The organism is Streptomyces tibetensis (assembly GCF_040647715.1).
Lineage (GTDB): Bacteria > Actinomycetota > Actinomycetes > Streptomycetales > Streptomycetaceae > Streptomyces > Streptomyces tibetensis_A.
Genome location: NZ_JBEZCR010000011.1, coordinates 224,177 through 279,503 on the forward strand (window position 1 = coordinate 224,177; position 55,327 = coordinate 279,503).

Here is a 55,327-nt window from a genome sequence, read left to right on the forward strand (position 1 = left end):
GAGCTCGACGAGAACCTCGGCTGCCCCGGCGGGCGCAACGCCGCCCTGGCGCGGCTGCGGGAGTTCGGCGACATCGACGTCGTGGTGGACCTGGACGACGACGGACTGCTCGTCGACCCCGACGTGCTGCGCCGCGTGCGGGATCTGTTCGCCGCCGACGATCGGCTCGGCATCGTCGGCTTCCGCATCGCCGACGAACTCGGCGAGACGCAGCAGCGGCACGTGCCCCGCCTCGGCAACTCCGATCCCCACCGGGGTGGTTACGTCACCGGTTTCCTCGGCGGCGGACACGGGCTGCGGATGGCGATGCTCGACGAGGTCGGCGACTGGCCCGCCGAGTTCTTCTTCGCGCACGAGGAGACCGACCTCGCGTGGCGGGCGGTGGATGCCGGGTGGCGGATCCTGTACGCGCCCGAGCTGCTGCTCCGGCACCCCAGGACCTCACCCGCCCGGCACGCCATCTACTACCGGGTGAACGCCCGCAACCGGGTCTGGCTGGCCCGGCGCCGGCTGCCGCTCCCGCTCGTTCCCGTCCATCTGGGCGTGTGGGTGCTGCTCACCCTTGCCCGCAACCGGTCCGGCGCCGGGCTGCGCGCCTGGTTCGGCGGATTCGTGGAGGGCGTACGGGAACCGGCGGGGGAGCGGCGGCCCATGCGGTGGCGGACAGTGTGGCGGCTGACCCGGCTGGGACGGCCACCCGTGATCTGACCCGCCGTCTGTCAGGTGACGCGCCGTCTGTCAGGTGACGTGCCGCGGCGGAGAGATGGAGAGGGCCCCGGCCGTTCACCTCGCCGACCGGGACCCGGACCCGGCCGCGGCGGCGACACTCCCCCGAGTTGCGCGTCCAGACGCGCGCACCGCCGGGCCAGATCCGATGCAGTGATCACATCAGGCTTTGCCAACGGATCGCTAACATGTGGCCAACGCTTCGCCGTTGGGTCATCCGCCGATCGGCCGGAAGTCGCCGAACCGAGGCGGAGGACGGCCAGGGGTACCGGCTGTTCCCGACGCGGCAGGTGAAGGCCGGGTGGCGGAATTCCGTCGCCCGGGGGTGGAAACCCGCCAAGGCGGGGTGCACGGGGGGTAGTGGCGCGATGATGCGGTTCGGGCTGTTGGGGCCGCCGGTGCTGTTCCGCGACGATCAAAGCGGGTCCCGCAGCGACGCCACGCCCGTGGCGAGCGCCAAGTCCCGTGCCCTGCTCGCCACGTTGCTCCTCGACGCCGGACGTGTCGTCCCCGCTGAAGCGCTCGAGGACGCACTGTGGGGCGGGGCGCCGCCCGTTTCCGCCCGGGCCTCGCTGCACAATCACATCGCCCGGTTGCGGCGGCTGCTCGACGACCCAGGACGGCTGCGCACCGTGCCGTCCGGATACGTGCTGCGGCTGGACGAGGGCGAGCTGGACGTCCACGTCTTCGAGCGGCACCTCTCCGCAGCGCGTGCCGCGCACACCGGCCGGGCATGGGAGCAGGTCGTGCGCGAGTGCGCGGCCGCGCTCGGGCTGTGGCGGGGCGCGCCGCTCGCCGGGCTGGCGCCCGAGGTGGGCGGGTACGCCTTCGCGCAGCGGCTGGACGAGGCCCGGCTGTTGCTGCTGGAGTGGCGCTACGACGCGGAGCTGGCGCTGGGCGGGCCGCGGCTGCACGGGCTGGTGCCGGAGCTGGCTGCGCTGACGGGCGAGTATCCGCTGCGGGAGGCCTACCACCGGCAGCTGATGCTCGCCCTGCACCGCACCGGCCGCCAGGCCGAGGCCCTGGCCGTCCACCGGGACCTGCGGACTCGCCTCGTCGGCCGGCTCGGCATCGAGCCGGGGGCGGGGGTGCGGGAAGCGCATGTCGAGGTGCTGCGGGGGGCCGTGGGCGAGGGAGGTGCGGAGGAACCGGGCGACAACGGCAGGACGCGGATGCGTCCGGTCGGCACCGCGTCCCCCGGCGACCCGGGCGGACCCGTGCCTCACCCGGGGTCACCCAACGACCCGGGCGGGTCGCTGTCTCAAGCCGCCCCGTCCAGTAGCCCGGGCGGGCAGGTGTCTCGCGCCGGGGCACCCGGTGTATCGGGCGAGCGGGTGCCTCCCCTTGTGCCACCCGGCGCGGGCGGACCCGTGCCTACCCCCGGCCAACTGCCCCCGGCTCCGGCCCCTTTCGTCGGCCGCGGCGCCGTACGCGGCTCCCTGCACCGGGCACTCACGGCACCCGGCCCCCACCCCGTCGCCGTCATCAGCGGCATGGCCGGCGTCGGCAAGAGCGCGCTCGCCCTGGAGGTCGCCCACCAGGTGGCGGAACGTTTCCCTGACGGGCAGTTGCACCTCCACCTGCACGGCGCCTCCCCGGGCCGGACGCCTCTCACCCCCGGCCAGGCGCTCACCGCGCTGCTGGGCGACCTCGGCACCGAGCCCTGCCGCATCCCCGAGCAGCCGGACTCCGCCGCCGCGTTGCTCCGGTCGCTGCTCGCGCCGACCCGCACGCTGCTGGTGCTGGACGACGCCGCGAGCGCCGCGCAGGTACGGCCGCTGCTGCCGGGCGGTTCGGGTTGCGCGGTGATCGTCACCAGCCGTTCGCCGCTGACCGCCCTCGACGGCGCGGCCCGGATCCCGCTCGTCCCGTTGCCGGACGAGGAGAGCGCCGAACTCCTGCGCAGCGCCTCGGGCCGCGACGGCCTGGACGGCACGGACGCCGCCCGGCGCCTCGCCGAGCTCACCGGCGGGCTCCCGCTGGCCCTGCGGGCCCTCGCCGCGCGGCTCGCCGCCCGCCGGGCCCTGACCCCCGAGACCCTCGCCGGCCAACTCGCGACCGCTGAGGGGCGGTTGCGCCACCTGGAGTACGACGACCTGAGCGTCCGCCGTTCCCTGGCCGTCGCCTACGACGCACTCGCCGCCTCCGAGCGCGAGGCCGACCGGGACGCGGCCCGCACCCTGCGCGGTATCGGCACGCTCGACCTGCCCACCTACGGCGTCTCCCTCCTCGCCCGTCTCACCGGCATCGGCGAACCCCGCACCGAGGCGGCCCTCGACCGCCTCCTCGACGTGGCCCTGCTGGAGGAGACGGCGTACGGCCGCTACGTTCCGCACGTCCTGGTGCGTGACTTCGCCCGTGAACGGGCCGGAGAGCGGGGCGCCGTCGTCACCGCCGGCACGGCGCTGCACTGGTACGCCGCTGCCGCCGAGCAGATCCTCGCCGCCACCGTGGGACCCGGCCTCGGCCAGGACGACATCCCTCCCGGATCCGCAGCTGCGTGAACACGGAGCCGCGCGAGCTCCTGGCGTCCGGAGGATCACTTGGCGTCCGCGTAGCACTCCACCACGGCTGTCGTGAACGGGAACCGCACCGGCGTCTCCCCGAAGGTCAGCCGCCCGGCCAGGGCCGCCGCCTCGCGGATCGCCGCCACGACCGTCTCGGCCTCCTCCGCGGGGCAGTGCACGATCACCTCGTCGTGCTGGAAGAAGACCAGCTCGGCCGCCAGCTCCGCACAGGTCCTGCGCAGCGCGGCGAGCAGCAGCAGCGCCCAGTCGGCGGCGCTGCCCTGGACGACGAAGTTGCGGGCGAAGCGGCCTCGGGCGCGGGCGTTGGTGGAGGCGTACCCGGGCACCCACTGTCCGCCGTCCGGCTGGTCGTCCTCCCCGGAACCCCCGGAGCCAGAACCGGAGCCGGAACTTACGGCAGCCGTCGGGATGCCCGCTTCCTCGGTCGCGTCGTCCGTCCCCCGGGCCGCCGGCGGACAGGTGCGGCCGAGCCAGGTCCGCACGAGCCGGCCCTCCTCACCGGCCCGGGCCGCGTCGTCGACGTAGGCCACGGCTCTGGGGAAGCGGCGTCTGAGTGCCGCGAGGTTCTTCAGGCCGTCGCCGGAGGTCTGGCCGTAGACCGCGCCGAGCACGGCGAGTTTGGCCTGGGAGCGGTCGCCGGAGAAGGCCCGGTCGGAGACCGACTGGTACAGGTCGCTCTCCCGCCCGGCCACCTCCATCAGGCCCGGGTCGCGGGAGATCGCGGCGAGGACGCGGGGTTCCATCTGGTCGGCGTCGGCGACGACGAGCCGCCAGCCGGGGTCGGCGACCACGGCCCGCCGGATCACCTTGGGGATCTGGAGCCCGCCCCCGCCGTTGGTGACCCAGCGCCCGGTCACCGTCCCGCCCGCGAGGAACTCGGGCCGGAAGCGGCCCTCGCGGACCCAGTCCTGCAGCCAGGACCAGCCGTGGGCGACCCAGATGCGGTACAGCTTCTTGTACTCCAGCAGGGGTTTCACGGCCGGATGGTCGACCGCCCCGATCTCCCACTTACGGGTCGAGGAGACCTTGATGCCGGCCTGCGCGAAGGCCTTGACCACGTCGGCGGGCAGGTCGGGGCGGACCCGGCGGCCGAACGCGGTGGACACCTCCTCGGCCAGCTCGGCCAGCCGGCGGGGCTCGCCACCGCCCGCGTACCGCTCGCCCAGCAGGTCGTGCAGCAGCGTGCGGTGCACCTCGGCGCTCCAGGGCAGCCCCGCGCGGTTCATCTCGGCCGCCACCAGCATGCCCGCCGACTCGGCGGCCGTGAGCAGCCGCATGCGGTCCGGGTGCTCGGCGCTGTCGTGCCGCCGCTGCTGCCCGGCGTACACCGCGAGGAGGTCCGCCAGGGGCAGGTGGACGCCCTGCGGCTCGAACAGGGAGGACTGGGAGCCCGGTTCCGCGGACCGCTGCGGCGGATCGGGCGGCACGGGTCCGCCACGCAGCCGGGCCAGGGCGGCCGCGGCCGAGCGTGGTTCCCCGTACCGCCCCTCGTGGCCGAGGAGGAGCGTCTCGGCGGCCTCGATGTCGTAGCACCGCTCGACTCGCACCCCCGCGGCGAGCAGGCGCGGGTAGACCTCGGCGGTGGACCGCCACACCCACCGCGTGACGCCGGGACGGCTCCGCACGGCCTCGGCGGGATCCGGCTCCCGCCGCACCGGTCCGGCGGGCAGCCCGTCCGGGCCGAGGGGGGCGACGTCCACGCCACCGTCCTCGGCCGGGGCGAGCGCCCATCGGTCGGCCATGCGGTGAGTGTGACAGGAGGGTCTGACATCGCCCCCTGTCGCCGCCGACGCGGTTCAGGACTCGTCGGGCATGTCCTTCTGCGCCTGCACGATCTTCTCCAGGGCCTCGGCCACGAACCGCTCGGTCCGCTCCTTGCCGATGCCCAGGCCACTGAGGACCCCCTGGCCGTTCTCGTGCTCCAGCAGGGCGAGCAGGATGTGCTCGGTGCCGATGTAGTTGTGGCCGAGGCGCAGGGCCTCGCGGAAGGTGAGTTCCAGGACCTTCTTGGCGGCCGGGCCGTACGGCACGAGCTCCGGGGCGTCCTCGACGGCCGGCGGGAGCGCCGCCGTGGCCGCCGCGCGGACCGCGTCGAGCGAGACCCCCTGCTCGACGATCGCCTTCGCGGCGAGTCCCTCCGGTTCGGCCAGCAGGCCGAGGACGAGGTGCTCGGGCAGGCCCTCGGCGTTGTGCGCGGCCTTGGACGCGTTGTGCGCCGCCATCACCACGCTGCGGGCGCGCGGCGTGTACCGGTTGAAGCCCTGGCTCGGGTCGAGATCGGCCGACTCCTTGGGCACGAACCGCTTCTGCGCGGCCTGCCGGGTGACGCCCATGCTCTTGCCGATGTCGGTCCAGGAGGCGCCGGAGCGCCGGGCCTGGTCGACGAAGTGGCCGATCAGGTGGTCGGCCACGTCGCCCAGGTGGTCCGCGGCGATCACCGCGTCCTGGAGCTGGTCGAGCGGCTCCTCGTGGACCTTCTTGATGGCCGCGATGAGGTCGTCGAGACGGATGGATGACGTCGTGTCGGGGTTCGTCATGTGTCAACCGTAGGTTGCACCCCCAGGGCTGTCAACCGCGAGTTGACAGCCGGTCGCGGTTTCCGGGCCGGGCGGGACGGCGTGGCACCATCGGCCCGTGAGTACGTCCAGCACCGTCGACCGCGCGTTCGCAGCGGCCCTCTACGAGACCGGCGTGACGGCCCTCGACACCGGCGCCTCCCTGCTCGCCTCCGACCCGTCGGCGGACCGTGAACTCGCCCGGCGCGGAGAGGAGTTCGTCGCGGCGGCCTGGCGGCGCGGCTGGCAGCCGGCCGACGTCGTACGGATCGTCCGGCGTGAACTGGACGACGTCCACGTGCTCCTCGTGGCCGCGCTGATCCGCGCACAGGCGCCCGGCGACGGCCCCCGGGGCCGCCGCTGGAACGGGCAACTCGCGGACCTCCCCGCCGACGCCCCGCCCCGCACCGACCGCTTCTCGTACGCCACGGCCGTGCTGGAGCTGTACCGGCTGCTGCTTCGGCTGCCGGCCCTGGAGGCCCTCGACGAGAAGCCCGGGGCGCCCGGGGAGGCCGGCGCCGAATCGCGGATGCTCACCCGCATCCGCGCGCTGCTGGCCAAGGCGGAGGCGACCGGGTTCCCGGAGGAGGCGGAGGCGCTCAGCGCCAAGGCGCAGGAGCTGATGGCACGGCACAGCGTCGACGAGGCGCTGCTCGCGGCGCGGGCACCCTCACCGGACACGCCGGGGGCCTGCCGGGTCGGGGTCGAGCCGCCGTACGAACAGGCCAAGGCGGTGCTGCTGGACGCCGTCGCCGGTGCCAACCACTGCCGGGCGGTGTGGAACGAGCCGCTCGGCTTCTCCACCGTCGTCGGCTTCGAGGCCGACCTGGAGGCGGTCGAACTCCTCTACACCTCGCTCCTCGTGCAGGCCACGACCGCGATGACCAGGGCGGAGGCCGCACAGAGGACCGGTGGCCGCAAGCGCACCAAGACGTTCCGGCAGTCGTTCCTCGCGGCCTACGCCCATCGCATCGGCACCCGGCTGGCGGCAGCCGCCGAGACCCAGGTGACCGACGACCTGCTGCCGGTCCTCGCCTCCCGTGAGGTCGCCGTCACCGGGCGGCTGGAGCGGATGTTCCCGGAGACGACCACGACCCGGCTGCGCGGGGTGCGCGACGAGGAGGGCTGGACGCAGGGCGCGCGGGCGGCGGACGGCGCCCAGGTCCGCCACCGGCCGCCGCTGCGCTGACCTGCGGTCGGTGCGGTCGGTGCGGTCGGTGCGGTCGGTGACATCGGCGCCGGCGGTGTCGTCCGCGCCGTCAGTCGCTCGACGTCTCGAAGCCGCTCACCGAGGGCTTCTTGTCCGCCGCCAGAGCGACCTCGCCGTACGACCACTTCAGTTCGTGCGCGGTCTTGGTGTCGCCGGGCAGGGTGAAGGACGCCTTGCGCACGGCGAGGCTCTCCGCGGAGCCCGCCTCGCCCCGGACGTAGGTGATCGTGAAGGACGTCGTGCCGCCCTTCCCGAGGGTCAGCGACTGGGCCTTCGCGCCCTCGTCCGGGGAGACGGACGCGGTCTTGCTGTCGGCCAGCAGGTCCACGCCGGGGAAGCCCTTCAGCGTGCACTGCGCGCCCTTGTTGGTGAGCGTGACGGTGACGGTGCCGGTGTCCCCGGCGGCCGGGGCGGCGCCGGCGCGACGTCCACGCCCATGTCGCCGAGCGCACAGGCCGCATCGCCCGGCCGGTCCGCGTTCTTGACGTCGTCACCACCGGCCTTGTCATCGCTGCAGCCGGTCAGCAGGGCCGTCGCGGCGAGGGCGGCGGCCAGGGTGAGGGGGTAGGTGCGCATGAGGTCCTCTGGACGTGTCGAACGAAAGCGGCATCGGGCTCCTGGATCATCACGCACACGCGCACCGCACGGCCACGCACCCCCTGCGATTCCCCCGAACGCCGGACTCCGGGACGTACGCGTGGTAGTCCGTCGAATCCACGCGGCTCGCGCCCCCGACGCCGAACAGGCCGCCAGACGTACGCGTGGTAATCCGTGAAGTCCATGAGCCCCGCGCCCCGACGCCGGGCAGGCCGCGGTGCCCGGGCGATCCGCGGCCGTCCGTCCGGGGTCGGTGGGTCAGCCGAGGCTCGCCGTCGGCAGGCCCGTCGGCAGTTTGCCGCCCTCGGCCTTCGTGTACGTCTCCGTGCCGAGGCCGCCCTCCCAGGTGACCTTCAGGCTGTTCCTGTTCACCGAGTCGACCATGCCGGTCGCCCGGCCCTTGGAGCCGTCCGTGCACTTCAGGCGGATCATCCGCATGCCGGACTCCTCGCCCGCGGTGCCGCTGCACACGCTGCCGCCGGTGGCGAACAGTGCCGCCTGCTTGCCGGTGATCACCAGGGCCACGGCCTTGCCGCCGGTCGTCGCGAGCCAGCTGCCCGCCAGCGCGCCGCCGGACGTCCCGTCGGAACCGGAACCGGAGCCGGAGTCTCCGCCCGCCGGGGCGGACGCCGAGGCCGACGGGGAGGGGGCGGCGGACGCGTCGTCGCCCGAGTCGCCGCCGCTGCTGCACGCGCTCAGCACGAGCGCCCCCACCAGCCCCGCGGCCGCCGCGGCGACGCGCACGGCGCCGGAGCGGCGCGAGAAGATCACCGAAGTCACTGCAAGCCCCCAAGCTGTAACCGGGCCGACCGGCCCGGACGGCACCGGCCGGCCCCGTGGCCGGAACGATCGCAGCAAGCTACCAGGGCCCGTCAAGAGCCCAGGGAGCGACCGCGGCAAGCTATCGGGGCCCCTCAAGAGCCCCCGCAGCCGGCTACCCAGGCCCGTCAAGAGCCTCGAAACCACCCCTCACCAGGATGACTTTCGCACGCCGGGCAGATATCCCGCGTGTGCCTGCTCCCGCAGACTCACCCGGGACAGTCCGAACGCGCGGAAGTAGCCGCGCGGCCGGCCGTCCACCTGGTCGCGGTTGCGTACGCGCGTGGCACTCGCGTCGCGCGGCTGCCTGCGCAGCTCCGCCTGAGCGGCGAGCCGTTCGGCGTCCGTCGACGACGGCCGTCGGACGATCTCCTTCAGCTCGGCCCGCCGGGCGGCGTACCGCGCGACGACCTCCCGCCGCCTGTCGTTCTTCGCGATCTTGCTCTTCTTCGCCATCAGATCCTCACTCCCCGGGCGCGGATCCGGGCGACGGCCGCCTCGATCCCGATCGTGTCGACGGTCTTGATGCCCTTGGTGCTGAGCCGGAGCCGGACGTGCCGGCCCTCGCTCGGCAGCCAGTAGCGCTTGGACTGGACGTTGGGGTCGAACCGGCGCGGCGTGCGCCGGTGGGAGTGGGAGATGCGGTTGCCGAAGCCCGGCTGTGCGCCGGTCAGCATGCAGTGCGCGGACATGGGTGGTGACGTACCTCTCTGCGTCGAACAGTGGAAATGGATTTCATTTTCAGTATCATAGCGGCATGGCACGCAACGAACTCCGTCCGGTCATCAAGCTCCGGTCCACCGCCGGGACCGGCTTCACCTACGTGACCCGCAAGAACCGCCGCAACGACCCGGACCGCATGACCCTGCGCAAGTTCGATCCGGTCGCCGGCCGCCACGTCGACTTCCGAGAGGAGCGCTGACCATGCGCCAGGGAATCCATCCGGAGTACGGTCCCGTCGTCTTCCGCGACCGTGCCGCGAACTACGCCTTCCTCACCCGCTCGACCCTGTCCGCCACGGCGGGCGAGAAGACCGTCGAGTGGGAGGACGGCACCACCTACCCGGTCGTCGACGTCGAGATCTCCGACGTCAGCCACCCCTTCTACACCGGCACCGCCCGCGTCCTGGACACCGCCGGCCGCGTGGAGCGTTTCGAGCGCCGGTACGGGAAGAAGGGCTGATCGCGTGGCTGTCCCCCCTGGGCTCCCCGTCGTGATCGTCGGCGGGCTGCACGCCGACGCCCGCAGGGCGGCCGTCGCGCGGCTGCTCGCCGACGTGCCCGGCAGTGTCGTCCTCCACCACGACCTGGCGACGGCCGCCACGGGCACGGTCGTACGGACCGTCCGGGACGCCTCCGGTGTCCTCGACGCGGGGGAGGCGCCGCTCGTCAACGACTGCGCGTGCTGCGCCCTGCGCGAGGACCTGGTGCCGGAGCTGGAGCGGCTCCGGGACGCCGGATCCACCCGGCTGGCCGTCGTCGAGCTGTGGGACTCCGTCGAGCCCAAGGCCATGGCCGAGGTCGTCACGGCGGGCGGGCTCACCGTCACCGGCGTGATCACCGCCGTCGACCCGGCCCTGGTCCTGCCGTACCTCGGCAACGGCGACGACCTGGCCGACGCCGGTCTCGCCGCCGCCGCGAACGACCAGCGCACGGTCGCCGACACCTTCGCGCGCCAGCTGGAGTACGCCCCCGTCCTGGCCGTCGCCGACTCACCGGAGGCCGACGACGAGGACCACGAGCTGCTCGCGCAGCTGCACCCGACGGCGCGCTTGGCCCCGATCGGAGAGCACGCCCCCGCGGGCCCGGCCGACGACCGCCTGACCGTGCCGACCCCGCGCAGGCCTGCGCCCTCGAATCTGGCCGAGGCCGCCCTGGCCGGCTTCGACGTCGAGGCGGCCGCCGCCGCCCAGCACCCGGCCTGCGCGCTGCTCCCGGCCGAGGCCGACGCGCACGGCGTCTCCACCCTGGTGTGGCACCGGCGCCGCCCCTTCCACCCGGAGCGGCTGTACGCCGCGCTGGAGGACCTGACCTGCGCGGCCGCCCGCAGCCGGGGCCGGTTCTGGCTCGCCGACAAGCCCGACACGCTGTTCCACTGGGACGCGGCGGGCGGGGCCCTGTGCGTGGAGAGCGCGGGCCCCTGGCTGGCGTCCCTCCCGGACGCGGCCTGGGAACTGGTCCCGCCGGTGCGCCGAGCCGCCGCCGCGCTGGACTGGCACCCCGAGCACGGGGACCGCGGCCAGCACCTGGTCTTCACCTCGCCCGGCCTCGACCGGGACGGCCTGGAACGCCTGCTGGAGTCCTGCCTGCTGACCGACGCCGAGTACGCCGCCGGCCCCGACGCCTGGCAGCGCCTGCCGCACGCCTTCGACACCCTCCTGGAGGTCTGACCCCATGCCCCGCAAGCCCGACCGCAAGCCCGCCAAGGACCGGCCCAACCCCCTGTACCAGGCCGGGATCACGTACGTCGACTACAAGGACACCGACCTGCTGCGGAAGTTCATCTCCGACCGCGGCAAGATCCGAAGCCGCCGCGTCACCCGGGTGTCGTCCCAGCAGCAACGGCAACTCGCCAGGGCCATCAAGAACGCCCGCGAGATGGCACTCCTGCCGTACGCCGGCCGCTGACGCCGACAGCCCGTCCGGCCCGGGTGAGTTTCCCCACGCTGGACGGGTGGGGGACCCCTCGCGCCGGTCCGGACCGCGCACCGGCCACCAGGAGGACCCCGGCCTCCTGCGACCGGCCCATTTCTCCCCGTCCTCGCAGGCCACGGCCGGCTTCCGGATGCGGGTCGGCCGGCCGAACGCCCTTCGCCGGGCCGTGCGTCCCAGCTCCCGGTTCTCCGGTGCGGCCCCCGCGCCGCCGCCTCGACCCACCGCCGAGCGGATGCTCCGCCTCCACCGGCTCTCCCCGAACCGGGCCACTTCGACGCAGGCCGCAGGGAACGAGAGGAGGGGACGAGCCGTCAAACAGTCGAGAGCTTCGGTCAAGCGGTCGTCAAAGCTGTAACCGTGGGACCACCCCGCGTGCACGTGCATCTGCCCATGCATCTGCACATGAACAGGGCTATGATCCGGGTCAGTTGACCACTGCACCAATGGCCACACCAGCCAGTGCACCACCGGGGAGCGACCTGTGGACCACGACGTGTACAACGGTATGGCGGCCGCCGGACTGCGCGGTGTGGCCTGGCAGAAGAGCCGGCACAGCAACTCGCAGGGCTCGTGCGTGGAGTTCGCCCGGCTGCCGGGCGGTGACGTGGCCGTACGCAACTCGCGCTTCCCCGACGGTCCCGCACTGGTCTACACCCGTGCGGAGATCGAGGCGATGCTGCTCGGCGTGAAGGACGGCGAGTTCGACCACCTGGTCGGCGGCTGAGACACCGCCGGCCCCGGTAGAAATCGGGGCGAAGCGCCCTCAGTGCGCGGTGACGCGCGTAGAACCGCGACGCGAGAATGCGCCGCGGTCCCTCATTCCCCGCCGGGCCGTGAACCGGCGTGCGGCAGCCGGAACAGCGCCCAGACCACCTTGCCGTCGAGCGCGCCCGCGAGCGGGTGCCAGCCCCAGCTGTCGCTGAAGGAGTCGACGAGGAACAGCCCGCGGCCCGACTCGGCCGAGAAGTCGTCGGTCTCCCGGGCGACCGGACTGTCGTGGCTGGGATCGCGCACCGCGCACACCAGCCGCTCGGACCACCGCATCAGGTGCAGCCGCACAGGGGGTTCGCGGTCGCCGGTACAGGCATTGCCCGTCGGCAGGCCGTGCCGCAGCGCGTTGGTGACGAGTTCCGAGACCACCAGGCAGACGTCGTCGAACCGGTCGCCCATGTCCCACTGGTCGAGCGTTCTGCGGGTGAACCGCCGTGCCTCGCGCACCGCTTCGTAGCGGGCGGGCAGGGCGCAGGAGGCGGCGTCGGACACGGCCGCGGGATCCAGCGGCGGAAGGCCCTGCCGTAACGGCTCGAGCATGGTCGATCCATTCGTCCCCATGCGAGGCACTCCCGGGATTCGCGGTCGGTGCGATGCGGCGGTGGTGCGGGACCATGGTTTCGGATGCGTACAGCAGATGCAAGGGCAGATGCACGTGCACGTGACCGGAATGAGATGCCCCGTACCGGTTGTTGGGAAATTTTTCCGTCATCTTCGCGTCGCCCTTTGGCCGTTCGCTTGCCTTCTTCTTGCTCCCGCGCGCGAGCGTCGACCGACCCGATTCCGTTTCCGTAACCGGACGAGTACTGCTCGGAGTGTTTTAGTGGCAGACTGCGGCCCCTGAAGACGTTGGGGAGGCTGGCGAACGTGAGCGCGGGAGAGCCGGGATCGGTGGTGCGGCGCATGCTGCTCGGATCACAACTCAGGCGACTGCGTGAGGCGCGGGGTATCACGCGCGAGGCGGCGGGCTATTCGATCCGCGCCTCCGAGTCGAAGATCAGCCGGATGGAGTTGGGCCGGGTGAGCTTCAAGACCAGAGACGTCGAGGACCTGCTGACCCTGTACGGCATCACCGACGAGCAGGAGCGCTCCTCCCTGCTGTCCCTGGCCAAGGAGGCCAACGTCGCCGGGTGGTGGCACAGTTACTCGGACGTGCTGCCCAGCTGGTTCCCGACCTACGTCGGCCTGGAGGGCGCCGCCTCGCTGATCCGGGCGTACGAGGTGCAGTTCGTGCACGGTCTGCTGCAGACCGAGGCGTACGCCCACGCGGTGGTCCGGCGGGGCATGCAGGGCGCGAGCGAGGCCGACGTCGAACGCCGTGTGGCGCTGCGGCTGGAGCGGCAGAAGTACCTCTTCGACGAGCGCGCGCCCGACTTCCACATCATCCTGGACGAGGCCGCCCTGCGCCGCCCGTACGGCGACCGCGAGGTGATGCGGGGCCAGCTCCAGCACCTCATCGAGATCTCCGAGCGGCCCAACGTCCGGCTCCAGGTGGTGCCGTTCAGCCTCGGCGGCCACTCCGGCGAAAGTGGCGCGTTCACGATCCTCAGCTTCCCGGAATCCGACCTCTCGGACGTCGTCTACCTGGAGCAGCTCACCAGCGCGCTGTACCTGGACAAGGCCGAGGACGTCGCCCAGTACGAGAAGGCGCTCAAGGAGCTCCAGAGCGACAGCCCGGGCCCGTCGGAGAGCCGGGACCTTCTGCGGGGCCTCCTCCAGCTCTCCTGAAGTACTCCTCCAACTCGCCTGAAACGTCAGTACGATGACGTGTGATCAGATCGTGAAGGCGCGATCAGGGGTCTGCTTAGGGATCGAGGGATCACATTGTCGTCGTCCTGCTTCACCGACCTTGCACAGCAGTACATCGACGGTGAGTGGCGCCCGGGCACCGGTTCCTGGGACATCATCGACTTCAACCCGTACGACGACGAGAAGCTGGCGTCGATCACCATAGCCACGGTCGACGAGGTCGATCAGGCCTACCGGGCGGCGGCCCGCGCCCAGAAGCAGTGGGCCGCGACCAACCCCTACGCCCGCCGGGCGGTCTTCGAGAAGGCGCTGCGCCTGATCGAGGAGCGCGAGGCCGAGATCTCCGAGGCCATCATCGCCGAGCTCGGCGGCACCCGCCTGAAGGCCGCCTTCGAACTGCACCTCGCCAAGGAGTTCCTGCGCGAGGCGGTCCACCTGGCGCTGGCCCCCGAGGGCCGGATCATCCCGTCGCCGGTGGACGGCAAGGAGAACCGCGTCTACCGCGTGCCGGTCGGCGTCGTGGGCGTGATCAGCCCCTTCAACTTCCCCTTCCTGCTGTCGATCAAGTCCGTCGCCCCGGCGCTCGCGCTCGGCAACGCCGTGGTGCTCAAGCCGCACCAGAACACCCCGATCGTCGGCGGCTCCCTGGTCGCGAAGATCTTCGAGGACGCGGGGCTGCCCGGCGGTCTGCTGAACGTCGTCATCACCGACATCGCCGAGATCGGCGACGCCTTCCTCGAGCACCCGGTCCCCAAGGTCATCTCCTTCACCGGCTCCGACCAGGTCGGCCGGCACGTGGCGACCGTCTGCGCCCGGCTGTTCAAGCGCTCCGTGCTCGAACTGGGCGGCAACAGCGCGCTGGTGGTCCTCGACGACGCCGACATCGACTACGCGGTCGACGCGGCCGTCTTCAGCCGGTACGTCCACCAGGGCCAGGTCTGCATGGCGGCCAACCGCGTCCTCGTCGACCGTTCGATCGCGGACGAGTTCACCGAGAAGTTCGTCGCCAAGGTGAAGACCCTCAAGACGGGTGACCCGCGCGACCCGCAGACCGTCATCGGCCCGGTCATCAACTCCTCGCAGGCGGACGCCGTCTCCGGCGTGGTCGAGCAGGCCCTCGCCGAGGGCGCCACGGCCCTGGTGCGCGGTGGGCGGACCGACAACCTCGTCGAGCCGTCGGTGCTGACCGACGTCCCCGCCGACTCGGCGCTGCTGCGCCAGGAGGTCTTCGGGCCGGTCGCCTTCCTCGTCCCGTTCGACGGCGAGGAGGAGGCCGTACGGCTGGTCAACGACACGCCCTACGGCCTGAGCGGTGCCGTCCACACCGGGAACGTCGAGCGGGGCGTCGCCTTCGCCCAGCAGATCGACACGGGCATGTTCCACGTGAACGACGGCACCGTGCACGACGAGCCGATCGTCCCCTTCGGCGGTGAGAAGCACTCGGGCATCGGCCGGCTCAACGGCGACACGATGCTCGACTCGTTCACCACGACCAAGTGGATCTCGGTGCAGCACGGCCGGAGCGGCTTCCCGTTCTAGCGTCTTTCGCCGCCCCGGGTCCTTGCGGACAGAACCTGACCGCAAGGGTCCGTAGCTTGGTCGGTGTCAGGGGGAGAGCCCCCCGGGCCCGGCGAAAGGCGGCGGTCATGGTCACTCACGTTCCGGCGGAGGCACACGGCGACGAGCGGGGAGCGCTCCTGTCCTTCATCGCCGAGCAGCGCGGCGGCGTGCGCCGGGCGGTGCTCGGGCTGACGGACGAGCAGGCGGGCTCCCGTCCCAGCGCCAGTGAGCTGTCCCTGGCCGGGCTGGTCAAGCACGTCGCCGAGGTCGAGCAGATGTGGGTCTCGCTGGCCAAGGGTGAGCCGCCGGCCATCGTGCGGGACCAGACCAACTGGCACGAGTGCTTCCAGCTGGTCGAGGGCGAGACCGTCGCGTCGCAGCTGGCCTACTGGGAGAAGGTCGCCGCCGGGACCGAGGCCTACATCCGCTCGGTCCCGAGTCTCGACGACACCTTCGCGCTGCCGGCCCAGCCCTGGTTCCCGCCGGACGGCCGGGTCTCCCACCGCTGGCTCTGCCTGCATCTCATCCGCGAGACGGCCCGGCACGCCGGTCACGCCGACATCATCCGCGAGTCCCTGGACGGCAGGACCGCCTTCGAGCTGGTGGCCGAGGAACAGCGGGCGGCGGCCGCGTCCTAACCTGGACCGCATGTCAGCGATCCGCCTCCTCGTGCTCGGCGCGGTCCGTATGCACGGTCGCGCCCACGGCTACCAGGTGCGCAACGACCTGGAGTACTGGGGCGCGCACGAGTGGTCCACCGCCAAGCCCGGCTCGATCTACCACGCCCTGAAGCAGATGGCCAAGCAGGGGCTGCTGGACGCGCACGAGACCGCCCCGTCCACCGCGGGCGGCCCGCCGCGCACGGAGTACGAGATCACCGGGCAGGGCACCGAGGAGTACTTCCGGCTGCTGCGGGAGGCGCTGGTCACCTACGACCAGCGCGGGGACATGAAGACGGCCGCCGTCGGCTTCGTCGTCGACCTGCCACGGGCCGAGGCGGTGGCGCTGCTGAAGGAACGTACCCTGCGGATCGAGCAGTGGCGGGCCGCCGTCCTGGAGCACTACGTGCCCGAGGAGGGGCCCGGGCAGCTCGGGCACATCGGCGAGATCATGAACATGTGGGTCCACACGGCCGACTCCGAGGGCGAGTGGACCCGCGGCCTCATCGAGCGCATCGAGGGCGGCGCCTACACCTTCGCCGACGAGGGCGAACCGTTCGTCGGCGTGCTGGCCGACGACCAGGAGAACCCGTACGCGACGGGGGAACGACACCCCGGGGATGCTCGCTAATCAAGTTTGACGACTGGCTCGGACGGGGTTACCTTCGAGCATGTAGTCAAGTTTGACTAGCGAGGGAGGCCCGGTGGCCGACACGGCGATCATCGTCGAAGGCGCGGAGAAGAGGTACGGCGGCAAGAAGGCGCTGAACGGGCTCGGCCTCACGGTCGGGCGCGGCACGGTGCACGGGGTGCTCGGCCCGAACGGCGCGGGCAAGACCACCCTGGTGAGGGTCCTGGCCACCCTGCTGCGGCCCGACGCGGGCCGGATCGAGGTGGCGGGGCACGACGTGGTGCGTGAGGCCTACGCGGTGCGGCTGCGCATCGGCCTGCTCGGCCAGCACGCCGCGCTCGACGAGGAGCTCGGCGGACGGCAGAACCTGGAGCTGTTCGGCCGGCTGCACCATCTGGGCACGCGGCGGGCACGCGCGCGTGCGGACGAACTCCTGGAGCGTTTCGGCCTGGCCGACACCGGCCGCAAGGCGGTGCGGCAGTACAGCGGCGGCATGCGGCGCCGCCTGGACCTCGCCGCGTCCCTGATCACGGAGCCGGAGGTGCTGTTCCTGGACGAGCCCACCACCGGTCTGGACCCCCGCGGCCGTGCCGAGGTGTGGTCGTCCGTCCGCTCCCTGGTCGGCGGCGGCACGACGGTCCTGCTCACCACCCAGTACCTGGAGGAGGCCGACCAGCTCGCCGACCGCATCTCGGTCGTCGACGCCGGCCGGGTCATCGCCGAGGGCACGGCGGACGAACTGAAGGCCGAGACGGGCGGCGACCGCATCGACGTGGTCCTGCGCGACGCCGGTCAATTGGGGGCCGCGGTCGCCCTGTTGCCGCTCACGGGGATCAGCGTCGACGCCGACCGACGGCTGCTGAGCGCCCCGGTCACCGACCGCATGGGGGCGCTCTCCGGGGTCGTACGGGCCCTTCGAGAAGCCGGGATCGAGGCGGAGGACGTCGCCCTGCGCCGCCCGACGCTGGACGAGGTGTTCCTGCACCTCACCGGGGACGACCACCGAGTGAAGGAGACCGCGTGAGCGCGCACGCCCTGACCGACTCCTGGACCATGACCCGCCGGGAACTCGCCCGCTGGGGACGGCAGCCGGTGCAGGTGGTCGTCAACCTGGTCTTCCCGGTGATGCTGCTGCTGATGTTCGGCTACCTCGTCGGCGGCGGCCGCGGGGTGAGCGGCGAGTACCGCGACTACCTGATCCCCGGCATGCTCGCGCTCACCATGGCCTTCGGCCTGGAGGGCACGATGCTCGCCGTCACGCAGGACCTCGACAAGGGCGTCATCGACCGGTTCCGCTCGATGCCCATGGCCAATGGGGCGGTGCTGGTGGGCCGTTCGGCCGCCGACATGCTCCAGTCGGCGCTGGGCCTGGTCGTGCTCATCGGAGTGGGCGCCGCGCTCGGCTGGCGGCCCGGGGGCGGTCCGGCGGCTCTCCTCGCCGCCGTGGGACTGCTGCTCCTGTTCCGGTTCGCGATGCTGTGGATCGGCATCCACCTGGCCCTGGTGGCGGGCAAGCCGGAGATGGTCCAGGCCGTGCAGATCCTGGTCTGGCCGGTCGGCTTCCTCTCCAACGCACTGGCCGCACCCGGCTCCATGCCCGGCTGGCTGGGCACGGTCGTCGAATGGAACCCCATGTCCCACACGGCCACGGCCGTCCGGCACCTGTTCGGCGTGCCCGGCACGGAGTCCGGGCACGCCTGGGCCGCGGTCGTCTGGCCCCTGGCCCTGCTGGCGGTGTTCTTCCCGCTGGCGGTGCGCCGGTTCGCGCGGCTGAGCCGCTAGGGAGCGCCCGCGCGGTCCCGACAGGCCCTAGTGGTGGAACCCGGTCGCCGCGCCCTTGTCCTCGGTCAGCGGGCGCGGCTGCCGGCGCAGGTCCGGCAGCAGCCGCTCCAGGTCCTGCGCGAGCAGGTCGGCGAGGTCGGCGGAGAAGCCGTTGCGGCACACCACCCGCAGCACGGACAGGTCCTGACGGTTCTTGGGGAACGTGTACGCGGGCACCAGCCAGCCGTGCTCGCGCAGCCGCCGGGACACGTCGAAGACGTCGTACGCCGTCACGTCCGGGGCGGTCGTGAAGGCGAACACGGGCAGTTCGTCGCCCCGGGTCAGCAGCCGGAAGTCGCCGAGCGCCTCGACCCGCCCGGCCAGCTGCGTGGCCACGTCCCGCGCGGCCTGCTGGACGGCCCGGTAGCCGTCCCGGCCCAGCCGCAGGAACGTGTAGTACTGCGCCACGACCTGTGCGCCCGGGCGGGAGAAGTTCAGCGCGAACGTCGGCATGTCGCCGCCCAGGTAGTTCACCCGGAACACCAGCTCCTCCGGCAGCGCCTCCGCGTCCCGCCACAGCGCCCAGCCGACGCCCGGGTAGACCAGCCCGTACTTGTGCCCCGAGGTGTTGATCGACGCCACCCTCGGCAGCCGGAAGTCCCACACCAGGTCCTCGTCGAGGAACGGCGCGACCATGGCCCCCGACGCCCCGTCGACATGCACCGGGACATCGAGCCCGGTCCGTTCCTGCAGCGCGTCGAGTGCCGCGCACAGGTCGGCGATCGGCTCGTAGGAGCCGTCGAACGTGGAGCCCAGGATCCCGACGACCCCGATGGTGTTCTCGTCGCACAGTTCGGCCGCGGCCTGCGGGTCCAGGTGGAACCGCTCGCCCTCCATGGGCACCAGACGGGCCTCCACCTCCCAGAAGGTGCAGAACTTCTCCCAGCAGACCTGCACGTTCACGCCCATCACCAGGTTGGGCCGGGCACCGGGGTAGCGGTCGGCGTTGCGCTTCGCCCAGCGCCGCTTCAGCGCCATCCCGGCGAGCATGCACGCCTCGCTCGACCCGGTCGTCGAGCACCCCACGGCACTCGACGGGTCGGGCGCGTGCCACAGGTCCGCGAGCATCGCCACGCAGCGCCGCTCCAGCTCGGCGGTGCGCGGGTACTCGTCCTTGTCGATCATGTTCTTGTCCCGGCACTCCGCCATCAGCAGCCCGGCCTCCGGCTCCATCCAGGTGGTGACGAAGGTGGCGAGGTTCAGCCGGGCGTTGCCGTCGAGCATCAGCTCGTCGCGCACCAGCTGGTGGGCGGTCGCCGGCGCGATGGGCTGGTCCGAGAGCCGGTGGGTGGGCGGAGCCTCGGCCATGTCGCCGAGTGGGTTGGCGGGGCCGTAGAAGGGGTTGACGGACAGGCGGCTCTCGGCGGCTCGGCGGGGGCCTTCGTGGAGCGGCATGGGTGCCTCCAGGGGTGAGTTCTGCGGGGGGAGCGTGACTTCGACAGGAGCTCAGTGGACCGATGTGCCGTCCTTGCGCAGTTGCATCTGCGGCCGGCCGGTGACCAGCAGCCAGGCCGGCAGCGAGGCGATGCAGAGCAGGGCGATGATCCCGGGCTCGGCGACCAGTACCGCGGCCACGAACAGGCTGATCCAGCCCTGCCGCGTGATCGCCAGCAGCACCCCGAGCACCCCGGCGGACACCCCCACCGAGGGGTGCACCCCGGACACCAGGGCGTGCGCGCACAGGCCGAGTGCGGTGCCGACGAACACGGCGGGGAAGATCCGCCCGCCCCGGAAACCGCAGGACGCGGCGACGACCAGGGCGGCCAGCTTCACCACCGTCATGACGGCGAACTCCCCGGCCGACCAGCCGTTCGGGTCGTGCGCCAGCGTGGCGATCTCGTCGAGCCCCTTGAACAGCGTCAGATGACCGCCCAGGGCCGCGAGAGCGCCGAGCACGATCCCGCCCGCCGGGAGCATCAGCATCGGGTGCCGCAGCCGCCGGAACGCCGCGTGGACGTACGGGAAGGCCCGCACGGCGCACAGGGCGAGCAGCGCGCCCACCGAGGCGACCACGATCGACGCCAGCAGGTCGGACCAGCCCGGCCGACCGAAGGACGGCAGGTTCAGGGCGAAGCTCGGGTGGTCGAGGAGGGTGATGGTCAGGGAACCGGAGGCCGCGGCGGTCAGCGGCGCGAAGAGGTTGTCCCACAGCATGCCGCGGGTCTCCCGGCGGGCCAGCAGCTCGGAGATCGCCAGGGCGGCCGCCACCGGGGTGCCGAACAGGGCGCCGATGGTCGCCGACTCCGCGAGCGCCGGCCAGATCCGCCCCGGCGCCCGGGGGATGAACCAGCCACCCAGCCAGACCGCGAGGCCCACGTTCACGGTGATGATCGGGTTCTCGGGGCCGAGACTGGGCCCTCCGGCCAGCATGAGCGCGGTCACCAGCAGCAGCCCCGGGAGCACGACGGGCGACAGCACGGGGGCGTCCAGTCCGACGGTCGCCGGATCCGGGCCGGCGTGTCCCGGCGCCTTCCACACCACCAGCCCGACCGCGACGCCGGTCGCGGTGAGCACCGCGAACATCCACGCCACCGAGTACCGGCCGACCCCGATCGCGTCCGGCACGGTCTCCCACAGCACGTCCTGCAACTGCTCGGCGGCGACCTCCACCCCCACCAGGATCAGGCTGGAGATCACGCCCACGACGACGGCGGGCACGATCGACGGCAGCAGGGTGCGGGCGGGTGTCGACGGATGGACGGCGGGAGCCTGGTCTTCGGAGTCCTGGACCACGGGGCACACGATAAACGGATCAAACCGCACAAACGGGATACATGGGCAACACGCTTGCACCTCACGTGGCGTGAGGCCCGACCGTGGAGCACGGAAGAAGACGGAAGAAGGAGGGCGCGGAAGTGGGCTACTCCGTGGGACAGGTCGCGGGCTTCGCCGGCGTCACGGTGCGCACGCTGCACCACTACGACGACATCGGCCTGCTCGTCCCGAGCGAACGCAGCCACGCGGGTCACCGGCGCTACAGCGACGCCGATCTCGACCGGCTGCAGCAGATCCTGTTCTACCGGGAGCTCGGCTTCCCGCTCGACGAGGTCGCCGCCCTGCTCGACGACCCCGACGCGGACCCGCGCGCGCACCTGCGCCGCCAGCACGACCTGCTGACCGCCCGGATCGAGAAACTGCAGAAGATGGCGACGGCCGTGGAACACGCCATGGAGGCACGCACGATGGGCATCAACCTCACCCCCGAAGAGCGCTTCGAGGTGTTCGGCGACAAGGACCCGGAACAGCACGCCGAGGAAGCGGAGCAGCGCTGGGGCGGCACCGAGGCGTACGCCGAGTCGCAGCGCCGCGCCGCGCGCTACACCAAGGACGACTGGAAACGCATGCAGGCAGAGGTGGCCGACTGGGGCGAGCGCTACGACGCCCTGATGACCGCCGGTGAACCGCCGACCTCCCGGGCGGCCATGGACATGGCCGAGGAGCACCGGCAGCACATCTGCGGCTGGTTCTACGACTGCCCGTACGAGATGCACATCGGTCTGGCCGAGATGTACGTCTCGGACGAGCGCTTCAAGGCGTTCTACGACTCCATGCGCGAGGGCCTCGCCGAGCACCTGAGGGACGCGATCGTCGCCAACGCGGCACGTCACACCTCGTGATCCCCGGCCCGGGAGGCCTCACTCCCGGGTCAGGACCACCGCCGTGCCGTACGCGCACACCTCGGTGCCGACGTCCGCCGCCTCCGTCACGTCGAAGCGGAACGCCAGGATGCCGTTGGCGCCACGCGCGCGTGCCTGCTCCACGAGCCGTTCCATCGCCTGGTTGCGGGTCTGCACCAGCGTCTTCGTGAGCCCGCGCAGCTCGCCCCCGACCATCGACTTCAGCCCGGCGCCGATCTGGCTCCCCACGTGCCGGGACCGCACGGTCAGGCCGAAGACCTCGCCGATCACCTCCCGCACGTGGTAGCCGGGTACGTCGTTCGTCGTGACGACGAGAACCTCCGGCTCCGGTCCCTGTCCACCGCCGTACTCATCGATGCCCATGGTGCACAGCTTTGACCGGGGCCGGGCACAGTGCATCCTGAGTACGCCCATGGAACCTGGGCCATGACGGCTGCGTTGATACTTTGAGGCAGCCAGCCCCCGCCCGTACCCCACTGCAGCAGGAGCCACATCCCCGTGACCACGCTTGCGCTCGGCCCCGAGTGGCTCAGCCCGGACTACCTGATCTCGACGTTCAGCCTGCCCGGCATCCTGCTCATCGTCTTCGCGGAGTCCGGTCTCTTCGCGTTCCTGCCGGGCGACTCCCTGCTGTTCACGGCCGGGCTCTTCGTGGCCGAGGGCACCTACATCACCCAGCCGCTGTGGCTGGTCTGCATGCTGATCGTGCTCGCCGCCGTCCTCGGCGACCAAGTGGGTTACATGATCGGCAAGTTTCTGGGCCCGAAGCTCTTCAGCCGTCCCAACTCCAAGCTCTTCAAGCAGGAGAACCTGGACAAGGCCCACGAGTTCATGGAGAAGCACGGCCCCAAGGCGATCGTCCTGGCCCGCTTCGTCCCCATCGTGCGCACCTTCGCCCCCATCGTGGCGGGCGCCGGCCGCATGAAGTACCGCACCTTCCTCACGTACAACGTCATCGGCGGCGTCGCCTGGGGCACCGGCGTCACCCTCGCGGGTTACTGGCTCGGCCAGATCGGCTTCATCAAGAAGAACGTCGAGGCGATCCTCGTCCTGATCGTCCTGGTCTCCGTCGTCCCGATCCTCATCGAGTACCTGCGCGACCGTTCGAAGAAGAAGCGCGCGGCGGCCGAGGCCCCCGAACAGCGGCAGCAGCAGCCCCCCGCCATGGACGACGCGACGACCCAGCTCCGCCGCATCACCCCCGACGACCAGCCGCCCCACCAGCAGCGGCAGCAGCCCCCCTACGGCAACCAGAACGGCTACGACGACCAGCAGTACTACGGCCAGTACCCGCAGAGCCCGGGCTACGGGCAGCAGCAGGGCGGCCACCAGCAGCCTGCCCCGGGCTACGGCCACCCGCAGCAGGGCGGGCACCAGCAGCCTGCCCCGGGCTACGGCCACCCGCAGCAGGGCGGCCACCAGCAGCCGTACGGCACGCAGCAGGGGCCTTACAGCAACGGCTACTGACCCGACTGTCCCGGGGGCGCGGGGAACTGCGCGAACACCCCCACCGGCCCGCGGCCGCCGACGTACCCCAGCCCCGACCTTCTCGGCGCTAGAAACCCCTCGTGCGCTTGGCGGCCCGGCGCTTCTCCGCGGAGCCGATCCTCAGGAACATCCGGGAGATCTCGGACCCCAGGTTCACCCCGATGGCGATGGCCATGGCGAGCGCCACCGCCTTCGACAGCGACACCAGCCCCTCGTCCACCTCGCTCTGCGCGATCGCCAGCAGCCCGAAGTACGTCGCGGAACCGGGCAGCAGGGGCCCGATCGCCGCCGTCGTGTAGGGCAGGGCGGAGGCGAACTGGTACCGGGACAGCAACTGCCCGAACAGCCCCACGAGCCCGGCGGCCGCCGCCGTGGACGCCACCGGCGAGATGTCACCCACGTAGTGCATCGCGCCGTACACGATCCACGCGACACCGCCGTTCAGCGTCACCCACATGACGGTGGATCGATCCTGCTGGAGCAGCACCGCGAACGCCAGTGACAGCAGCATCGACGCGCCGATCATCATCACCGGGTCGTCGGAGGCGCCGAGCGCCTGGTCGGGGTTGAGCCGCGCGCCCAGCTGCACGCCGAAGTACAGCACCAGCAGCACACCGGCGACGATGCCGACGAAGAAGTACATGACCTCCAGCAGCCGCGCGGACGCGGTGATGTAGAAGCCGGTCAGTCCGTCCTGCACACCCGCCACCAGGGCCCGCCCCGGCAGCAGCGCGAACAGCCCACCGGTGATGACCGCGGAGGCCTTCACGTCCACATGGCCGATCGTCAGCGCGACCCCGATCGCGGCCGGCGGCATCGCGGCCACCGTGAACTGGTAGAACTCCGGCAGCCCGCGCCCCGCGCACAGCCACGCCAGCCGGTCACCGAGCATCGCACCCAGCGCCGCGGCGACGAACACGATCAGGTCGCCGCCCACCAGCACGGACGCCGCACCGGCCAGCAGCCCGCTCGCCCCGGTCAGCGCCCAGCCCGGATAGGGGTGCCGGTTACGGCGGATCTCCGCCAGCCGCCGGTAGGCCTCCTCCAGGGAGACCGCCGTCTCGTCGTCACTGAGGTCGTCCACCAGCTGGTACACGGCCGCCAGACGCGTGTAGTCCGTGCCCCGGCGCCGCACGGTCCGCGACGCCGTGACCGGGTCGTCGACCAGGGACGGCTGGTACGAGATCGCCAGCAGCGTGAAGGTGACGTTGGGCTCGCAACGGTCCAGCCCGTACGACCGGCAGACGGCGAACATCGCCGCCTCCACGTCCTCGGCGCCCTCACCGCCCGCCAGCAGCAACTCGCCGATGCGCAGCGTCAGGTCGAGCACGCGCGGCACCGCGGGACCTGCCTCGTCCGTGCTGCGCTGGCTCGGTTCCGGCGCCGGCCGCTCCGCCACCGGCATGCGCAGCATGGTGCGCATCCGGTCCTGCCAGGGCACGTCCTTGGTCAGGCTGACCACGGGAATCCCGCTCGGCGGCGTGAATGCCGACGGGGCGTGCTTGGAGCTGTACGTGCTCGGCGGGGTGAAAGCCGACCCCTCCTGCTCCCCCGAGGGCGCATGGTGAACGTCCAGCCCCTGCGGCACCGCGAACTCGGACGTCGTGTCGGACTCCGCACCGGCCGTTCTGTGCAGCGCCAGCCCCTCGGGGATCGCGAACTCCGACGTCGTCGACATGTCCCCGTCGACGCCGGTCCCGGCCGGAGGGACGAACGCACTCCTTGCCTCGTCCGACTTCGGTTTGCGGTCCTCCGCGTCCGTCACTGCCTGGCGCTCCCTGTACGACACGTCAGCCTCGTACCCCCCACAGCTTCAGTATGCGCACAGACGGACCAACGGGCCGCACACGCAGGCGTGCGGCCCGTGAGCATCAAGGAGAGGAGGTCAGTGACCGCCCTGGTCCTTGAAACGCTTGTAGGACCGCTCGATCTCGGCCTCGGCGTCGGTGCGCCCCACCCAGTCGGCACCCTCGACCGACTTGCCCGGCTCCAGGTCCTTGTAGACCTCGAAGAAGTGCTGGATCTCCAGGCGGTCGAACTCCGACACGTGGTGGATGTCCCGCAGGTGCTCCACGCGCGGGTCCGTCGACGGCACGCACAGCAGCTTGTCGTCGCCGCCGGCCTCGTCCGTCATGCGGAACATGCCGATCGCGCGGCAGCGGATCAGGCAGCCCGGGAACGTCGGCTCGTCGAGGATGACCAGCGCGTCCAGCGGGTCGCCGTCCTCGCCGAGGGTGTTCTCGACGAAGCCGTAGTCGGTCGGGTAGGCGGTCGAGGTGAAGAGTCGCCGGTCCAGGCGGATACGACCGGTCTCGTGGTCCACCTCGTACTTGTTGCGCGAACCCTTCGGAATCTCGATCGTGACGTCGAACTCCACCGGTGGCTCCTCCATGATCAACACATAGTTCTGGTGGTTAAGTGTCCCTCACGCAGGTGTGTGATCGCGAAAGGGGCTGGTGGTCGTGCCAGAGCTGAGGCCTTGGCGGGCCGCGAAACCGCACGTGGTGCGGCTCGCGGATGCCGTACGACCGCGCCTGGCCAGAGCCGCGGCAGCCACGAAACCACGGCTCGCGCGGCTCGCACGAGCCGGGAAACCGCAGGTCGCAAAGGTCACGCGGCCGAAGACCTGGCAGTACACGGCGGGCGCCGCCACCGCCGGACTCGCACTGACCGCCGGTGTGGTGACCGCCGCCGGTCCCTGGGACTCCTCGGGTCAGCGTACGGCCGAGCGGGACCGGGCAGTGGCCCTGGGCCGCGCGGGTGGCACAGATCACGGCAGCGCCCCCGGCGCACCCGGGCGGCCCCGGCCCGCCCCCAGCGCCGGACCCGTGCTGACCGGCCTCGGCGGCGTCAGCACCGTGAGGTCCGCCCCGGACGGCAAGGCCCTCGCGGACGCCCTGCGCCCCCTGCTCAAAGACCCCGCCCTGGGCCCCCGGCCCGCCGCGGCGGTCCTGGACGTGACCAGCGGACGGCGCCTGTTCGGCTCCGGCGCGGGCGCCGGACTCACCCCGGCCTCCACGACGAAGATCGCCACGGCCGTCGCCGCGCTGTCCGCGATGGGCCCCGACCACCGCCTCACCACCCGCGCCGCGCTGGAACCCGACACGAAGGAAGTCGTCCTGGTCGGGGGCGGCGACCCCACCCTCACCGCCCGGGAGAACCCCGCAGGATCGGCGAGTCTGCGCACCCTGGCCGCCCGGACGGCCGCCGCGCTCGCCGACCGGGGAGTGCGCGAGGTGACCCTCTCCTACGACACGACCCTCTACACGGGCGACGAAAAACACCCGATCGGGGACAACCCCAACCTCGCCCTCGTCAGCCCCCTGATGGCCGACGAAGGCCGCACGAACGACTCGACGCGCGGTCCCGTCGAACGGGTGGAGGACCCGGCGGCGGACGCGGCCCACCGGTTCGCGGAGCTCCTGGCGTCGTACGGCATCACGACCACCGCCCCCGGCCCGTCCAAGGCCACGACCCGCGCCAAGACCCTCGCGGCCGTCTCCTCACCCCCGCTGTCCGCTCTCGTCGAGCGCATGCTGACCAACAGCGACAACGACATCGCCGAGGCCCTCGCCCGCCAGACGGCGATCGCCACGGGCGAACGGGCCGACTTCGCCGGAGCCGGCCGGGCCATCGGCTCCCGGTTGCGGGAGCTCGGCCTCCCTCTGGAGGGCGCCGCCTTCAAGGACGGCAGCGGCCTCGACCGCGCCGACCGGCTGACCCCCGGCCTCCTCACCGCGCTGCTCGCGAAGGCGGCCGACCCCTCCCACCCGGAGCTGCGCCCGGCCCTCACCGGCCTCCCCGTCGCCGGCTTCACCGGCACCCTGACCACCCGCTACCGCGACGGGGCGTCCGGTGTCGTCCGCGCCAAGACCGGCACCCTCTCCGGCGTCCACACCCTCGCGGGCACCCTCGTCGACGAGGACGGCCGCCTGCTGGCCTTCGCCTTCATGGCCTCCGGCACGGACCCCGGCAGGGCTACGGCGTCCCAACAGGCCCTGGACCGGATCGCGACGGCCCTGGCGGCGTGCGGCTGCAGGTGACGGACGGGACCGGCCCGGCGCGCCACGGCCACCCGCACCTGCCCCGGCACCGGGGGCGGGCCCGCCGACAGAGCTTGCCGCGCTGCCCGGATCGGGGGCGTACTGCCGACATGGCTCGCCGCGCTGCCCCGGTCGGGGGCGTGCCCGCCGGTGGCCTCCGGCCCGTCGCCGCCCTGCCCCAGCGGGCGGCCCTCACGTACGGTTGACGCATGACGAGCATCGGTGGTGCTTCAACCGGCATGGTCGACTGGAATCTCGCGGTCGCGACCGCGACCCGGCTCGTACGGCCGGGCCCCGAGGTCAGTCGCGACGAGGCCCGGGCCGTCGTCGCGGAGCTGCGCCGGCATGCCAAGGCCTCGGAGGTACACGTCCGGGAATTCACCCGTCTGGGCACCGAGGAGGGGCACGACACCCCCGTCCTCGTCGTCGACCGGCCAGGCTGGATCCGGGCCAACGTCGCAGGGTTCCGGGAGATCCTGCGGCCCCTGCTCGACAAGATGCAGGAACGGCGCGGCAGCACCACCGGCGGCGCGGTCATGAGCGCCGTCGGCGGCAAGGTCACCGGCGTCGAACTCGGCATGCTGCTGTCCTTCCTGGCCTCCCGCGTCCTCGGCCAGTACGAGACCTTCGCCCCCGCCACCGGCGACCTCCCCTCCGGCGGTTCCCCCGACGCGCCGGGTGGCGGCAGGCTCCTGCTCGTCGCCCCGAACATCGTCCACGTGGAGCGCGAACTCGACGTCGACCCGCACGACTTCCGGCTCTGGGTCTGCCTGCACGAGGAGACGCACCGCACCCAGTTCACCGCCGTCCCCTGGCTCCGGGACCACCTGGAGGGTGAAATCCAGTCGTTCCTCCAGGAGACCGACGTCGACCCCATGACCGTCCTGGAACGCGTCCGGGAAGCCGCCCAGAGCCTCGCCGGGGGCCGCCCCGAGGCCGAGGAGGACGACGGCGGCCGCTCCCTCGTCGAGATCGTCCAGACCCCCGCCCAGCGCGAGATCCTCGGCCGCCTCACCGCCGTGATGTCCCTGCTGGAAGGGCACGCCGACTTCGTGATGGACGGCGTCGGCCCGGACGTCGTACCGAGCGTCGGGGAGATCCGCGAGAAGTTCCAGCAGCGCCGCGCCAAGGGCGCCTCCCGCCTCGACCTGGCCCTGCGCAAGCTGCTCGGCCTGGACGCCAAGCTCCGCCAGTACCGCGACGGCGAACGCTTCGTACGGGCCGTCGTCGACGAGGTCGGCATGGACGGCTTCAACCGCGTGTGGACCTCGCCCAACACCCTCCCCACCAAGTCGGAGATCGCCAAACCGGCGGACTGGGTCGCGCGGGTGCACCGCAGGGCCGAGTAGTGAACTTCGCGGGAAGGTCGTGAAGGGAAACCGGCCGACGGCAGGCGAACGCCCCTCCAATCACCCGTCCGAGGGACCGTGAGGCAGGGGTAGGCGTGCAATGCTCGGGGAACGGCCCGGTTCTGTCACCATCTACACACTCTGCGTGACCGGCACGCGGGCTCACCCCCCGAAAACTTCATGAAGGGAACCGGACATGGGTCCCCATCCTGCGGTCGCGGCGATACGCCTGGCGGTCCGCCGCGTCCTCCACGACCTCCTCACCGAACACCACCGCGCCCCCGCCGCGGTCCCGCACGCCCACGCGCACTCCACGCCGGACGAGCCTCCCCCCGGCTCCCGGCGGCACTCGAGCCGGGAGGTACCCCCACCCCCGCCGCTCGTGCTCGTGGCGTGCTCCGGCGGCGCCGACTCCATGGCCCTCGCCTCCGCCCTCGCCTTCGAGGCCCCCAAACTCGGCATCAGAGCCGGCGGCGTCACCGTCGACCACGGCCTCCAGACCGGCTCCGACCTGCGCGCCGCGGAAGTCGTCCAGCGCCTGCGTGAACTCGGCCTCGACCCGGTCGACTCCGTCACCGTCACCGTCGGCCGCACCGGCGGACCCGAGGCCGCCGCCCGCGACGCCCGCTACGCCGCACTCGACACCGCGGCCGAACGCCACGGCGCCAGCGCGGTCCTGCTCGGCCACACCCGCGACGACCAGGCCGAAACCGTCCTGCTCGGCCTCGCCCGGGGCTCCGGCACCCGCTCCCTGTCCGGAATGGCCGCGGTCTCGGGGGCCGGCGGCCGTTACCGGCGCCCCTTCCTGGAACTCGACCGGCAGACCGCCCGCAAGGCCTGCATGGTCCAGTCCCTGCCCGTCTGGGACGACCCCCACAACGCCGACCCGGCCTACACCCGCTCCCGGCTCCGCCACGAAGGCCTGCCCGCCCTGGAGAAGGCCCTCGGCAAAGGCGTCGTCGAGGCCCTCGCCCGGACGGCCCAGCTCTCCCGCGACGACGCCGACGCCCTGGACTCCTGGGCCGGCCAGGCCGAGCCCACCGTCCGCGACGCCGCCGGGCTCCTGGAGTGCGCCAAGCTCTACGCCCTGCCGCCCGCCGTACGCCGCCGCATCCTGCGCCGGGCCGCCATCGCGGCCGGTGCGCCCGCCGGCTCGCTGTTCGCCCGCCACATCGAGGAAGTCGACCGCCTCATCACCGGTTGGCGCGGTCAGGGAGCCATCAACCTCCCCGGCAAGGTCGTGGCCCGGCGGCAGGGTGGCAGACTGGTGATTCGGCAAGGCTGAACCACGACCCCTCCCCGCAGCCGGCGGAGGGGCCGATCGGCCGGTGGGACGACCGAAAGTGATGCGGGTGGACGCGAAAGACATGGGTGCCGACCTCGAGAAGGTGCTCATCACCAAGGAAGAGATCGACGCCAAGCTGGCCGAGCTGGCAGCGAAGATCGACGCGGAGTACGCGGGCAAGGACCTGCTGATCGTCGGAGTCCTCAAGGGCGCGGTGATGGTCATGGCCGACCTCGCGCGGGCCCTGTCCACCCCCGTCACCATGGACTGGATGGCCGTATCCTCGTACGGGGCGGGCACCCAGTCCTCCGGTGTGGTGCGGATCCTCAAGGACCTCGACACCGACATCAAGGGCAGGCACGTCCTCATCGTCGAGGACATCATCGACTCCGGCCTGACCCTGTCCTGGCTGCTCTCCAACCTCGGCTCGCGCGAGCCCGCCTCCCTCAAGGTGTGCACGCTGCTGCGCAAGCCCGAGGCCGCGAAGGTCGCCATCGACGTGGAATGGGTCGGCTTCGACATCCCCAACGAATTCGTCGTGGGATACGGACTCGACTACGCCGAGAAGTACCGCAACCTCCCGTTCGTCGGTACGCTCGCGCCCCACGTGTACGGCGGCTGAGAACCCGGCCGGAGTGCCGTGACGGTGATCGGGAACCCCAGCGGGCCTCCCGCCGTTGGAGCAGGCGTAGGCGGATCGCCAGCCGTCCCACGCGGCTTCAGGTGACAATGCTGGGGTACCGTCCGAAGAACAGTCTTTATCAAACTCACTATGGCAGGAGGGACGGGGCGGCACCGCTCCGTATGGATGGACGTGAAGCGATACTTCCGTGGGCCGGTCATGTGGATCGTGCTGGCCGTCCTTGCCGTGGTCGTGTTGATGCAGGTCGTCGGCTCGTCCGGCGGCTACAAGACGGTGGACACCGGCCAGGTCGTCCAGGCGATCAACCAGAACAAGGTCGAGTCGGCCAAGCTGACCACCGGTGACGAGCAGACCATCAAGGCCACGCTCAAAGACGGTGTGAAGGTCGAGGGCAGCTCGAAGATCCAGGCGAGCTACATCGGCGACCAGGGCGTCGACATCGCCAACACGCTGCAGAACAAGTACCAGGACAAGCAGATCCCGGACGGCTACACGGTCTCGCCGTCCAAGCAGAACCCGTTCGTCGGCATCCTGCTCTCCCTGCTGCCCTTCGTGCTGATCGTGGTCGTGTTCCTGTTCCTGATGAACCAGATGCAGGGCGGCGGCTCCCGGGTCATGAACTTCGGGAAGTCCAAGGCCAAGCTCATCACCAAGGACACCCCCAAGACCACCTTCTCCGACGTCGCCGGATCCGACGAGGCCGTCGAGGAGCTCCACGAGATCAAGGAGTTCCTCCAGGAGCCGGCCAAGTTCCAGGCCGTCGGCGCCAAGATCCCCAAGGGCGTCCTGCTCTACGGGCCTCCCGGCACCGGCAAGACCCTGCTCGCGCGAGCCGTCGCGGGCGAGGCCGGCGTCCCGTTCTACTCGATCTCCGGTTCCGACTTCGTCGAGATGTTCGTCGGTGTCGGTGCCTCCCGAGTCCGTGACCTGTTCGAGCAGGCCAAGGCGAACGCCCCGGCGATCGTCTTCGTCGACGAGATCGACGCGGTCGGCCGCCACCGCGGCGCCGGCCTCGGCGGTGGCCACGACGAGCGCGAGCAGACCCTGAACCAGCTCCTCGTCGAGATGGACGGCTTCGACGTCAAGGGCGGCGTGATCCTCATCGCCGCGACGAACCGGCCCGACATCCTCGACCCGGCGCTGCTGCGCCCCGGCCGTTTCGACCGGCAGATCGCCGTCGACCGCCCGGACATGCAGGGCCGTCTGGAGATCCTCAAGGTCCACCAGAAGGGCAAGCCGGTCGCGCCCGACGTCGACCTGTCGGCCGTCGCCCGCCGCACCCCCGGCATGACGGGTGCCGATCTGGCCAACGTGCTGAACGAGGCCGCCCTGCTGACGGCCCGCAGCGACCAGAAGCTGATCGACAACCACATGCTCGACGAGGCGATCGACCGCGTGGTCGCGGGGCCGCAGAAGCGGACCCGGATCATGTCGGACAAGGAGAAGAAGATCACCGCGTACCACGAGGGCGGTCACGCCCTGGTCGCGGCGGCCTCACCCAACTCCGATCCCGTCCACAAGATCACGATCCTGTCGAGGGGCCGCGCCCTCGGCTACACGATGGTGCTGCCGGACGAGGACAAGTACTCGACCACGCGCAACGAGATGCTGGACCAGCTGGCCTACATGCTGGGCGGCCGCGCGGCCGAGGAGCTCGTCTTCCACGACCCGACCACGGGTGCCGCCAACGACATCGAGAAGGCCACGGGCCTGGCCCGCGCGATGGTCACGCAGTACGGCATGACCGAGCGTCTCGGCGCGATCAAGTTCGGCGGCGACAACACCGAGCCCTTCCTCGGCCGTGAGATGTCTCACCAGCGCGACTACTCGGAAGAGGTCGCCGCGCTCGTGGACGAAGAGGTCAAGAAGCTCATCGAGACGGCGCACAACGAGGCCTGGGAGATCCTCGTCGAGAACCGTGACGTCCTCGACAACCTCGTGCTGCAGCTGCTGGAGAAGGAAACGCTGGGCAAGGAGCAGATCGCCGAGATCTTCGCCCCCATCGTCAAGCGCCCGCCCAGGCCCGCCTGGACCGGCTCCTCCCGCCGTACGCCCTCCACCCGTCCGCCGGTCCTCTCCCCCAAGGAGCTGGCCCTGACGAACGGGGCGAACGGCGCGACGCCGGCCATCTCCACCGCGAAGAGCACCGCGGCGGAGCCCGCCCCGGCGCCCGAGCGGACCCCGGAGGACCGCCCCGAGAGCTGACCCGAGCTCTCCCGGCGGCCCACCGCCCCGGAATGGATGCCGCGCCCCCCAGGTTTTAGCCTGGGGGGCGCGGCTTTTCGCCATTCGTGCAGGCCGCCCCGTGAAGGACACAGGAACGAGGCAGCAGATGACCGACCCCGTGGCGCTGGACGGCGACGGCCAGATCGGCGAGTTCGACGAGAAGCGCGCCGAGAACGCCGTACGCGAGCTCCTGATCGCGGTCGGCGAGGACCCGGACCGCGAGGGCCTCCGCGAGACACCGGCGCGGGTTGCGCGGGCGTACAAGGAGATATTCGCGGGGTTGTGGCAGCAGCCGGAGGACGTGCTGACGACGACGTTCGACCTCGGGCACGACGAGATGGTGCTCGTGAAGGACATCGAGGTGTACTCGACCTGTGAGCATCATCTGGTGCCGTTCCGTGGCGTCGCCCACGTCGGATACATCCCGTCCACCAGCGGCAAGATCACCGGGCTGTCGAAGCTGGCCCGGCTCGTGGACGTCTACGCCCGGCGCCCGCAGGTGCAGGAACGACTCACAACGCAGATCGCGGACTCGCTGATGGAGATACTGGAGCCGCGCGGGGTCATCGTGGTCGTCGAGTGCGAGCACATGTGCATGTCGATGCGCGGGATCCGCAAGCCGGGCGCCAAGACGCTGACGTCGGCCGTGCGGGGGCAGCTGAGGGACATGGCGACGCGGAACGAGGCGATGAGCCTCATCATGGCGCGCTGACGGTCCGCGTCAGACCGTCGGTGCCACGCCCGTGCCGTCGTTCTCGTCGTCTTCCGGGAGTTTGCAGACGCGTTCCAGGAAGATCGCTGCCGCTATGACGCCGATGCCCGCGACGACGGAGAGGCCGGCGTAGATGGCCTGGTCGCGGCGGGCGGGGATGTCGAGGGATTCCAGGAGGAAGACGCCGGTGCCGCCGTACATGCCGGCGACGAGGGCGGCCACCAGGGCGCTGGCGTGGCCGAAGACGACCGCGCGGGCCGCCATGAGGGGGTCGACGCCCTTCGCCTCGGGGCGGCGCTCGCGCTGCGCCTTGAGACGGGCACGGATGGAGAGCGCCGTGGCCAGCAGGACCACGGCGATCACGGCCAGGACGATGGGCGCGGCCAGCGGGACGCTCGGGAGCGTGCCGACCGAGTTCCACAGGCGGGCGCCCGCCCAGGACAGGACTCCGGCCACGACGAAGACGCCGGCCAGCACCCGGATACGCAGCTCTCTCACGGTGTCCCTTCGGTTCCCCCGGCTTCGGCCCGGTTCGCGGCCGTCTTGACCTTAACGGCTACTCGGGCAGCCGGAGTTCCAGGTCCTGGCGGGGCGCGACCCCCGCCCGGGTGACGGCGTCGAGGAGACCGGCTACGGGGCCGCGGCCGGGCAGCTGCGCCTCGGGGTCCAGGTCGTGCCAGGGGGCCAGGACGAAGGCGCGCTCGTGGGCGCGCGGGTGGGGGAGGGTGAGCTGCGGGTCGTCGGAGACGACGTCGGAGTAGGAGACGATGTCGACGTCGAGGGTGCGCGGGCCCCAGTGCTCGTCCCGGACGCGGTGGAAGGCCTCCTCGACCGCGTGCGCGCGCTCCAGGAGCGAGGACGGCGGAAGGGTGGTCTTGAGGACCACGACGGCGTTGAAGTAGGCGGGCTGGCTGCCGGGGTCCACGCCCCAGGGCTCGGTCTCGTAGACCGGGGAGACGCCCTTGACGCGGACGCCGGGCGTGTCCTCCAGGGCGTCGATGGCGCCTTGGAGGGTCTCCAGGCGGTTGCCGAGGTTGGAGCCGAGGGCGACCACGGCGCGTTTGGGGTTGGACAGGGTCGTGTCGGCGGCGTCGACCTTCTCGACGACGGAGGCGGGCACCGGCTGTACGGTCGGGTCGGTCGGACCCTTGATGAAGGGCGCGGTCATACTCGGCTCCGGGTGATGGTGACGGTCACGTCGTCGAAGGGGACGGTGATCGGGGCGTCCGGCTTGTGGACGCAGACCTCGACCTCCTGTACCTCCTCGTGCTTCAGACAGGCCTGGGCGATGCGTTCGGCGAGCGTCTCGATGAGGTCGACGGGCTCGCCCTGGACGACGGCCACGACCTCCTCCGCCACGATGCCGTAGTGCACGGTCTTCGCCAGGTCGTCGTCGGCCGCGGCCGGACGGGTGTCCAGGCCGAGGACGAGGTCCACGATGAAGGTCTGGCCCTCCGCGCGTTCCTCGGGGAACACGCCGTGGTGCCCGCGGGCCCTCAGGCCGCGCAGCGCGACACGATCCACGCGAATCACTCCTGCAATCGTCGGTCAGGGCCGGTGGGTGCCGTGTGCGGTCGGCACACCGGCCTCGGTCGAATCTACCTGCGCGCACGGGCGGATCCGGGTCACGGGGTGGGGGCTGCGCCCGGGCCCGGCAGGGTTCATCCAGCGTTTCCCCTGGGGGAACCCGTCGGTGCACAGGTCGGTAGCCGCCCCTACCCGGGCGTAGGTGATTCCAACCACTTCCTGGCGCGTACCCACTCAGGAGGGGGTGTCGTCCTGCTCGTCCTCGTCTGTTTCCGCCAGGACGGGGGAAGCGTGGTGCGACCAGATCTTCCACCCCTGGGGCGTGCGCCGGAACACGTTGGTGGCGACCACGAGCTGTCCGACGAGCGGGCCGAGCTCCTCGCCGGCGCCCTCGGGTGCGGGGCCACCGCTGAGGATGTTCTCCGTGCAGGTCACCAGGGCGGTGTCGCCGGTGACCGAGACGTGCACGTCGGTCAGGAAGAACTGGATGTAGTCGGTGTTCGCCATGATCAGCGCGTACGACCTGAGGACCTCGCCGCGGCCGGTGAGGACGGGCCAGCCGGGATGCACGCAGGAGACCACGCCGGTGTCGGCCGGGTCGTGGTAGGTCTCGTCGACGCCCAGATCGGAGGGGGTCAGCCAGAGCGACGCCAGTTCCTCGAAGTCGCCCTGTTCCAGTGCCTCGTAGAAGGCGGTGTTGGCGGCCTCGACCTGTTCGACGTCGGTGTGCGGGGCGCTCACCGGGCTCCTTCTGCGCCGGTGCGTGCTCCTTCGATGGCGCGGGCGACCCGTACGGCGTCCGCGGTGGCGCGCACTTCGTGGACGCGGACCGCCCATGCGCCGGCGTGCGCCGCGAGTGCGGAGACGGCCGCGGTGGCGGCGTCGCGTTCGCGTGCGGGTGGCGGGGGGCCGTCGGGGCCGGCGAGGACCCGGCCGAGGAAGCGTTTGCGGGAGGCGGCGACGAGCAGCGGGTGGCCGAGGGCGAGGACCCGGTCGAGGCCGGCGAGGAGGGCGAGGTCGTGCTCGGCGTCCTTGGAGAAGCCGAGGCCGGGGTCGACGATGACGCGGTCGGGGGCGATGCCGCCGGCCAGGACGGCCTCCACGCGCGCGTGCAGTTCGTCGACGACCTCGGTGACGACGTCGGCGTATTCGCCCCTGACGTTGCCGCCCTGGAGGAAGCCGCGCCAGTGCATGACGACGAAGGGGGCGCCGGCGTCGGCGACGGCCGGGATCATGCGGGGGTCGGCGAGGCCGCCGCTGACGTCGTTGACGAGGGCGGCACCGGACGCGAGGGCCCGTTCGGCGACGGAGGCGCGCATGGTGTCGACGGAGACGGTGACGCCTTCGGAGGCCAGGCCGCGGACGACGGGGATGACGCGCCGCAGTTCCTCGTCCTCGTCGACCCGGGTGGCGCCGGGGCGGGTGGACTCGCCGCCGACGTCGACCAGGTCCGCACCCTCGGTGACCAGGCCGAGGCCGCGTTTGACGGCGGCCGTGGTGTCGAAGAAGCGGCCGCCGTCGGAGAAGGAGTCGGGGGTGACGTTCACGACTCCCATGACCGCGCAGCGGTCCCGTTCCGGTAGGCCCGCCACGCGCCCGCGTCCGCTCTGGTTGCTCATATGTTCAGCGTAGGCCCCGGCGGGGGCCGCCAGGCGCTGCGGCCCGGGGGACGGCCCCGGGCGGGGGACGGGTCATGCCGCCCGGACGTCGGGTTCGGCCGTGGTGGTGTGGGCGCAGGGGCGTGGGGTGGCCAGGCGCCGGCGGCGCAGGAAGCGCGGCAGGGGGAGGGCGAGGTTGACGAAGCCCTCGGCCTGCATGGCGGCGAAGCCGATGCGGGGCAGGTCGGCGGGAGCGCGGTAGACGACGAAGCGGGGCTCCCAGCGGGGCTGGAACTTGGCGTTGAACTTGTAGAGGGACTCGATCTGGAACCAGCGGGAGAGGAAGACCAGCAGTCCGCGCCAGGCGCGCAGCACCGGGCCGGCGCCGATCTTCTCGCCGCGGGCGAGGGCCGCGCGGAACATGGCGAAGTTGAGGGAGACGCGAGTGATGCCGAACCTGGGTGCTGCCTGGAGGGCGGCGACGATGAGCAGTTCGTTCATGCCCGGGTCGGCCGAGCGGTCGCGGCGCATCAGGTCCAGGGAGGCGCCGTCGGTGCCCCACGGTACGAAGTGCAGGATCGCCTTCAGGTCGCCGTAGGGGCCCGGCTGTTCGTCCTGTTTGTGGGCGGTGGCGATGAGGCAGTCGCCGTCGGCGGGGTCGCCGACGCGGCCGAGCGCCATGGAGAAGCCGCGTTCGGTGTCGGTGCCGCGCCAGTCTTCGGCGGCGCGGCGGATGCGCTCCAGCTCGGCCTCGCCGAGGTCACGGACACGTCGTACCCGGGTTTCGTAACCGGCGCGCTCGATGCGCTTGACCATCTGGCGCACGTTGCGCATCGCGCGGCCGGCGAGGGAGAAATCCGCGACGTCCACCACCGCCTCGTCGCCCAGTTCGAGGGCGTCGAGCCCGGTCTCGCGGGTCCACACCTCGCCGCCGGTCTCGGAGCAGCCCATGACGGCGGGGGTCCAGGAGTGGGCCCTGGCCTCGTCCATGAACCGTTCGATGGCGCCGGGCCAGGCCTCGACGTCGCCGATCGGGTCGCCGCTGGCGAGCATGACGCCGGAGACGACGCGGTAGGTGACGGCCGCCTTGCCGCTGGGGGAGAAGACGACGGCTTTGTCGCGGCGCAGCGCGAAGTGGCCGAGGGAGTCGCGGCGTCCGTGTTTGTCCAGCAGGGCGCGCAGCGCGGCCTCGTCCTCCTCGGTGAGCTGTGCGGCCGGGTGTTCGGGGCGGAAGGCCAGGTAGATGGTGGTGACGGCGGTGAGCAGGCCGAGGGCGCCGAGGGAGAAGGCGACGGTCCAGGAGGTGTCGCCCCGGTAGTCGACCGGGCCTTCGAAGCCGAACAGGCCGTAGATGACGTGGGTGATGCGGTCGGCGAGGCTGGGGTCGCCGATGATGCGTCCGCTGTGGACGCTGACGACGAGCAGTCCGAGTGCGAGCGAACCGGCGCTCATGAGGACGAAGTTGGCGAGGGCCTTCCAGCGGCTGCGCGGGTCGGGCAGGGCGTTGAACTGGTCGCGGTGGCGCAGCAGGGGCGTCAGCAGAGCCAGGGAGATCAGGGTGCCGACGAGCGAGTGCCGGTAGGTGAACTGGGCGAGGGCACCGGCGGGCAGGAGCGCCACCGCGGCCCGCCAGGCCCGGCGCTTGCCGCGCTTGAGGCCGTGGGCGAGGAGCAGCAGCAGTACGCCGGTGCTGAGGGACAGGGCGGCCGCGAACGGGCCGAGCGCGCCGGGCAGGACCTCGGCGATGGCGTGCATCCTGCTGTGCCGGAAGCGGGGGAAGACGCCCGCGGCGATGTCCAGGACGCCGACCAGGGCGCAGGCTCTGCCGACGAGGACGGGGACGGCCTCGGGGCGTGGCCCGCGTGGTATCCGGCTCAGCCGGCCCGGACGTGCCGCACCGCTGCTGCGACGCGGAACCTCGCCCGACATTTCCTCATCTGTCCTGACAGACATCGCATCCCGTAGTTCTGCGAGAGACCTTGGATCCGGTGCCGATTCGGGCATCCGGCGACATTGCGCCCTCTAGGACGGTGTCTCGGGGAGAGAGGTTCACTCCCCATGTCAAAGCCGTTTCAAAGGCCGAGGAAAGTCCGGGACAAGCCCTTGCGAAGGTGTGACCGCGAGGGTCCGGACGGAGAGCGCGAGCAGGTAACCGACGTATGGGTCTGACGAGCAACAAGGTGCTGGTCCTGGTGGTGCTGTCCGCCGTGCTGCTGTTCGCCGGCACGGTCTGGCTGTGGCCGCGGCTGGCCCGGCGCAGCCTGCGTGCCGTGAGTGGGCGGGTCGCCCTGCTGCTGGGCACTCAGGTGGCGCTGTTCGCCGCGGTGGGCCTGGCCGCCAACCAGTCCTTCGGGTTCTACGCGAGCTGGGCGGACCTGTTCGGGCAGGAGAAGGACCAGGGTGTGGTCGTCGACCACCTGCCGGGCGGGGGCCCGTTGGAGGTGGTCGGCTCGCGCCGGGTGCCGGGGGTGGGCGGTGCGCTGCCGCAGGCCGGTGGCCGTATCCAGCGGGTCGACATCGTGGGTCGTACGACGCACATCGCCTCGCCCGCGTACGTCTATCTGCCGCCCGAGTACTTCCAGCCGCGGTACCGCACCCACCGGTTTCCCACCGCCGTCGTGCTGACGGGTTATCCGGGTACGGCGTCGGCGCTGGTGGAGAAGCTCCGCTATCCGCGTACGGCTCTGGAACTGGCCCGGGCGGGCCGGGCGAAGCCGATGATCCTCGTGATGCTGCGGCCGACGGTGGCCCCTCCCCGGGACACGGAGTGCGTCGACATCCCGGGTGGTCCGCAGACCGAGTCGTTCTTCGCGAAGGATCTCCCCGACGCGTTGCGCACGCACTACAGGGTGGCCGAAAAGCCGGGCGGCCTGGGCATCATCGGCAACTCCACGGGCGGTTACTGCGCGTTGAAGATCGCCCTGCACCATCCCGGTGTGTACGGCGCCGGGGCCGGTCTGTCGGCTTACTACAAGGCGCCGATCGACGCCACGACAGGCGATCTCTTCCAGGGCGACAAGGCGCTGCGCAATCGCGCGGACCTGCGGTGGTTCCTCGCGCACGAGCCCGCTCCCGACACCTCCCTGCTGGTCAGCAGCAGCAAACAGGGAGAGACCAACTACAAGGACACGCTGAGGTTCATCGAGCGGGTCGAGGGCACCGGGCGGACACGGATCTCGTCGATCATCCTCGAAAGCGGCGGGCACAACTTCAACACCTGGCGGCGCGAGATTCCGGCGGCGCTGGAGTGGATGAGCGGGCGGCTGACCGGCCCCTGAAAATGATCTTGGGAATTGGTGAGTGACCGATTCCGGTTGTTCCCGAGTTCTGAAGTGGTGTGAACGTTTCGGTACGGCTTTGTTTTTGCGGGGTGGGTCACCATGATTCGCCTACGCGCGGTAAGTTTCTGGCCATGCCACGTGGACGTCACCGCCATTCCCCGCCCCTGCACAGGATGCTGCCCCCGTCGGCGATCGCAGGCGTCTCCCTCGTCTGCGCCCTGGGGCCCTGGGTGTTCACGGAGCCGATGGTGCTCCGCGGTCTGGCCGCCGCCGCTGCAGCGACGGCGGTCATCGGCGCGGTCGTGCTGCGCCGTTGGGACACCCAGGCGGGCAAGCGCGTCGCCGACCTCACGCGCGCGCGTGCGAGCGACGAGTGGCGCTTCGAGGAACGCGTGGCCGAACTGGAGGCGGACCTCGAGGAGTCGCGCGAGCTGCGCGGGAAGCTGGAGCAGCGGCTGCGCGCCAAGCGCACGGAACTGGCCGGACTGCGCAACGAGCACGCCGCGCTGCTGCGCCGGTACGCCACGGCGGAGGCGGAACGCGCGAGCGTCCTGGAGGACCGCCGGGTCCTCGAGATAGAGGCGACCGCCCCGGTCCGGGCCGCGCTGCCGGCAGGGGCGGCGGAGGCTTCGCCGGAGTCGGACCAGGCGCCTGCCGCGTCTGCAACGTCTGGCACGCCTGGCGCTCTCGGCGTGGAGGAGCAGCCCGCGGTTCCCGCCGTGTTCTCGCCGGAGGGCTCCCGGCTGTTCCTGCGGGCCGCGGCCGCGCTCGCCCGGTTCGACGGTGAGAGGGTCACGGACCCGGACGGCGACGGCGACGGTGACGGCGTGCCGAAGGACGAGGACAAGGGCGAGGGCGAAGGCAAGGGCGAGGGCGCGGAGGCCCCGCAGGAGCCGAAGCGGGAGCAGGCGGAGCAGCGGGAGCAGGCGCGCGAGGACGAGGTACAGGAGCGGTCCGAGGCGGCCGCCGGCCACGAGCACGCAGCGGCCGAAACGACCGTTCCGGCCGAACAGCCCGTCAGTGCCGAGCCGTCCGCCCGGGCCGAACAGCCCGTCAGTGCCGAGCCGTCCGCCCGGGCCGAACAGCCCGCCAGCCCGGAGCAGGCCGCCCGGCCCGAGCAGCCCGCGGGGCGGATCTCCGGGCACTACACCGTTCCGACCGCCGTGGCCGTCCCGCCGCAGTCGCCGGTGCGGCGTCCGCCGACCGGGGGCGGGTTCGACTTCTTCGGCACGAAGGCCGGTACGTCCCGCGCGGCCCTGGAGGCCGTGCAGAACGAAGACCTCGCCGACGTCGTCGGCCACGAGGCGCTCGCCCTGCACAAGGCCGAGACCGAGGCCCGCTACAAGCCGGCCGACGAGGAGTCGCGGGGCATCGGCCAGGTCATCGACCTGACGGCGCACGACGAGACCGAGCAGATCGACGTACAGGGACTGCGCAGCGCGGTGTCCTGAAGCCAAAGATGACGAAGGGCCTCCGGCTGCGGCGGGAGGCCCTTCGCTTTCCCACGGTGAGGCCACCCGGCTTTTCCCACGGTGAGGCCACCCGCGTTCCCTGTAGTCACGTCACCCGGCGTTTGCGCGGTCAGGCCGCCCGGCGTTACGTCACCCGGCGTTTCCCGGGGTCACACCATCCAGCGGTCCGGTCGCGCGTCCCTGCGGCCCGTACGGGACCGCTCCGCCTGTGCCGCCAGCAGCTCGCGCGCCTCACCGGCGTCCCGCAGCCGGGCCCGCACCGTCTTGTTCGCGCCCGTGTCCACACACACGTCGGCGACGCCCCGGGCCCGCTCCCACGGCCCCTGCGTCAACCGCACGCTCTGCACCTTGGCGTGCGGCACCAGCGCCAGGCTCCGTCGCAGCAGCCCGGACCGGGCCGCGAACACCGCGTCCGTGACGGCGAGTCCGTACCCGCGCCACCACAGCGGCACGCACCAGCGGGCGCCGCGCGGCGCCGGTGACAGGGCCGCGGGCCCCGGCACGCTCACCCCCGGCAGCACCCGCGCGACGACGTCCTCGGCGATCTCACGCGGAGCGACCGGGACCAGCACGGAGTTGGACGAACCGGCCACGTCCAGCTCCACCCGGACCCAGCCGCGCCGCCGCCACAGCAGCGGTTCCACGATCCGCACGGTCTGCACGCGCCCCGGCGGTACCGTCTCGTGGGCCCGGTCCAGCAGCCCGTGGTCGATGCGCAGCCCGTCGGGCGACTCGCCCACCGTCCAGTCGTACTCGGCGACGAACCGCCCCACGCTGCTCGCGCCCGCCGCGCCCAGCAACGGCAGGGCGACCGCGAGGATCGTCCACAGGCTGTGGGTGACCAGCCACAGCACCGGCGGGACGACGAGCGCCGCAGCCAGCGACATCCAGGTGGCGCCCGTCAGCACCAGCGACAGGGCGAGCACACCCGGTGGCACCCGCAGCAGCTGCCGGGACGGGGCCTCGCCGACCTCGTGGGCGGTCTCGGGCGCGAAACCGGCTGCCCGGGCGAGCAGTTCGGCCCGCAGCGCGCGAGCCTCGTCGGCGCCGAGGAAGGCCAGTTCGTCCTTCTTGTCGGTGCCTATGACGTCGATCTTGAGCTTGGACACGCCAGCGACCCGGGCCAGCAGCGGCTGGGTGATGTCGACGGCCTGGATCCGCTCCAGCCGGATGTGCGCGGTGCGCCGGAAGACGAGCCCGGTACGGATGCGCAGTTCGGTGCCGGTCACCGCGAAGTGCGTGAACCACCAGGAGCAGAAACCGTAGAGGGCGGCGGCCGGGACGAGCACGGCGAGGCCGATCAGCAGCGTGGTCGTGGTCAGCCGGGTCAGATGGCGCTGCGCCCCGTCCGGGTCGTGCACGGCCCAGCCGATGACCACGGCGACCGGTGCCCAGGCGCGGCGCAGCGGTGTGACGGGGTGCAGCCGCCGCTCGGTCACCTCGGTGGCGGCCTGCGAGGCCTCGGCGGCCTCCGGCGCCGTCACAGCCCCGCCGACCGGGCTTCGCCCAGCTCGGTGAGCCGGTCGCGCAGCCGTTCCGCCTCGGCCGGGTCCAGGCCCGGGATGGTCGCGTCGGTGGCCGCGGCGGCCGTGTGCAGCTGCACGCTGGCCAGCCCGAAGTGCCGCTCGACGGGTCCGGACGTGACCTCGACCAGCTGCATCCGCCCGTACGGCACGACCGTCTCCTCACGCCACAGCACGCCCCGGCTGATCAGCAGGTCGTCGGCACGCTCGGCGTACCGCCAGGAACGCCAGTTGCGCTCGATCATCACCCAGCCCCAGGCCAGCAGGGCAAGGGGCGGCAGCGCGAAGGCGGCCCAGGCGGGCCCCGCCAGCAGCCCCGGCAGGAGCCCGGCCGCCAGGGCGATCAGCCCGAGCCACACGACCAGCAGCAGCCTGCGCATCCTCAGCAGGCCGGGCGGCAGCGCGATCCACACCGGCTCGCCCCCGGCAACCACGGCCGTGCCTTGCGTTCCGTCCGGCCCCACCTCGTGCGGACTCCCCGTATCCATGGGGTCAGCGTACGTAGGAGAGACTGTGTTCATGACTCCTACGACGGAGACCATGGTCGGAATCGGCGGCGCCGCGGAGAGCACCGACATGGTGCTCAACATCGGGCCGCAGCACCCGTCCACCCATGGCGTGCTGCGGCTGAAGCTCGTCCTGGACGGCGAGCGCATCAGGAGCGCGGAGCCGGTGATCGGCTACATGCACCGCGGCGCCGAGAAGCTGTTCGAGGCGCGCGACTACCGCCAGATCATCATGCTCGCCAACCGGCACGACTGGCTGTCGGCGTTCTCCAACGAGCTGGGCGTGGTCCTCGCCGTGGAGCGGATGCTCGGCATGGAGGTGCCCGAGCGCGCGGTGTGGCTGCGCACGCTGCTCGCCGAGCTGAACCGGGTGCTCAACCACCTGATGTTCCTCGGCTCGTACCCGCTGGAACTCGGCGGGATCACGCCGATCTTCTACGCCTTCCGGGAGCGCGAGGAGCTCCAGCACGTCATGGAGGAGATCTCCGGCGGGCGCATGCACTACATGTTCAACCGCGTCGGCGGCCTCAAGGAGGACCTGCCGGCCGGGTGGACCACGCGCGCGCGTGCCTCCGTCGCCGACGTGCGCTCCCGGATGGACCGCTTCGACGACCTGGTGCTCGGCAACGAGATCTTCCGGGGCCGGACCCGGGGCGTCGGCACCCTCACCGCAGAGGCCGTGCACGCGTACGGGGTGAGCGGGCCGATCGGGCGGGCCTCGGGCGTCGACTTCGACCTGCGCCGGGACGAGCCGTACCTCGCCTACGGCGAGCTGGCCGACGTCCTGAAGGTGGTCACCCGGCAGGAGGGCGACTGCCTCGCCCGTTTCGAGTGCCTCCTGGAGCAGACGCACAATGCGCTGGACCTGGCCGACGCGTGCCTCGACCGGCTGGCCGAGCTGCCGCCCGGGCCGGTCAACCAGCGGCTCCCGAAGGTCCTGAAGGCGCCCGAGGGACACACGTACGCCTGGACCGAGAACCCGCTCGGCATCAACGGCTACTACCTCGTCAGCAAGGGCGAGAAGACCCCGTACCGGCTGAAGCTGCGCTCGGCGTCGTACAACAACATCCAGGCGCTGACGGAGCTGCTGCCGGGGACGCTGGTCGCGGACATGGTGGCGATCCTGGGGTCGATGTTCTTCGTGGTCGGGGACATCGACAAATAGCGCAGGGGCCCTCCCGTCGCGCCCGGAGGGGGCCTCTTCGGGCCGCGCCCAGCGGGCCTCTTCGGGCCGCGCCTAGCGAGGGTCTTCGGGCCGTGCCTCGCGGGGGTCTTCCGGCCGTGCCTCGCGGGAGTCCTCGCACAGCGCCCGGAAGGGGTCCTCGACGCCCACGGGCTGCACCAGCCAGCCGAAGTCGCCCAGCCCGCCCGGCGCGGTGAGCTCGGCGGCCTCACCGGCGCTCGCGAGGGCGTGTACGTAGGCGGCGGGGTCGGCGGAGGCCAGCGCGAGCCCGGGGCGTGCGCCGGTCACGCCGAGGGCGTGCAGTGCCTCACGCTGGGGGAGCACGCGTCCGCCGGGCAGCGCGCACGCGTCCAGGGCGACATGGGCCGTGAGGTCGCAGGAGCCGTCCGGGACGGGGGTGGTCTCGCGGCCCTCCCGGAACCCGGTGAGCGTGCCGAACGGCGGGCGGGTGGCTGCCGTGTGCGCGTAGTCCACGGCCACGGCGAGCCCCCGCCGCAGCGTCGCGACCGCCCCGGCCCAGGCCTCGTCCCGGGGCAGACCGACCTCGGCACGCAGCCCCTCCTCGCCGGGCAGCGGCCACCACCGCTCCAGCCACCGCGCCGACGCCCCGCCCACCGGCTCCCCGAGCCGCTCGGTCCCGTCCTCGCGGACCATGACCAGCCGGGCGACACCCCCGGCATCCACCTCCACGACCTCCACGGGCATGTTGTCCAGCCACTCGTTGGCGAACAGCAGCCCGGTCGTCCCCTCCGGGGGCGCGGCCAGCCACTCGATCCGGTGATCGAGCCCCGCGGGCCGCTCGGCGATCTCGACGGCGTACGCGCGCGTACGTGCCGCCACGTCGGCGGGGAGCGCGGCGAGCACCCCGCCCGTCAGCTCACCCCGCCCGGCCGCCATGTCGACGAAGTCCAGCACCGCGGGCCGCCCCAGCGCCTCGTCGACCCGGCACAGCAGCCGGGCCACGGCCCCCGCGAACAGCGGCGACGCATGCACGGACGTCCGGAAATGCCCGGCCGGACCCTCCGCGCGCCGGTAGAAGCCCCCCGGCGCGTACAGAGCGTCCTGCGCCGCCGCACGCCACCCGCGCCACTCGCGCCACTCATTCCGCTCGTTCCTCGTCCCTGCCGTCACCGGGCCAGGCTATGTGGACACAACGAACGCAACTCCACCTTGCGGAGTACGCGCGCCCGGTGCGGATCGGCCCTCCGGTTGACCCCTGCACCTATCGCGCTTGCCTACGCTGGGTGACGTGCAGCGCCTCTATGACTTCCTCCGCAGGCACCCGACGTGGGTCGACGGCACCTGGGCCGTCGTTCTCCTCGGGATTTCGGTGCTGGGCGGGGCGGCGGGCGAGCGGATCGGCCCCTGGTCCGTGGTCGTTCCGATCACGGTGCTGCTGAGCCTGGTGGTCGCGTTGCGCCGCCGGATGCCGGAGAAGATGCTGCTGCTCGCGGCGGCGGTCGGCGTGGCCCAGCTGGTCGCCGACGTCGCGATCCTGCCCGCCGACTTCGCCATGCTGGTGATCGTCTACACCGTCGCGGTGGAAGGGGCCCGCTGGGCCTCCCGCTTCGCGCTGGTCGCCGGCCTGTGCGCGGCCCCCCTGGCACAGCTGCGCTGGTCGAACGAGCAGACGGGGATCGCGGGCGACATCGCCCTGGCGGTCCTCCAGACCGTCCCCTTCGCCCTCGCCTGGGTGCTCGGCGACTCCATCCGCACCCGCCGCGCCTACTTCGCCCAGCTGGAGGAGAGGGCCGCCCGCCTGGAGAAGGAGCGCGAGGCACAGTCCAAGGTCGCGGTCGCCGCCGAACGGGCCCGGATCGCACGCGAGTTGCACGACGTCGTCGCGCACAACGTCTCGGTGATGGTGGTTCAGGCCGACGGCGCCGCCTACGTCCTGGACGCCGCGCCCGAGCAGGCGAAGAAGGCCCTGGAGACCATCTCCTCCACCGGCCGCCAGGCCCTCGCCGAGATGCGCCGCCTGCTCGGCGTGCTGCGCACCGGTGAGCACCAGGAGGCCGGCGAGTACGTGCCGCAGCCCGACGTCCAGCAGATCGAGGACCTCGTCGAGCAGTGCCGCGGACACGGACTGCCCGTCGACTTCAAGATCGAGGGCACGCCCCGGCCGCTGCCCAGCGGCGTCGAGCTCACCGCCTACCGCATCGTGCAGGAGGCGCTCACCAACACCCGCAAGCACGGCGGGCCCAACGCGGGCGCGAGCGTGCGGCTGGTCTACTTCGACGACGGTCTCGGCCTGCTCGTCGAGGACGACGGCAAGGGTGCCCCGCACGAGCTGTACGAGGAGGGCGGCTTCGACGGACAGGGGCATGGACTGATCGGCATGCGCGAGCGGGTCGGTATGGTCGGCGGCACCCTGGACGCGGGCCCGCGCCCGGGCGGAGGATTCCGCATCAGTGCCCTGCTGCCGCTCAAACCCGCGCACTGACAGCGCCGCACGCCCCTCGCTGACACCTGTAACGACCTGTGACGACCCCTGTGACGCCCCCGAGACGACCCGACATGGAAGAGGCCCGATGACGATCCGCGTGATGCTCGTCGACGACCAGGTGCTGCTGCGGACCGGGTTCCGGATGGTGCTCGCCGCCCAGCCCGACATGGAGGTCGTGGCGGAGGCGGGCGACGGCGTCGAGGCCCTCCAGGAACTGCGGACGACCGAGGTCGACGTGGTGCTGATGGACGTCCGCATGCCCAAGCTCGACGGGGTGGAGACGACCCGCCGGATCTGTGCGGAGACCGACCCGCCGAAGGTGCTCATCCTGACCACCTTCGACCTCGACGAGTACGCCTTCTCCGGGCTGAAGGCGGGCGCCTCCGGCTTCATGCTCAAGGACGTCCCGCCGGCCGAGCTGCTGACCGCGATCAGGGCCGTGCACAGCGGGGACGCGGTCGTCGCGCCCTCCACCACCCGGCGGCTGCTGGACCGCTTCGCACCGATGCTGCCGGGCACCCAGCAGCCCCGGCACAAGGAGCTCGAGCGGCTCACCGACCGCGAGCGCGAGGTCATGGTGCTGGTCGCGCAGGGCCTGTCCAACGGCGAGATCGCGGCGCGGCTGGTGCTGTCCGAGGCGACCGTGAAGACGCACGTGGGCCGCATCCTGACCAAGCTCGGGCTCAGGGACCGGGTGCAGGTCGTGGTGCTCGCCTACGAGACGGGACTGGTACGGGCCGGCGGCCACGGCTGACCCGGCTGTGCCGACGCGACGACGGTGACCCCACCGCGCTGATCCGCCGGCGGGGGACGCTGATCCGTCGGCGCGGGACGGTCACCTGAGAATCCCTTCCAGGAACTCGCTGCCGAGCCGGGCCACCACCGTCACGTCCAGCTGGTGCAGCACGTAGCGGCCGCGGCGGCGGGTGGTGATCAGGCCCGCCTTCTTCAGCACGGCCAGATGCCGGGATATCTCGGGGGCCGTCATGCCGAGCACCCGCGCCAGCTCGCTGGTGGTGTGCGCGCTGCGCGCCAGATGGCGGCACATGCGCATCCGCACCGGATGGGACAGCGCGGTCATCCGCAGGGCCAGCTGTTCGACCGTCTGCGGTGCGGCGAGCTCCGGGGAGCCGACCGGGTAGTGCAGCACCGGCTGCCAGCCGTACCGGTGCAGGACCATCAGATGCGGCCAGCCGAGACTCGTCGGGACGAGCAGCAGGCCGCCGTCGCCCGTGGCCGTACGGCCGTCGCCCAGCTTGTCGACCGTGATCCGGGTGCCGGCCGCGTCGAGCGTGATCGCCGGCGACACCGCGGCCAGCCCCTCGGCCAGGCCCTTGCGCCGCAGCAGGTCCGTCTTGTGCCGGGCGTCGGCCGCGAGCTGGTGGCGCAGCCGGGACCAGGCCTCCGCGAAGAAGGCCTCGTCGCAGTCCCGCAGGAACTGCCGCAGCCAGGCCCGGATCCCGGGCGGGTCCGCCAGCAGCCGCTCACCGAAGTGCAGTTGCCGCGGCCCGCGCGCGGCGGCCAGCTCCAGGGCGCGGCGGTGCGTCTCCGGGTCGGTCAGCGCCGCCTTCGAGCCCTCGCCGTAGCCGGTGCCACAGGTGAACTCCAGTGCCGCGTCCACGAACTGCTCGTCGGACAGCTTGTCGAGCTGGTCCAGCTCCTCGGCGAGGGTCGCGCCCGGGAGCGTGCGCCGGTCCGGAAGGCCCGCCCAGGGCAGGAACAGGTCCGAGAACGTCGTGCGCCACAGGAAGTCCGCCTCGCACATCCGGTCGGCCAGATGCGGGTCGAGCCGGGCCGTCACCCCCGTCACCCAGCCCTGCAGGCCCGGGTGGTGCGCCGGTTCGGACAGCGCGTGCAGGGCCATGCCCAGCTCGGCCAGGGGCGACGGTACGACGGCGACCGCCTCGGGCCGCAGCCCCTCGATGTCGATGTGCACGCTCATGCCCTCATGGTGCACCCGGCCACCGACAACGCCCCCGTCGATTGACGAGCCCGGTCAATCGACGCGACGCCGTTCCCGGTTGGGACGCACGGTGGGACCACCGGGGCAGCCGCGGAGCCTTCGGACCCCCATCACTCCGTCCCGCAGAGGCGATTCACCATGAGCATCACGCAGCAGTACCTCCTCGACAGCTACCGCGCCCGGTCCCTCGGCGAGCCCGGTCCGCCCGCCCCCGGCACCGACGACTGGAGGGTCGTGCGGGAGTGGCGCGACGAACGGCACTTCCGTGCCGCCCTCGCGGTCCGCCCGGTCCGCCACCGGCTCCGGGACGCCCTGGCGCGGTGGCGGCGCCCGACCTGACCTGCTCCGGCACGCCTTGGCGCGGTGGCGGCGCCCGACCTGACCTGCTCCGGGACGCCCTGGCGCGGTGGCGGCGCCCTACCTGACCTGCTCCGGCAGGCGGGCCACGAAGTCCGCCACCGCCGCCTTCACGTCCTCGGCACTCCACTCCAGCCCGTCGGCCCGCACATGCACCTCCGTGAGCGCCAGCCCGGGACCGCCCCGGTCCCAGCCGTTGCCGAACAGGACGACGCCCGTCTCCTCGGCCATGCGGACCGCCGCCTCCCCGAGGACGTCCGGCTCGTACGGCAGCCACACCTGGAAGTCATGGGTGTGCGGCACCTCCGGGTGCACCCGCGCCCACGGCACCCCGGCCGCCGCGAACGCCTCGCGCATCGCGGCGGCCACCACGCGCGCGTGGACGACGTACTCCGGCAGCCTGGGAAGCTGCCGCTCCAGCCCGACCAGCGCCGACAGCACCGTGGGGAACTGCTGGAAGACCATCCCGCCGTACCGGTGCCGCCAGGTCTTCGCCTCCTCGACGAGCTCCTCGGGGCCGGCGAGTGCCGCGCCGCCGAACGCCTCCAGGGACTTGTAGAACGACACGTAGACGCTGTCGGCCAGGCGAGCGATCTCCACCAGCGGGCGGCCGAAGTGGAGGGTGGACTCCCACAGGCGGGCCCCGTCGAAGTGCACCACCGCGTCCCGTTCCCGCGCGGCCTCGACGACCGCGGTGAGTTCCTCCCAGGAGGGCAGCACGAAACCGGCGTCCCTGAGGGGAAGTTCCAGCATCAGCGCCCCGAAGGGCTCCTCGAAGTCGCGCACCTCGTCGGCGGTCGGCAGCCGCGGCTCGCTCGTCAGCCGCACCGGGCGCAGCCGGCCGACCTCGCTGAACGCGTTCCGCTCGTGCACCTCGGGATGGCTGAGCGCGTGCAGGGCGACGGTCGGGTTCCCGGTGCGGCCGGCCCAGCAGCGCAGGGCCACCTGCTGGGCCATCGTGCCCGTCGGGAAGAAAGCGGCGGCCTCGGTACCGAGCAGCCCCGCGACCTTCGTCTCCAACGCCTCGACGACGCCGTCGCCGTACACGTCGGACAACTGGTCGAGGTCGTGGACGGCCGCCGCCTCCTCCAGCAGCGCCAGGCGCTCCCGGAGGGTCTGGTGGAAGCCGAAGCGCGCGAAGACGCGCCGGGCCCCGTGATGGGCGGCCAGCCGCCGCTCGCGCAGCCGTGCGCCCCGGGTCTCGTCCGTCAGCTGGTCGTCGCTTTCCGCCGTGTCGGTCATGCCCCGGATCCTGCCCCGCGCGCGGGCGGCGGGGCATCCGCATTTCCGGACGCCGTCGGGGGAACGCCGCACGGGCATGCACAGCCTGTGGACGACCGAACGCCCCTCGAACCGATCGCGTTAACATGACGAGAAATCGTCCGGTACCCGGAGCGGACTGGAACGGGAAGGCCGCCGTCGAGTGAACACAACCCCACAGCCAGACCCCAAGGACCGCCCCGCGCGGCTCACCGTCGGCGTCGTCGGCGCCGGCCGTGTAGGGCCCGCGCTCGCCGCGTCCCTGCAGCTCGCCGGGCACCGCCCGGTCGCCGTCTCCGCCGTCTCGGACGCCTCCCGGCGCCGCGCCGCGCACCTGCTGCCCGACGTGCCGGTGATGCCGCCCGCCGAGGTCCTGAAGCGGGCCGACCTGGTGCTGCTGACCGTCCCCGACGACGCCCTGCCCGACCTCGTCACCGGCCTCGCCGACACCGGATCCGTCCGGCCGGGGCAGCTCCTCGCACACACCTCGGGGCGGTACGGGGCGCGGGTCCTCGACCCTGCCCTGCGCGCGGGCGCCCTGCCGCTCGCCCTGCACCCCGCGATGACCTTCACGGGCACGCCCGTGGACGTCCAGCGGCTGGCCGGCTGCTCCTTCGGCGTCACCGCCCCCGAAGAGCTGCGCCTGGCCGCCGAGGCCCTGGTCATCGAGATGGGCGGCGAGCCGGAGTGGATCGCCGAGGAGAACCGGCCGCTCTACCACGCCGCGCTCGCCCTGGGCGCCAACCACCTGGTCACACTGGTCGCCCAGTCCATGGAGCTGCTGAGCGCCGCCGGCGTCACGGCACCCGACCGGATGCTCGGCCCGCTGCTCGGCGCGGCCCTGGACAACGCCCTGCGCTCCGGCGACGCGGCCCTCACCGGCCCGGTCGCGCGCGGCGACGCGGGCACGGTCGCCGCGCATGTCGCCGAGCTGCGCCGGCACGCACCCCAGGCGGTCGACGGCTACCTGGCGATGGCCCGCGCGACCGCCGACCGGGCCCTGGCCCACGGCCTGCTGAAGCCGGAACTGGCCGAGGACCTCCTCGGGGTACTCGCCCACGGGACCGACGGCACCGACGGCACCGAAAGGGACGCCCGATGACCACCACCCTGCTCAGCACCGCCGGCGAGCTGCACGCACGCGCGCGTACGGGCCGCCGCGCCGTGGTGATGACCATGGGCGCCCTGCACGAGGGCCACGCCACGCTGATCCGTACCGCGCGCACCCTCGCCGGGCCGGACGGCGAGGTCGTCGTCACCGTCTTCGTCAACCCGCTCCAGTTCGGCCAGGGCGAGGACCTCGACCGCTACCCGCGCACCCTGGACGCCGACGTCGAACTCGCCGGACGGTCGGGCGCGGACGTCGTGTTCGCCCCCGCCGTGGACGAGGTCTACCCGGGCGGCGAGCCCCAGGTCCGCATCACCGCGGGCCCCATGGGCGAGCGCCTGGAGGGCTCCTCCCGCCCCGGCCACTTCGACGGCATGCTCACCGTCGTCGCCAAGCTGCTGCACCTCACCCGGCCCGACGTCGCCCTGTACGGGCAGAAGGACGCCCAGCAGCTCGCGCTGATCCGCCGCATGGTGCGGGACCTGAACTTCGGCGTGGAGATCGTCGGCGTGCCCACCGTCCGCGAGGAGGACGGCCTGGCCCTGTCCAGCCGCAACCGCTACCTGTCGGCCGCCGAGCGGCGCACCGCCCTCGCCCTGTCCGGCGCCCTGTTCGCGGGCCAGGACCGGCACGCCGCACAGGAGGCGCTGCGGGCCAGGGCGCGCGAGGTTCCCGCCACGCGCGCGCGTGCCGAGGCGCTCAGCGCCATAGGGGAGTCCCGTGCGGCGGCCGACGCGCACGCCGTGGCGACGGCCGTCCCCGGCGGCCCGTCGGCCGTCCGCGCCGCCGCCCGGCAGGTCCTGGACGAGGCCGCCCGCCTCGAACCGCCGCTCGCGCTGGACTACCTCGCCCTGGTGGACCCGTCCGACTTCACCGAGATCGAGGACGACTTCACCGGCGACGCGATCCTCGCCGTCGCCGCCCGGGTCGGGGCGACCCGGCTGATCGACAACGTCCCGCTCACCTTCACACGCTTCGGAGCCGCCTCGTGACCACCACAGGCATACGACTGCACGCGCCCGCCCCCGGGTGGTCCATCTCCGCGGACGTGGTCGTCGTCGGCTCCGGTGTCGCCGGCCTGACCGCTGCCCTGCGCTGCGAGGCGGCCGGCCTGCACACGGTCGTCGTCACCAAGGCCCGCCTCGACGACGGCTCCACCCGCTGGGCCCAGGGCGGCATCGCGGCGGCCCTCGGCGAGGGCGACACCCCCGAGCAGCACCTCGACGACACCCTGGTCGCGGGCGTCGGCCTCTGCGACGAGGACGCCGTCCGCCTCCTGGTCACCGAGGGCCCCGACGCCGTACGCCGCCTCATCGAGACCGGCGCCCGGTTCGACGAGTCCTCCGAGGGCGACCTGGAACTGACCCGCGAGGGCGGCCACCACCGCCGTCGCATCGCCCACGCCGGCGGTGACGCCACCGGCGCGGAGATCTCCCGTGCCCTGGTCGAGGCAGTCCGCGCGCGGGGCATGCGCACCGTCGAGAACGCGCTCGTCCTGGACCTCCTCACGGACGCGGAGGGCCGCACCGCCGGCGTGACCCTGCACGTCATGGGGGAGGGCCGGCACGACGGCGTCGGGGCCGTCCACGCCCCCAACGTGGTCCTCGCGACCGGCGGCATGGGCCAGGTCTTCTCCGCGACCACCAACCCGTCGGTGTCCACCGGCGACGGCGTGGCGCTCGCGCTGCGGGCCGGCGCGGAGGTCAGCGACCTGGAGTTCGTCCAGTTCCACCCGACCGTGCTGTTCCTCGGCCCGGACGCGGAGGGCCAGCAGCCCCTGGTCTCCGAGGCCGTGCGCGGCGAGGGCGCCCACCTGATCGACGCCGACGGCGTGCGCTTCATGGTCGGACAGCACGAACTCGCCGAACTGGCCCCCCGCGACATCGTCGCCAAGGGCATCCTGCGCCGCATGCAGGAGCAGGACGCCGAGCACATGTACCTCGACGGCCGGCACTTCGGGGCCGAGATGTGGGAGCACCGCTTCCCGACGATCCTGGCCGCCTGCCGCGCCCACGGCATCGACCCGGTCACCGCCCCCGTCCCGGTCGCCCCGGCAGCCCACTACGCCTCCGGCGGCGTCCGCACCGACTCCCACGGCCGTACGACCGTCCCGGGCCTCTACGCGTGCGGCGAGGTCGCCTGCACCGGCGTGCACGGAGCCAACCGCCTGGCGTCCAACTCCCTGCTCGAAGGCCTGGTCTACGCCGAGCGCATCGCGGCCGACATCGCGGCGAACGGCCTCCACACGCGCGTGCCCCAGCCGGTCGAGCACCCGGAGGTCCCCGAGCACCCCCTGCAGACCCCTCAGGCCCGCTTCGCGATCCAGCGGATCATGACGGGCGGCGCGGGCGTGCTGCGCTCGGCCGGCTCCCTCGCCAAGGCCGCCGACCAGCTCCAGCGGCTGCACACCGACGCCCGGGAGGCCCTCGCCGAGAACGGCAGGACGGCCGAGGCCGGCGTCGCCACCTGGGAGGCCACCAACCTGCTGTGCGTGGCCCGCGCGCTGGTCGCCGCCGCGCTGTTGCGGGAGGAGACCCGGGGCTGCCACTGGCGCGAGGACCACCCCGAGCGCGACGACACCGCCTGGCGGCGCCACATCGTCGTCACCCTGAATCCGGACCGCACGCTGGCCGTGCACACCACGGACACCACAGACTTCCCTCCGACCCTCCCGACCCAGGCCCTCCAGGAGCAGTGACCGACGTGAGCACCCCCGACCTTCCCCTCGCCTCCTCCGGAGGCTGCTCGGACGGCTGCGCCTGCGGCGCGGACGACGAGGCGTACCTGGAGTGCGGCCTGGACCCCGCACTCGCCCAGCTCCTGGCCGACGCCGGCCTCGACCCCGTCGAGGTCGAGGACATCGCCAACGTGGCCCTCCAGGAGGACCTGGCCCACGGCGTGGACGTGACGACGGTGGCGACCATCCCCGAGGACGCGGTGGCCACGGCCGACTTCACCGCACGCGAGGCCGGCACGGTGGCCGGCCTGCGCGTCGCCGAGGCGGTCATCTCGGTGGTCTGCGAGGAGGAGCTGGAGATCGAGCGCCACGCCGAGGACGGCGACCGCGTCGAAGCCGGCCAGAAGCTCCTCTCCGTCACCACCCGCACCCGCGACCTCCTCACGGCGGAGCGCAGCGCGCTGAACATCCTGTGCCGCCTGTCGGGCGTCGCGACGGCCACGCGCGCGTGGGCGGACGCGCTCGACGGGACCAAGGCGAAGGTCCGCGACACCCGCAAGACGACCCCCGGCCTGCGCAGCCTCGAGAAGTACGCGGTCCGCTGCGGTGGCGGCGTCAACCACCGCATGTCCCTCTCGGACGCGGCCCTCGTCAAGGACAACCACGTGGTCGCCGCGGGCGGTGTCGCCCAGGCCTTCCAGGCGGTGCGCGAACGCTTCCCGGACGTGCCCATCGAGGTCGAGGTCGACACCCTGGACCAGC

General features: G+C 72.4%; 56 protein-coding genes (2 of these 56 cut by a window edge). 32 read left to right on the top strand and 24 right to left on the bottom strand.

Features of this window, described 5'->3' with window-relative positions; translation table 11 throughout:
- Both AB0B29_RS28255 and AB0B29_RS28260 read left to right on the top strand, forming a co-directional pair.
- Positions 1-708, top strand: the 3' portion of a protein-coding gene (locus AB0B29_RS28255; RefSeq protein ID WP_362244275.1) for a glycosyltransferase family 2 protein. It extends 186 nt beyond the left edge of the window; only the last 708 of its 894 coding nucleotides appear in the window; its start codon lies beyond the left edge, outside the window; the stop codon is at positions 706-708.
- A gap of 386 nt (positions 709-1,094) precedes the next feature.
- Entirely contained in the window at positions 1,095-3,230 is a 2,136-nt protein-coding gene (locus AB0B29_RS28260; RefSeq protein WP_436845895.1) for a BTAD domain-containing putative transcriptional regulator, read from the top strand.
- A gap of 35 nt (positions 3,231-3,265) precedes the next feature.
- Here AB0B29_RS28260 and AB0B29_RS28265 read toward each other — a convergent pair whose 3' ends face one another.
- Positions 3,266-4,996 carry a bifunctional 3'-5' exonuclease/DNA polymerase gene (locus AB0B29_RS28265; protein WP_362244276.1) on the bottom strand — a complete coding sequence of 577 codons (1,731 nt, stop codon included), beginning with the start codon at positions 4,994-4,996 and terminating at the stop codon, positions 3,266-3,268.
- A 54-nt stretch (positions 4,997-5,050) separates the two neighbouring features.
- Entirely contained in the window at positions 5,051-5,791 is a 741-nt protein-coding gene (locus tag AB0B29_RS28270; protein ID WP_362244277.1) for a Clp protease N-terminal domain-containing protein, read from the bottom strand.
- Positions 5,792-5,888: 97 nt separating this feature from the next.
- Here AB0B29_RS28270 and AB0B29_RS28275 point away from each other — a divergent pair, with 97 nt between their 5' ends.
- The gene (locus AB0B29_RS28275; RefSeq protein ID WP_362244278.1) at positions 5,889-6,998 is read left to right on the top strand and encodes a DUF2786 domain-containing protein; all 1,110 of its coding nucleotides are present in this window, start codon (positions 5,889-5,891) and stop codon (positions 6,996-6,998) included.
- A gap of 70 nt (positions 6,999-7,068) precedes the next feature.
- Here the strand turns inward: AB0B29_RS28275 and AB0B29_RS28280 are convergent, their stop codons facing one another.
- The 5 genes from AB0B29_RS28280 to rpmB form a co-directional block, all read right to left on the bottom strand.
- A complete protein-coding gene (locus AB0B29_RS28280; RefSeq protein WP_362244362.1) occupies positions 7,069-7,473 on the bottom strand; it encodes a DUF4232 domain-containing protein in 405 nt (134 codons plus the stop codon).
- Complete coding sequence (locus AB0B29_RS28285; RefSeq protein ID WP_362244279.1) at positions 7,362-7,595, bottom strand: hypothetical protein; 234 nt, start codon at positions 7,593-7,595, stop codon at positions 7,362-7,364. The genes AB0B29_RS28280 and AB0B29_RS28285 overlap by 112 nt, the downstream gene beginning before the upstream one ends.
- Positions 7,596-7,874: 279 nt before the next feature.
- Positions 7,875-8,396, bottom strand: a complete 522-nt coding sequence (locus AB0B29_RS28290) for a hypothetical protein (RefSeq protein ID WP_436845896.1) — start codon at positions 8,394-8,396, stop codon at positions 7,875-7,877.
- A gap of 189 nt (positions 8,397-8,585) precedes the next feature.
- On the bottom strand, positions 8,586-8,891 hold the full coding sequence (gene rpsN, locus AB0B29_RS28295; protein WP_362244280.1) for a 30S ribosomal protein S14: 306 nt from the start codon (positions 8,889-8,891) through the stop codon (positions 8,586-8,588).
- Positions 8,891-9,127: a 50S ribosomal protein L28 gene (gene rpmB / locus AB0B29_RS28300; protein WP_362244281.1), complete on the bottom strand. Its 237-nt coding sequence runs from the start codon at positions 9,125-9,127 to the stop codon at positions 8,891-8,893. Before rpmB ends, rpsN begins: the two co-directional genes overlap by 1 nt.
- Before the next feature lie 65 nt (positions 9,128-9,192).
- Between rpmB and rpmG the strand changes: the two genes are divergently transcribed.
- The 5 genes from rpmG (at position 9,193) to AB0B29_RS28325 (ending at position 11,813) form a co-directional block, all read left to right on the top strand.
- Positions 9,193-9,357, top strand: coding sequence for a 50S ribosomal protein L33 (gene rpmG, locus AB0B29_RS28305; RefSeq protein ID WP_030846000.1), 165 nt, complete (start codon positions 9,193-9,195; stop codon positions 9,355-9,357).
- A gap of 2 nt (positions 9,358-9,359) precedes the next feature.
- Positions 9,360-9,617 carry a type B 50S ribosomal protein L31 gene (locus AB0B29_RS28310; protein WP_362244282.1) on the top strand — a complete coding sequence of 86 codons (258 nt, stop codon included), beginning with the start codon at positions 9,360-9,362 and terminating at the stop codon, positions 9,615-9,617.
- Between the two features lie 4 nt (positions 9,618-9,621).
- Positions 9,622-10,824 carry a CobW family GTP-binding protein gene (locus AB0B29_RS28315; protein WP_362244283.1) on the top strand — a complete coding sequence of 401 codons (1,203 nt, stop codon included), beginning with the start codon at positions 9,622-9,624 and terminating at the stop codon, positions 10,822-10,824.
- 4 nt (positions 10,825-10,828) lie between these two features.
- Positions 10,829-11,062 carry a 30S ribosomal protein S18 gene (gene rpsR, locus AB0B29_RS28320; RefSeq protein ID WP_362244284.1) on the top strand — a complete coding sequence of 78 codons (234 nt, stop codon included), beginning with the start codon at positions 10,829-10,831 and terminating at the stop codon, positions 11,060-11,062.
- 532 nt (positions 11,063-11,594) lie between these two features.
- Positions 11,595-11,813 carry a DUF397 domain-containing protein gene (locus AB0B29_RS28325; RefSeq protein WP_050810297.1) on the top strand — a complete coding sequence of 73 codons (219 nt, stop codon included), beginning with the start codon at positions 11,595-11,597 and terminating at the stop codon, positions 11,811-11,813.
- 92 nt (positions 11,814-11,905) lie between these two features.
- Here AB0B29_RS28325 and AB0B29_RS28330 read toward each other — a convergent pair whose 3' ends face one another.
- Positions 11,906-12,400, bottom strand: a complete 495-nt coding sequence (locus tag AB0B29_RS28330; RefSeq protein WP_362244285.1) for an ATP-binding protein — start codon at positions 12,398-12,400, stop codon at positions 11,906-11,908.
- 363 nt (positions 12,401-12,763) lie between these two features.
- On the opposite strand from AB0B29_RS28330, the gene AB0B29_RS28335 reads away from it, so the two are divergent.
- The 6 genes from AB0B29_RS28335 (at position 12,764) to AB0B29_RS28360 (ending at position 18,241) form a co-directional block, all read left to right on the top strand.
- The gene (locus AB0B29_RS28335) at positions 12,764-13,588 is read left to right on the top strand and encodes a helix-turn-helix domain-containing protein (protein WP_362244364.1); all 825 of its coding nucleotides are present in this window, start codon (positions 12,764-12,766) and stop codon (positions 13,586-13,588) included.
- A gap of 96 nt (positions 13,589-13,684) precedes the next feature.
- Positions 13,685-15,148 (top strand): aldehyde dehydrogenase family protein, encoded by a 1,464-nt coding sequence (locus tag AB0B29_RS28340; protein ID WP_362244286.1) that lies wholly within the window; start codon positions 13,685-13,687, stop codon positions 15,146-15,148.
- A 107-nt stretch (positions 15,149-15,255) separates the two neighbouring features.
- Complete coding sequence (locus AB0B29_RS28345; protein WP_362244287.1) at positions 15,256-15,807, top strand: DinB family protein; 552 nt, start codon at positions 15,256-15,258, stop codon at positions 15,805-15,807.
- Between the two features lie 10 nt (positions 15,808-15,817).
- Entirely contained in the window at positions 15,818-16,459 is a 642-nt protein-coding gene (locus tag AB0B29_RS28350) for a PadR family transcriptional regulator (protein ID WP_362244288.1), read from the top strand.
- 73 nt (positions 16,460-16,532) lie between these two features.
- Complete coding sequence (locus tag AB0B29_RS28355; protein ID WP_362244289.1) at positions 16,533-17,483, top strand: ATP-binding cassette domain-containing protein; 951 nt, start codon at positions 16,533-16,535, stop codon at positions 17,481-17,483.
- Entirely contained in the window at positions 17,480-18,241 is a 762-nt protein-coding gene (locus AB0B29_RS28360; protein WP_362244290.1) for an ABC transporter permease, read from the top strand. The genes AB0B29_RS28355 and AB0B29_RS28360 overlap by 4 nt, the downstream gene beginning before the upstream one ends.
- Positions 18,242-18,268: 27 nt before the next feature.
- Here AB0B29_RS28360 and AB0B29_RS28365 read toward each other — a convergent pair whose 3' ends face one another.
- Both AB0B29_RS28365 and AB0B29_RS28370 read right to left on the bottom strand, forming a co-directional pair.
- Entirely contained in the window at positions 18,269-19,675 is a 1,407-nt protein-coding gene (locus AB0B29_RS28365) for a glutamate decarboxylase (protein WP_362244291.1), read from the bottom strand.
- A 51-nt stretch (positions 19,676-19,726) separates the two neighbouring features.
- A complete protein-coding gene (locus tag AB0B29_RS28370; RefSeq protein WP_362244292.1) occupies positions 19,727-21,013 on the bottom strand; it encodes an ion channel protein in 1,287 nt (428 codons plus the stop codon).
- Positions 21,014-21,135: 122 nt separating this feature from the next.
- On the opposite strand from AB0B29_RS28370, the gene AB0B29_RS28375 reads away from it, so the two are divergent.
- Positions 21,136-21,897 carry a MerR family transcriptional regulator gene (locus AB0B29_RS28375; protein WP_362244293.1) on the top strand — a complete coding sequence of 254 codons (762 nt, stop codon included), beginning with the start codon at positions 21,136-21,138 and terminating at the stop codon, positions 21,895-21,897.
- A gap of 18 nt (positions 21,898-21,915) precedes the next feature.
- Here the strand turns inward: AB0B29_RS28375 and AB0B29_RS28380 are convergent, their stop codons facing one another.
- Positions 21,916-22,281 carry a YbjQ family protein gene (locus AB0B29_RS28380; RefSeq protein ID WP_031110265.1) on the bottom strand — a complete coding sequence of 122 codons (366 nt, stop codon included), beginning with the start codon at positions 22,279-22,281 and terminating at the stop codon, positions 21,916-21,918.
- A 135-nt stretch (positions 22,282-22,416) separates the two neighbouring features.
- On the opposite strand from AB0B29_RS28380, the gene AB0B29_RS28385 reads away from it, so the two are divergent.
- A complete protein-coding gene (locus AB0B29_RS28385; protein WP_362244294.1) occupies positions 22,417-23,385 on the top strand; it encodes a VTT domain-containing protein in 969 nt (322 codons plus the stop codon).
- Positions 23,386-23,473: 88 nt separating this feature from the next.
- On the opposite strand, the gene AB0B29_RS28390 is transcribed toward AB0B29_RS28385, so the two are convergent.
- Positions 23,474-25,171 carry a threonine/serine ThrE exporter family protein gene (locus AB0B29_RS28390; protein ID WP_362244295.1) on the bottom strand — a complete coding sequence of 566 codons (1,698 nt, stop codon included), beginning with the start codon at positions 25,169-25,171 and terminating at the stop codon, positions 23,474-23,476.
- Positions 25,172-25,291: 120 nt separating this feature from the next.
- Positions 25,292-25,783, bottom strand: coding sequence for an inorganic diphosphatase (locus tag AB0B29_RS28395; protein WP_007452023.1), 492 nt, complete (start codon positions 25,781-25,783; stop codon positions 25,292-25,294).
- Positions 25,784-25,862: 79 nt separating this feature from the next.
- Between AB0B29_RS28395 and dacB the strand changes: the two genes are divergently transcribed.
- The 6 genes from dacB (at position 25,863) to folE (ending at position 33,664) form a co-directional block, all read left to right on the top strand.
- Complete coding sequence (gene dacB, locus AB0B29_RS28400) at positions 25,863-27,449, top strand: D-alanyl-D-alanine carboxypeptidase/D-alanyl-D-alanine endopeptidase (RefSeq protein ID WP_362244296.1); 1,587 nt, start codon at positions 25,863-25,865, stop codon at positions 27,447-27,449.
- A gap of 209 nt (positions 27,450-27,658) precedes the next feature.
- Positions 27,659-28,798 carry a zinc-dependent metalloprotease gene (locus tag AB0B29_RS28405; protein ID WP_362244297.1) on the top strand — a complete coding sequence of 380 codons (1,140 nt, stop codon included), beginning with the start codon at positions 27,659-27,661 and terminating at the stop codon, positions 28,796-28,798.
- 196 nt (positions 28,799-28,994) lie between these two features.
- The gene (gene tilS / locus AB0B29_RS28410; protein ID WP_362244298.1) at positions 28,995-30,083 is read left to right on the top strand and encodes a tRNA lysidine(34) synthetase TilS; all 1,089 of its coding nucleotides are present in this window, start codon (positions 28,995-28,997) and stop codon (positions 30,081-30,083) included.
- A gap of 61 nt (positions 30,084-30,144) precedes the next feature.
- A complete protein-coding gene (hpt, locus tag AB0B29_RS28415) occupies positions 30,145-30,705 on the top strand; it encodes a hypoxanthine phosphoribosyltransferase (protein WP_053669745.1) in 561 nt (186 codons plus the stop codon).
- Between the two features lie 186 nt (positions 30,706-30,891).
- Positions 30,892-32,931, top strand: a complete 2,040-nt coding sequence (gene ftsH, locus AB0B29_RS28420) for an ATP-dependent zinc metalloprotease FtsH (RefSeq protein ID WP_358564806.1) — start codon at positions 30,892-30,894, stop codon at positions 32,929-32,931.
- A 127-nt stretch (positions 32,932-33,058) separates the two neighbouring features.
- Complete coding sequence (gene folE / locus AB0B29_RS28425; protein WP_362244299.1) at positions 33,059-33,664, top strand: GTP cyclohydrolase I FolE; 606 nt, start codon at positions 33,059-33,061, stop codon at positions 33,662-33,664.
- Positions 33,665-33,673: 9 nt separating this feature from the next.
- On the opposite strand, the gene AB0B29_RS28430 is transcribed toward folE, so the two are convergent.
- The 6 genes from AB0B29_RS28430 to AB0B29_RS28455 all read right to left on the bottom strand — a co-directional run bounded on the left by AB0B29_RS28430 (position 33,674) and on the right by AB0B29_RS28455 (position 38,718).
- A complete protein-coding gene (locus AB0B29_RS28430; RefSeq protein ID WP_362244300.1) occupies positions 33,674-34,162 on the bottom strand; it encodes a DUF3180 domain-containing protein in 489 nt (162 codons plus the stop codon).
- A 58-nt stretch (positions 34,163-34,220) separates the two neighbouring features.
- Positions 34,221-34,832 (bottom strand): 2-amino-4-hydroxy-6-hydroxymethyldihydropteridine diphosphokinase, encoded by a 612-nt coding sequence (gene folK / locus AB0B29_RS28435; RefSeq protein WP_362244301.1) that lies wholly within the window; start codon positions 34,830-34,832, stop codon positions 34,221-34,223.
- The gene (folB, locus tag AB0B29_RS28440) at positions 34,829-35,188 is read right to left on the bottom strand and encodes a dihydroneopterin aldolase (protein ID WP_362244302.1); all 360 of its coding nucleotides are present in this window, start codon (positions 35,186-35,188) and stop codon (positions 34,829-34,831) included. Before folB ends, folK begins: the two co-directional genes overlap by 4 nt.
- Before the next feature lie 237 nt (positions 35,189-35,425).
- On the bottom strand, positions 35,426-35,932 hold the full coding sequence (locus AB0B29_RS28445; protein WP_362244303.1) for a nuclear transport factor 2 family protein: 507 nt from the start codon (positions 35,930-35,932) through the stop codon (positions 35,426-35,428).
- The gene (gene folP, locus AB0B29_RS28450) at positions 35,929-36,810 is read right to left on the bottom strand and encodes a dihydropteroate synthase (RefSeq protein WP_362244304.1); all 882 of its coding nucleotides are present in this window, start codon (positions 36,808-36,810) and stop codon (positions 35,929-35,931) included. The genes AB0B29_RS28445 and folP overlap by 4 nt, the downstream gene beginning before the upstream one ends.
- Before the next feature lie 72 nt (positions 36,811-36,882).
- Positions 36,883-38,718, bottom strand: coding sequence for a phosphatidylglycerol lysyltransferase domain-containing protein (locus tag AB0B29_RS28455; RefSeq protein WP_362244305.1), 1,836 nt, complete (start codon positions 38,716-38,718; stop codon positions 36,883-36,885).
- Positions 38,719-38,948: 230 nt separating this feature from the next.
- Between AB0B29_RS28455 and AB0B29_RS28460 the strand changes: the two genes are divergently transcribed.
- Together AB0B29_RS28460 and AB0B29_RS28465 are read left to right on the top strand one after the other, a co-directional pair.
- Positions 38,949-40,067: an alpha/beta hydrolase gene (locus AB0B29_RS28460; protein ID WP_362244306.1), complete on the top strand. Its 1,119-nt coding sequence runs from the start codon at positions 38,949-38,951 to the stop codon at positions 40,065-40,067.
- A gap of 134 nt (positions 40,068-40,201) precedes the next feature.
- Entirely contained in the window at positions 40,202-41,521 is a 1,320-nt protein-coding gene (locus AB0B29_RS28465) for a hypothetical protein (protein WP_362244307.1), read from the top strand.
- A gap of 170 nt (positions 41,522-41,691) precedes the next feature.
- Here AB0B29_RS28465 and AB0B29_RS28470 read toward each other — a convergent pair whose 3' ends face one another.
- Positions 41,692-43,026, bottom strand: coding sequence for a PH domain-containing protein (locus AB0B29_RS28470; RefSeq protein ID WP_362244308.1), 1,335 nt, complete (start codon positions 43,024-43,026; stop codon positions 41,692-41,694).
- A complete protein-coding gene (locus AB0B29_RS28475) occupies positions 43,023-43,553 on the bottom strand; it encodes a PH domain-containing protein (protein WP_362244309.1) in 531 nt (176 codons plus the stop codon). The genes AB0B29_RS28470 and AB0B29_RS28475 overlap by 4 nt, the downstream gene beginning before the upstream one ends.
- Before the next feature lie 31 nt (positions 43,554-43,584).
- Between AB0B29_RS28475 and AB0B29_RS28480 the strand changes: the two genes are divergently transcribed.
- Complete coding sequence (locus AB0B29_RS28480; RefSeq protein WP_362244310.1) at positions 43,585-44,736, top strand: NADH-quinone oxidoreductase subunit D; 1,152 nt, start codon at positions 43,585-43,587, stop codon at positions 44,734-44,736.
- Positions 44,737-44,808: 72 nt separating this feature from the next.
- Here AB0B29_RS28480 and AB0B29_RS28485 read toward each other — a convergent pair whose 3' ends face one another.
- The gene (locus tag AB0B29_RS28485; RefSeq protein ID WP_362244311.1) at positions 44,809-45,885 is read right to left on the bottom strand and encodes an SAM-dependent methyltransferase; all 1,077 of its coding nucleotides are present in this window, start codon (positions 45,883-45,885) and stop codon (positions 44,809-44,811) included.
- A gap of 118 nt (positions 45,886-46,003) precedes the next feature.
- Here AB0B29_RS28485 and AB0B29_RS28490 point away from each other — a divergent pair, with 118 nt between their 5' ends.
- Both AB0B29_RS28490 and AB0B29_RS28495 read left to right on the top strand, forming a co-directional pair.
- Positions 46,004-47,197, top strand: coding sequence for a sensor histidine kinase (locus AB0B29_RS28490; RefSeq protein ID WP_362244312.1), 1,194 nt, complete (start codon positions 46,004-46,006; stop codon positions 47,195-47,197).
- Positions 47,198-47,285: 88 nt separating this feature from the next.
- Complete coding sequence (locus AB0B29_RS28495; RefSeq protein WP_362244313.1) at positions 47,286-47,954, top strand: response regulator transcription factor; 669 nt, start codon at positions 47,286-47,288, stop codon at positions 47,952-47,954.
- Between the two features lie 81 nt (positions 47,955-48,035).
- On the opposite strand, the gene AB0B29_RS28500 is transcribed toward AB0B29_RS28495, so the two are convergent.
- Positions 48,036-49,142: a DUF5937 family protein gene (locus AB0B29_RS28500; protein ID WP_362244314.1), complete on the bottom strand. Its 1,107-nt coding sequence runs from the start codon at positions 49,140-49,142 to the stop codon at positions 48,036-48,038.
- 159 nt (positions 49,143-49,301) lie between these two features.
- Between AB0B29_RS28500 and AB0B29_RS28505 the strand changes: the two genes are divergently transcribed.
- Positions 49,302-49,502, top strand: a complete 201-nt coding sequence (locus AB0B29_RS28505) for a hypothetical protein (protein WP_362244315.1) — start codon at positions 49,302-49,304, stop codon at positions 49,500-49,502.
- Between the two features lie 78 nt (positions 49,503-49,580).
- On the opposite strand, the gene AB0B29_RS28510 is transcribed toward AB0B29_RS28505, so the two are convergent.
- The gene (locus AB0B29_RS28510) at positions 49,581-50,762 is read right to left on the bottom strand and encodes a threonine aldolase family protein (protein WP_362244316.1); all 1,182 of its coding nucleotides are present in this window, start codon (positions 50,760-50,762) and stop codon (positions 49,581-49,583) included.
- Positions 50,763-50,943: 181 nt separating this feature from the next.
- Between AB0B29_RS28510 and AB0B29_RS28515 the strand changes: the two genes are divergently transcribed.
- The 4 genes in view from AB0B29_RS28515 to nadC are tightly spaced (at most 5 nt apart) and all read left to right on the top strand, a layout consistent with a single transcriptional unit that may run on beyond the window.
- Positions 50,944-51,882, top strand: a complete 939-nt coding sequence (locus AB0B29_RS28515; protein WP_362244317.1) for a Rossmann-like and DUF2520 domain-containing protein — start codon at positions 50,944-50,946, stop codon at positions 51,880-51,882.
- Entirely contained in the window at positions 51,879-52,880 is a 1,002-nt protein-coding gene (panC, locus tag AB0B29_RS28520) for a pantoate--beta-alanine ligase (protein WP_362244318.1), read from the top strand. The genes AB0B29_RS28515 and panC overlap by 4 nt, the downstream gene beginning before the upstream one ends.
- Positions 52,877-54,586, top strand: coding sequence for an L-aspartate oxidase (locus AB0B29_RS28525; protein WP_362244319.1), 1,710 nt, complete (start codon positions 52,877-52,879; stop codon positions 54,584-54,586). Before panC ends, AB0B29_RS28525 begins: the two co-directional genes overlap by 4 nt.
- Positions 54,587-54,591: 5 nt before the next feature.
- A protein-coding gene (nadC, locus tag AB0B29_RS28530; RefSeq protein WP_362244320.1) for a carboxylating nicotinate-nucleotide diphosphorylase crosses the window boundary here: on the top strand, positions 54,592-55,327 show its 5' portion. Its footprint extends 239 nt past the window's final position; 736 of the gene's 975 nt are visible here — the first part of the coding sequence; the start codon lies at positions 54,592-54,594; the stop codon falls past the right edge of the window.

What these genes read in the sequence shown, in the direction of transcription:
- AB0B29_RS28260 (WP_436845895.1), top strand. Translation starts at nt 1,095, where the DNA reads ATGATGCGGTTCGGGCTGTTGGGGCCGCCGGTGCTGTTCCGCGACGAT.
- AB0B29_RS28265 (WP_362244276.1), bottom strand. Translation starts at nt 4,996, where the DNA reads ATGGCCGACCGATGGGCGCTCGCCCCGGCCGAGGACGGTGGCGTGGAC.
- AB0B29_RS28270 (WP_362244277.1), bottom strand. Translation starts at nt 5,791, where the DNA reads ATGACGAACCCCGACACGACGTCATCCATCCGTCTCGACGACCTCATC.
- AB0B29_RS28285 (WP_362244279.1), bottom strand. Translation starts at nt 7,595, where the DNA reads ATGCGCACCTACCCCCTCACCCTGGCCGCCGCCCTCGCCGCGACGGCC.
- rpsN (WP_362244280.1), bottom strand. Translation starts at nt 8,891, where the DNA reads ATGGCGAAGAAGAGCAAGATCGCGAAGAACGACAGGCGGCGGGAGGTC.
- rpmB (WP_362244281.1), bottom strand. Translation starts at nt 9,127, where the DNA reads ATGTCCGCGCACTGCATGCTGACCGGCGCACAGCCGGGCTTCGGCAAC.
- rpmG (WP_030846000.1), top strand. Translation starts at nt 9,193, where the DNA reads ATGGCACGCAACGAACTCCGTCCGGTCATCAAGCTCCGGTCCACCGCC.
- AB0B29_RS28310 (WP_362244282.1), top strand. Translation starts at nt 9,360, where the DNA reads ATGCGCCAGGGAATCCATCCGGAGTACGGTCCCGTCGTCTTCCGCGAC.
- rpsR (WP_362244284.1), top strand. Translation starts at nt 10,829, where the DNA reads ATGCCCCGCAAGCCCGACCGCAAGCCCGCCAAGGACCGGCCCAACCCC.
- AB0B29_RS28325 (WP_050810297.1), top strand. Translation starts at nt 11,595, where the DNA reads ATGGCGGCCGCCGGACTGCGCGGTGTGGCCTGGCAGAAGAGCCGGCAC.
- AB0B29_RS28330 (WP_362244285.1), bottom strand. Translation starts at nt 12,400, where the DNA reads ATGCTCGAGCCGTTACGGCAGGGCCTTCCGCCGCTGGATCCCGCGGCC.
- AB0B29_RS28335 (WP_362244364.1), top strand. Translation starts at nt 12,764, where the DNA reads ATGCTGCTCGGATCACAACTCAGGCGACTGCGTGAGGCGCGGGGTATC.
- AB0B29_RS28345 (WP_362244287.1), top strand. Translation starts at nt 15,256, where the DNA reads ATGGTCACTCACGTTCCGGCGGAGGCACACGGCGACGAGCGGGGAGCG.
- AB0B29_RS28350 (WP_362244288.1), top strand. Translation starts at nt 15,818, where the DNA reads ATGTCAGCGATCCGCCTCCTCGTGCTCGGCGCGGTCCGTATGCACGGT.
- AB0B29_RS28365 (WP_362244291.1), bottom strand. Translation starts at nt 19,675, where the DNA reads ATGCCGCTCCACGAAGGCCCCCGCCGAGCCGCCGAGAGCCGCCTGTCC.
- AB0B29_RS28380 (WP_031110265.1), bottom strand. Translation starts at nt 22,281, where the DNA reads ATGGGCATCGATGAGTACGGCGGTGGACAGGGACCGGAGCCGGAGGTT.
- AB0B29_RS28405 (WP_362244297.1), top strand. Translation starts at nt 27,659, where the DNA reads ATGACGAGCATCGGTGGTGCTTCAACCGGCATGGTCGACTGGAATCTC.
- tilS (WP_362244298.1), top strand. Translation starts at nt 28,995, where the DNA reads ATGGGTCCCCATCCTGCGGTCGCGGCGATACGCCTGGCGGTCCGCCGC.
- hpt (WP_053669745.1), top strand. Translation starts at nt 30,145, where the DNA reads ATGCGGGTGGACGCGAAAGACATGGGTGCCGACCTCGAGAAGGTGCTC.
- ftsH (WP_358564806.1), top strand. Translation starts at nt 30,892, where the DNA reads ATGGACGTGAAGCGATACTTCCGTGGGCCGGTCATGTGGATCGTGCTG.
- folE (WP_362244299.1), top strand. Translation starts at nt 33,059, where the DNA reads ATGACCGACCCCGTGGCGCTGGACGGCGACGGCCAGATCGGCGAGTTC.
- folK (WP_362244301.1), bottom strand. Translation starts at nt 34,832, where the DNA reads ATGACCGCGCCCTTCATCAAGGGTCCGACCGACCCGACCGTACAGCCG.
- folP (WP_362244304.1), bottom strand. Translation starts at nt 36,810, where the DNA reads ATGAGCAACCAGAGCGGACGCGGGCGCGTGGCGGGCCTACCGGAACGG.
- AB0B29_RS28455 (WP_362244305.1), bottom strand. Translation starts at nt 38,718, where the DNA reads ATGTCGGGCGAGGTTCCGCGTCGCAGCAGCGGTGCGGCACGTCCGGGC.
- AB0B29_RS28460 (WP_362244306.1), top strand. Translation starts at nt 38,949, where the DNA reads ATGGGTCTGACGAGCAACAAGGTGCTGGTCCTGGTGGTGCTGTCCGCC.
- AB0B29_RS28465 (WP_362244307.1), top strand. Translation starts at nt 40,202, where the DNA reads ATGCCACGTGGACGTCACCGCCATTCCCCGCCCCTGCACAGGATGCTG.
- AB0B29_RS28475 (WP_362244309.1), bottom strand. Translation starts at nt 43,553, where the DNA reads ATGGATACGGGGAGTCCGCACGAGGTGGGGCCGGACGGAACGCAAGGC.
- AB0B29_RS28480 (WP_362244310.1), top strand. Translation starts at nt 43,585, where the DNA reads ATGACTCCTACGACGGAGACCATGGTCGGAATCGGCGGCGCCGCGGAG.
- AB0B29_RS28495 (WP_362244313.1), top strand. Translation starts at nt 47,286, where the DNA reads ATGACGATCCGCGTGATGCTCGTCGACGACCAGGTGCTGCTGCGGACC.
- AB0B29_RS28500 (WP_362244314.1), bottom strand. Translation starts at nt 49,142, where the DNA reads ATGAGCGTGCACATCGACATCGAGGGGCTGCGGCCCGAGGCGGTCGCC.
- AB0B29_RS28505 (WP_362244315.1), top strand. Translation starts at nt 49,302, where the DNA reads ATGAGCATCACGCAGCAGTACCTCCTCGACAGCTACCGCGCCCGGTCC.
- AB0B29_RS28510 (WP_362244316.1), bottom strand. Translation starts at nt 50,762, where the DNA reads ATGACCGACACGGCGGAAAGCGACGACCAGCTGACGGACGAGACCCGG.
- panC (WP_362244318.1), top strand. Translation starts at nt 51,879, where the DNA reads ATGACCACCACCCTGCTCAGCACCGCCGGCGAGCTGCACGCACGCGCG.